The sequence below is a fragment of the Nonomuraea mesophila genome, from assembly GCF_004352805.1.
GTDB lineage: Bacteria > Actinomycetota > Actinomycetes > Streptosporangiales > Streptosporangiaceae > Nonomuraea > Nonomuraea longispora.
Genome location: NZ_SMLD01000076.1, coordinates 1 through 41713, shown reverse-complemented (window position 1 = coordinate 41713; position 41713 = coordinate 1). Strand labels below are relative to the sequence as shown.

The 41713-nt window shown below is 72.8% G+C and carries 35 protein-coding genes and 2 pseudogenes; 8 read left to right on the top strand and 29 right to left on the bottom strand.

Translation table 11 applies throughout. The features are described 5' to 3' along the window. Window positions 1-3392: pseudogene (locus E1295_RS48980) on the top strand (hypothetical protein); the annotation flags it as partial. Between the two features lie 15 nt (window positions 3393-3407). Here E1295_RS48980 and E1295_RS26160 read toward each other — a convergent pair. From E1295_RS26160 to E1295_RS26140, 5 genes are read right to left on the bottom strand one after another with little or no spacing between them, the layout of a single operon-like run. Further along, on the bottom strand, window positions 3408-4994 hold the full coding sequence (locus E1295_RS26160) for an acyl-CoA synthetase (RefSeq protein WP_132633635.1): 1587 nt from the start codon (window positions 4992-4994) through the stop codon (window positions 3408-3410). Between the two features lie 43 nt (window positions 4995-5037). Beyond that, on the bottom strand, window positions 5038-6186 hold the full coding sequence (locus tag E1295_RS26155; RefSeq protein WP_132633633.1) for a thiolase domain-containing protein: 1149 nt from the start codon (window positions 6184-6186) through the stop codon (window positions 5038-5040). Further along, complete coding sequence (locus tag E1295_RS26150) at window positions 6186-7205, bottom strand: thiolase domain-containing protein (RefSeq protein WP_132633631.1); 1020 nt, start codon at window positions 7203-7205, stop codon at window positions 6186-6188. The genes E1295_RS26155 and E1295_RS26150 overlap by 1 nt, the downstream gene beginning before the upstream one ends. Next, window positions 7202-8101: a Zn-ribbon domain-containing OB-fold protein gene (locus tag E1295_RS26145; RefSeq protein WP_246080361.1), complete on the bottom strand. Its 900-nt coding sequence runs from the start codon at window positions 8099-8101 to the stop codon at window positions 7202-7204. The genes E1295_RS26150 and E1295_RS26145 overlap by 4 nt, the downstream gene beginning before the upstream one ends. Continuing rightward, window positions 8091-9638 carry an acyl-CoA synthetase gene (locus tag E1295_RS26140; RefSeq protein WP_132633629.1) on the bottom strand — a complete coding sequence of 516 codons (1548 nt, stop codon included), beginning with the start codon at window positions 9636-9638 and terminating at the stop codon, window positions 8091-8093. Before E1295_RS26140 ends, E1295_RS26145 begins: the two co-directional genes overlap by 11 nt. A 185-nt stretch (window positions 9639-9823) precedes the next feature. Between E1295_RS26140 and E1295_RS26135 the strand changes: the two genes are divergently transcribed. Then, on the top strand, window positions 9824-10633 hold the full coding sequence (locus tag E1295_RS26135) for a crotonase/enoyl-CoA hydratase family protein (protein ID WP_132633627.1): 810 nt from the start codon (window positions 9824-9826) through the stop codon (window positions 10631-10633). Here the strand turns inward: E1295_RS26135 and E1295_RS26130 are convergent. Then, complete coding sequence (locus tag E1295_RS26130) at window positions 10630-11736, bottom strand: NAD(P)H-dependent flavin oxidoreductase (protein ID WP_132633625.1); 1107 nt, start codon at window positions 11734-11736, stop codon at window positions 10630-10632. The two genes, E1295_RS26135 and E1295_RS26130, sit on opposite strands and share 4 nt — an antisense overlap. A 227-nt stretch (window positions 11737-11963) precedes the next feature. Between E1295_RS26130 and E1295_RS26125 the strand changes: the two genes are divergently transcribed. Further along, window positions 11964-13325 carry a carotenoid oxygenase family protein gene (locus tag E1295_RS26125; protein WP_132633623.1) on the top strand — a complete coding sequence of 454 codons (1362 nt, stop codon included), beginning with the start codon at window positions 11964-11966 and terminating at the stop codon, window positions 13323-13325. 58 nt (window positions 13326-13383) lie between these two features. On the opposite strand, the gene pgfA is transcribed toward E1295_RS26125, so the two are convergent. The 18 genes from pgfA to E1295_RS26035 form a co-directional block, all read right to left on the bottom strand. After that, on the bottom strand, window positions 13384-14298 hold the full coding sequence (gene pgfA, locus E1295_RS26120; RefSeq protein ID WP_132633621.1) for a cell envelope lipid trafficking protein PgfA: 915 nt from the start codon (window positions 14296-14298) through the stop codon (window positions 13384-13386). 159 nt (window positions 14299-14457) lie between these two features. Beyond that, complete coding sequence (locus E1295_RS26115; RefSeq protein ID WP_132633649.1) at window positions 14458-15819, bottom strand: acyl-CoA carboxylase subunit beta; 1362 nt, start codon at window positions 15817-15819, stop codon at window positions 14458-14460. 55 nt (window positions 15820-15874) lie between these two features. Next, complete coding sequence (locus E1295_RS26110; protein ID WP_220448894.1) at window positions 15875-17029, bottom strand: ABC transporter permease; 1155 nt, start codon at window positions 17027-17029, stop codon at window positions 15875-15877. After that, window positions 17026-18195, bottom strand: coding sequence for an ABC transporter permease (locus E1295_RS26105; protein ID WP_132633619.1), 1170 nt, complete (start codon window positions 18193-18195; stop codon window positions 17026-17028). Before E1295_RS26105 ends, E1295_RS26110 begins: the two co-directional genes overlap by 4 nt. A 12-nt stretch (window positions 18196-18207) precedes the next feature. Continuing rightward, window positions 18208-19152 (bottom strand): ABC transporter ATP-binding protein, encoded by a 945-nt coding sequence (locus E1295_RS26100; RefSeq protein ID WP_246080360.1) that lies wholly within the window; start codon window positions 19150-19152, stop codon window positions 18208-18210. After that, the gene (locus tag E1295_RS26095) at window positions 19146-19565 is read right to left on the bottom strand and encodes a holo-ACP synthase (protein ID WP_132633617.1); all 420 of its coding nucleotides are present in this window, start codon (window positions 19563-19565) and stop codon (window positions 19146-19148) included. The genes E1295_RS26100 and E1295_RS26095 overlap by 7 nt, the downstream gene beginning before the upstream one ends. After that, window positions 19562-20356 (bottom strand): alpha/beta fold hydrolase, encoded by a 795-nt coding sequence (locus E1295_RS26090; protein WP_132633615.1) that lies wholly within the window; start codon window positions 20354-20356, stop codon window positions 19562-19564. The genes E1295_RS26095 and E1295_RS26090 overlap by 4 nt, the downstream gene beginning before the upstream one ends. 14 nt (window positions 20357-20370) lie before the next feature. Continuing rightward, entirely contained in the window at window positions 20371-21231 is an 861-nt protein-coding gene (locus E1295_RS26085) for an ester cyclase (RefSeq protein ID WP_132633613.1), read from the bottom strand. A gap of 3 nt (window positions 21232-21234) precedes the next feature. Then, the gene (locus E1295_RS26080) at window positions 21235-21705 is read right to left on the bottom strand and encodes a holo-ACP synthase (RefSeq protein WP_220448893.1); all 471 of its coding nucleotides are present in this window, start codon (window positions 21703-21705) and stop codon (window positions 21235-21237) included. Then, window positions 21702-22751: an ACP S-malonyltransferase gene (locus E1295_RS26075; protein WP_132633611.1), complete on the bottom strand. Its 1050-nt coding sequence runs from the start codon at window positions 22749-22751 to the stop codon at window positions 21702-21704. Before E1295_RS26075 ends, E1295_RS26080 begins: the two co-directional genes overlap by 4 nt. Before the next feature lie 11 nt (window positions 22752-22762). Further along, entirely contained in the window at window positions 22763-23635 is an 873-nt protein-coding gene (locus tag E1295_RS26070) for an alpha/beta fold hydrolase (protein WP_132633609.1), read from the bottom strand. Continuing rightward, the gene (locus tag E1295_RS26065) at window positions 23632-24372 is read right to left on the bottom strand and encodes a nitroreductase family protein (RefSeq protein ID WP_132633607.1); all 741 of its coding nucleotides are present in this window, start codon (window positions 24370-24372) and stop codon (window positions 23632-23634) included. Before E1295_RS26065 ends, E1295_RS26070 begins: the two co-directional genes overlap by 4 nt. Next, a complete protein-coding gene (locus E1295_RS26060; RefSeq protein WP_246080359.1) occupies window positions 24369-26720 on the bottom strand; it encodes a beta-ketoacyl-[acyl-carrier-protein] synthase family protein in 2352 nt (783 codons plus the stop codon). The genes E1295_RS26065 and E1295_RS26060 overlap by 4 nt, the downstream gene beginning before the upstream one ends. 34 nt (window positions 26721-26754) lie before the next feature. Further along, window positions 26755-27861, bottom strand: coding sequence for an aminomethyltransferase family protein (locus tag E1295_RS26055; protein ID WP_132633603.1), 1107 nt, complete (start codon window positions 27859-27861; stop codon window positions 26755-26757). Beyond that, on the bottom strand, window positions 27858-28364 hold the full coding sequence (gene fabZ, locus E1295_RS26050; RefSeq protein ID WP_132633601.1) for a 3-hydroxyacyl-ACP dehydratase FabZ: 507 nt from the start codon (window positions 28362-28364) through the stop codon (window positions 27858-27860). The genes E1295_RS26055 and fabZ overlap by 4 nt, the downstream gene beginning before the upstream one ends. Continuing rightward, on the bottom strand, window positions 28361-28678 hold the full coding sequence (locus tag E1295_RS26045; RefSeq protein ID WP_132633599.1) for an acyl carrier protein: 318 nt from the start codon (window positions 28676-28678) through the stop codon (window positions 28361-28363). The genes fabZ and E1295_RS26045 overlap by 4 nt, the downstream gene beginning before the upstream one ends. A 30-nt stretch (window positions 28679-28708) precedes the next feature. Then, complete coding sequence (fabG, locus tag E1295_RS26040; protein WP_132633597.1) at window positions 28709-29473, bottom strand: 3-oxoacyl-ACP reductase FabG; 765 nt, start codon at window positions 29471-29473, stop codon at window positions 28709-28711. An 80-nt stretch (window positions 29474-29553) separates the two neighbouring features. Continuing rightward, window positions 29554-30201, bottom strand: a complete 648-nt coding sequence (locus E1295_RS26035; RefSeq protein WP_132633595.1) for a hypothetical protein — start codon at window positions 30199-30201, stop codon at window positions 29554-29556. Between the two features lie 126 nt (window positions 30202-30327). Here E1295_RS26035 and E1295_RS26030 point away from each other — a divergent pair, with 126 nt between their 5' ends. From E1295_RS26030 to E1295_RS26010, 5 genes are all read left to right on the top strand, one after another. Beyond that, on the top strand, window positions 30328-30969 hold the full coding sequence (locus E1295_RS26030; RefSeq protein WP_132633593.1) for a nitroreductase family protein: 642 nt from the start codon (window positions 30328-30330) through the stop codon (window positions 30967-30969). Window positions 30970-31045: 76 nt separating this feature from the next. Continuing rightward, complete coding sequence (locus E1295_RS26025) at window positions 31046-31834, top strand: SDR family NAD(P)-dependent oxidoreductase (RefSeq protein WP_220448892.1); 789 nt, start codon at window positions 31046-31048, stop codon at window positions 31832-31834. A 325-nt stretch (window positions 31835-32159) separates the two neighbouring features. Further along, window positions 32160-33011 (top strand): AfsR/SARP family transcriptional regulator, encoded by an 852-nt coding sequence (locus E1295_RS26020; RefSeq protein WP_132633591.1) that lies wholly within the window; start codon window positions 32160-32162, stop codon window positions 33009-33011. Window positions 33012-33062: 51 nt separating this feature from the next. Continuing rightward, a complete protein-coding gene (locus E1295_RS26015) occupies window positions 33063-33779 on the top strand; it encodes a class I SAM-dependent methyltransferase (protein WP_132633639.1) in 717 nt (238 codons plus the stop codon). Next, entirely contained in the window at window positions 33743-34921 is a 1179-nt protein-coding gene (locus E1295_RS26010; protein ID WP_132633589.1) for an acyltransferase family protein, read from the top strand. Before E1295_RS26015 ends, E1295_RS26010 begins: the two co-directional genes overlap by 37 nt. Here the strand turns inward: E1295_RS26010 and E1295_RS26005 are convergent. From E1295_RS26005 to E1295_RS25990, 5 genes and pseudogenes are all read right to left on the bottom strand, one after another. Continuing rightward, complete coding sequence (locus tag E1295_RS26005; RefSeq protein WP_166427417.1) at window positions 34848-38996, bottom strand: alpha-(1->3)-arabinofuranosyltransferase domain-containing protein; 4149 nt, start codon at window positions 38994-38996, stop codon at window positions 34848-34850. The genes E1295_RS26010 and E1295_RS26005 overlap by 74 nt on opposite strands. After that, on the bottom strand, window positions 38993-40126 hold the full coding sequence (locus E1295_RS26000) for a glycosyltransferase family 4 protein (RefSeq protein ID WP_246080357.1): 1134 nt from the start codon (window positions 40124-40126) through the stop codon (window positions 38993-38995). The genes E1295_RS26005 and E1295_RS26000 overlap by 4 nt, the downstream gene beginning before the upstream one ends. Beyond that, on the bottom strand, window positions 40123-40920 hold the full coding sequence (locus tag E1295_RS25995; RefSeq protein WP_132633585.1) for a glycosyltransferase: 798 nt from the start codon (window positions 40918-40920) through the stop codon (window positions 40123-40125). Before E1295_RS25995 ends, E1295_RS26000 begins: the two co-directional genes overlap by 4 nt. 11 nt (window positions 40921-40931) lie before the next feature. Further along, window positions 40932-41066: a hypothetical protein gene (locus E1295_RS51940; RefSeq protein WP_269128883.1), complete on the bottom strand. Its 135-nt coding sequence runs from the start codon at window positions 41064-41066 to the stop codon at window positions 40932-40934. 127 nt (window positions 41067-41193) lie between these two features. Then, a pseudogene (locus E1295_RS25990) lies at window positions 41194-41713 on the bottom strand (hypothetical protein); the annotation flags it as partial.

Genomic DNA, 41713 nt, shown 5'->3' with positions numbered 1-41713 from the left:
GCCGCAACCCGCCCCGCAACCCCGGGGCCGGCGGGGCGGTGTCGTCGGCCCCGGGGTTGCGGGGCGGGTTGCGGCCGTTCGGTTTCCCGGTCGGCGGCACGGAGTTCCCGACGACGGACGCCGTCGCGGCGCCCGCGCCCATGATGCGGTTCGACGGGCCGGATCCCGCGGCGGTGCCCGAGCTGGCCGCGTACCTCGCCAGGGCCGCCACCGCCGCAGTCGAGCACGTGACCCCGACGAGCAGGGACGTCGCCCATCGGCTCCACCTTCTCGCCGCCTGGCTGGAAGCGCGGGACAGACCGGCCGACGCCCTGGTTCCGGCTGCTGAGGCCGCCGTACGGTTGCGCGGCCTGGCCGCCGAGGAGCCCGGGTTGCGGTCCATGCTGGCGGAGACCGCGGGCCTGCTGGCCAGGCTTCATGCGCGGCTGGACGACCTGGACGCCGCCACCCGTACCGCGGCGGAGGCCGTACGGAATCTGCGTGCTTTGACCGCGCTGGACCCGGGCGAGCACCGCGCCCGCCTGACCGGGCAGCTGGCGGCGCTGGGCGAGTTGCTGCTGGCCGACGACCGGCCGGAGGCGGCGCTCGGCCCGTTGCAGGAGTCCGTGTGCCTGGCGGCGGACGAGCGCACCTTGGCGCAGGCGAACGCCCGGCGGCTGCTCGGCCTGTGCCTGGACGAGCTCGGCCGGACCGCCGACGGCGCAGCGCAACTGGAACGCGCCGCCGGACTGTACGAGGGCGATCGTCCGGGGCTTGTGGCCGGGGTGCGGGTCAGGTTGGGGCGGATGCGTACGGCGACGGACGGGCACGGTGGTGGGCGGCCCTGGCTGCTGGCGATGGTCGCCCGCGATCCCGGGCAGGCCGTGGCGGGTGCGGAGCGGCGCCTGGCGGAGTGCAGGCAGTCGGTCGAGAGCGCGGGCGTGCCTGGGCTGGAGGAGATCCACGCCTACCTGGCCGCGCAGGCGACGCTCGCCCGCGCCTGGGCGGACGCGGGACGGGCCGGGGACGGTTTGGCGCTGGCGTCGCAGGCGGCCGAGCTGCTGCAGCGCTATCCCGTACCGGATCGGCCGCGCACGATCGCCGTGGGCATGGTCGAGGCGGCGCTCGGCCGCTCGCTCGCCGGGCTCGGCCGCCACGAGGAGGCCGTTGCGCACCTGCAGACCGCGGTCGAGTCCTACGAGCCGCATACCGGTACGAGCTCCGCGTTCCGGACGGAGTTGGCGGAGCTGCTCATTCTGGAGACCGTCGCGCTGTCCCGTGCCGGTCGCCCATCGGACGCGGAGGCCGCCGCCGACCGGCTGGCCGGGTTGTACGAGGGGCTCGTGGCGGACGGGCTCCATGCTCCCCCGGCGCTCGCGGGGGCGCTGCGGCTGCAGGCCGGCATGCGCTTGGCCGGCGGGGACGCCGAGGGCGCGCTGCAGTCGGTCACCCGGGCGCTCGAACTGACCGGCGACACCCCCGGCCTGCCGGCCGCCACCTGCCTGGAGCTGGGCGGACTGTGCCTGGCCGAACTCGGCCGGCGGGACGCCGCCAGGGAGAAGCTCGCCCAAGGGGCGGCGTCGTGGGTGGAGGACGGCCGGGTGCCGCCCGATCTCGTCGACGTGCACGTGGCGGCCATGGTCACGCTGGCCGAGCTGGGTGGCACGGAGGACGAGCCCGCCGCCGGGGCGGCCCTGTGGCTCCGGATCCTCGGCATGCGGCCGTTGCCGGGGACGGACGTACTGGAACGCCTGGTCGAGGCTCTGGCCGGTGTCTCGGACGACATTCCGGACCTGCTGCCGGCGCTGCCGGCGTTCACCGACGCCCTTGAGCGCGAGGCGCCACTGAACGGCGCCGGCCTGGAGCTGCACGCGGCGTACGGGCGCTGCCTGTCGGGGTTCAGCGACACGGCCGCGCGGGCGGGGGACGACGGGACCGCGCGCGTGGCCGCCGAACTGGCCGTGCGCGTGCACCGGAACCTCGCCGCCGCATCGGAGGCGTACCGTACGGAGCTCGGCCTGGCTCTGGCCGCCCTCGCCAGGCTCGGCCCCGCCGACCTCGCCGTCATGGAGCAGGCCATCGACCTTCTCGGCGCCACCGGTGGTCCTGCCGGACAACCGGACGACCCGCTCCGCCGCGCCGGCCCGGTGCTGGTCGACGTGCTGAACCGTTACGCCGTCCGGCTGCTTGAGGACGGCCGGGCCGTCGAGGCCCTGGCGTACTGCGAGCGCGCCGCCGACCTCTGCGACGAACTGGACGACCCGGGACTCGCCGCCGCCACCTACTGCAGGCTCGGTACCGGCCTGGTCGTGCTGGATCGTCCGCAGGCCGCACTGGAGGCGATCACCTGGTCCCTGGCCGAACTGGACCGCGCCGAACCGGACCGCCCCGAGCTTCTGCGGGTGCGGGCCGAGGCCGTCCGGGTGCGGGGGAAGGTGCTGCGAGGGTTCGGGAGGAGTCAGGAGGCGCTGGGGCACCTGGTGGAGGCGCTGGAGCTGTTCACCCGGCTGTCCGACGCCCAGGACGCCGCCGAGACCGCCGCGACGATCGCCGACGACCTGCTGGCGTCGGGGCGGGCAGAGGAGGCCGCGGAGTACGCCAGGACCGCCACCACCGCGTACGCCCCCGGCACCGTCAAGCACGCGCTGGCCACCCAGCGCCTGGCCAGGTGCCACCTGATGCTCGGCCGGCTCCCCGAGGCCAACGAGCTCGTGGAAGGGTTGATCCCGCTGGCCAGGCGGTACCCGGGCGACCTCACGTACCGGGCGATCCTCGCCGACTCGCTGGCGCAGAGCTCGGAGCTGCTGCCCCTGCTGCGGCTGGACGGCGGGACGGAGGCGGAGGCCAGGGCCCGTGAGGCGGTCGCCGTCTACGACGAGTTGCTGGCCGCGGGTATGGACGCGCAGGCCCTGTACACGGGCCGCGCGGGCGCGTGCCTGACGCTGGCCTCCGCGCTCAGGATGCAGGGCATGGCCGCCGAGGCCATCCAGCCGCTGCGGGAGGCGGTAGCGGCGCTCGAACGCCACGGTCCCGGTCACGCCCTGCTGGTGGAGCTGCTGTCCAGGGCGATGCTCATGCTGGGCGACGCCCTCATGGAGGCGGGCCGGGCACTTGAGGCCGGGCTGGTCTTCCACCGGGCCACGCAGGTGACGCGGGACACGATGTCCAGGGCGGTGGCGCACGCCAGGCTCGGCCTCTGCCAGGAGGAGCTGGCCAGGGACGACGCCGCCGACGCCGCGCTGCGGGTCTCGGCGGAGCTGCTCCACGGCCTGCCGGTCACCGGACGCGACGGAGGGCCGGCCGAGCTGCTGCGTGACGTGCTGCACGGCCGGTTGCGCCTCATGGAGCGGGCCGGGGATGACGACGAGGCGAAGGCGATCAAGGAGGAGCTGCGCCGCCTCGCCCGCTCGTGACCTCCGAAACCGGGGTCACGCGCCGCCGCCCTCCACCGTCTCCCGTGCCCAGCGGTAGTCGGCCTTGCCCGCCGGTGAACGCACCATCTCCGCGACGAACGCGTACGAACGCGGCACCTTGTACCCGGACAGCAGTTTCCTGCAGTGCGCGTCCAGTTCCTCCTCCGTGAGCTCGGCGCCCTCCCGCGGCTCGACCACGGCCGCGACCCTGCTCCCCCAGCGTTCGTCGGGCACCCCGGTCACCACCGCGTCGAACACGGACGGATGCCCCTTCAGCACCGCCTCGACCTCCTCGGGGAACACCTTCTCCCCGCCGGTGTTGATGCACTGCGAGCCGCGGCCGAACACGTTCACGGTGCCGTCGGTCCCGACGGTCGCGAGGTCGCCGGTGAGCAGCCAGCGGGTGCCCTCGTCGTCGGTGACGAACGTGCGGGCCGTCTTGGCGGGGTCGTTGTAGTAGCCGAACGCCACCCGCCCCGACCGCGCCACCGTCCCCATCTGCCCGGAGCCGGGTTCGACGGGCCGCAGCCGCTCGTCGAGCACGGCCAGCCTGACCACGGCGTTGGGCTGGTAGCGCAGGCCCTTCTCCGGCGAGGAGCCGGCCACGCCCGACGCCGTGTAGCCGGACTCGGTGGAGCCGAAGTTGTCCAGGATCATCACGTTGGGCAGTAATTCCTGCAGCCGGTCGCGTACGGCACCGGACAGGATGGCCCCGGTCGAGCTGATCACGACGAGCGAGGAGACGTCGTGGCCGCCGCCCTCCAGCTCGTCCGCCAGCGGCCTGGCCATGGCGTCGCCGGTGATGTTCAGGGTGAACACCCGTTCCCGCTCGACCGTCCGGCAGACCTCGGAGGCGTCGAACTTGCGGACGTACACCATGGTGGAGCCCATCCACCAGGCGATGAACGTGGCCATCTGCGCGGCCCCGTGCATGAGCGGGGGCGCGGCCATCATCACCATCGGAGCGGCCTTGACCGCCTCGTCGACGACCTCCTGCGGGGTGGCGCGCGGCTCGCCGTACGGGTTGCCGCCGCCGAAGCCCATGAACAGGTCCTCGACGTGCCACATCGCGCCCTTGGGCAGGCCGGTGGTGCCGCCGGTGTAGATGATGTACACGTCCTGGCCGGAGCGCGTCGGGAAGCCCCGTTCGGGCTTGCCGCGTTCGAGAGCCGTCGCGTACGGCACCGCGGAGCCGATCGCCGACGGCCCGCCGGCCGCGACCAGGTGCTGGAGCAGCGGCGCCTCGCCGGCCACCGCGCTCACCCGCGGATCGAACTCCACATCGTAGATCAGCGCCCTGATGTCGGAGTCGCGGTAGAGGTAGAGCAGTTCGGCCTCGACGTAGCGGTAGTTGACGTTGATCGGCACGGCCCGGATCTTCAGCGCGGCGAGCAGGGCGGCGACGTACGGGATGCCGTTGTAGAGCTGGATCCCGACGTGCTGGCCCGGCTGGACGCCCAGGTCCGCCAGGTAGTGGGCGAGCCGGTTGGCCTCGGCGTCGAGCTCGGCGTAGGTGCGCCGTTCCTCGCCACAGACGACGGCCGTCCTGTCCCCGATCGTGTCCGCGAGCCCTTCGAACAGGTCAGCGTGGTTGAACTCCATGACGACCTTCCTTCGTCCGGGGTATGCGGGGTGTCCCCGCAGGTCAGGGTCTGTCGCGTCCGACGATCCACATCGCGAAGAACTGGGATCCGCCGCCGTAGGCGTGGCCGAGCGCCGTGCGGGCGCCGTCCACCTGGTGTTCGCCCGCCGTCCCGCGCACCTGCATCGCGGCCTCGGCGAATCTGATCAGCCCCGACGCCCCGATCGGGTTGCTGGACAGCACGCCGCCGGAGGCGTTCCACGGGATGTCGCCGTCGAGTGCCGTGGCGCCCGACTCGGTGAGCTTCCATCCTTCGCCCTGCGCCGCGAACCCCAGGTTCTCCAGCCACATCGGCTCGTACCAGGAGAACGGGACGTACACCTCGGCGACGTCGATGTCGCGGCGCGGGTCGGATACGCCGGCCTGGCGGTAGACGTCGGCCGCGCAGTCCTTGCCCGCCTGGGGGCTGACCGTGTCGCGTCCGGCGCGGAAGATGGGCTCGGAGCGCATGGCCGTGCCGTGCACCCAGGCGGGGGTGCCGGTGACCGCCGACTCCGACGACAACACCATCGCGCAGGCGCCGTCGCTCGACGGGCAGGTCTCCAGGTAGCGGATGGGTTCCCAGAGCATCGGCGTGGACTCGACCATGGCCCGGTCGATGCCGGGGATCCGCAGGTGGGCGTACGGGTTCTTGAGCGCGTTCAGCCGGTCCTTGACCGCGACGAGCGTGCCGATGTGGGCGGGGGCGCCGGACGTGCGCATGTACTCGCGGATGTGCGGCGCGAAGTAGCCGCCCGCGCCCACGACCAGCGACGCGCTGAACGGCAGGTGGGTGGAGAGCGCCCAGGTGGCGTTGGACTCCGACTGTTTCTCGAACGCCACGACCAGCACCCGTTCGTGCACCCCGCCCTGGATCAGCGAGGCGCCGACGAGCGCCGTCGAGCCGCCGACGCTGCCCGCGGTGTGCACGCGCATCATCGGCTTGCCCGCCGCGCCGAGCGCGTCCGCCAGGTACGACTCCGGCATCATCACGCCCTCGAACAGGTCGGGCGCCTTGCCGATGACGACGGCGTCGATGTCCTTGAACTCCAGCCCGGCGTCCTCCAGCGCCCGCAGCGCCGCCTCGCGTACGAGCCCGGCGATCGACACGTCTCTGCGCTTGCTGCGGTAGCGCGTCTGCCCGATGCCGATGACGGCACAACGCTCACCCATCACGCCTCCAGTACGGTGACGAGGTTCTGCTGCAGGCAGGGGCCGCCGGCGGCGTGCCCGACGGTGCGGCGGGCGGCGCCGTCGTGGATGCGCCGCGCGGCCTCGCCGATGCGGATGAGCCCCGTGGCCATGACCGGGTCGGCGGACTGCGGGCCGCCGGACGGGTTGATCACGGTGTCGCCGGGCAGCCCGAGCGCTTCCCGCAGGATGACCTCCTCGTGCGGGAAGCGGGCGTGCAGCTCCGCCACCTCGACGGGGCCCTTGCCGACCCCCGCGGCGCGGGCGGCGTCGGCGGCGGAGGCCGACCGGGCCAGGTCGCGCATGCCCAGGTAGTGGGGTTCCGTGCGGTGGGCGATGCCGCGGATGTAGGCGGGCCTGGGGTTCAGCCGGCTCGCCAGGTCGCCCGTGGCGAGCACGATCGCGGCGGCGCCGTCGGTCACGGGCGGGACGTCCGTCGCTTTGAGCGGCCGCACCGCGACCTCCTCACCCTCGGGGTCGGGCAGGTCCAGCGCGTACGGGTTGCGCCGCCCGTCCGCCCGGCCGCGCCTGACGATCTCGTCCAGCTCGGCCCGGTCCGCGCCGACGGCGTTCGCCTGGAGCGCTGCGTAGGAGAGCTGGTCGAGCCCGAGCGGCGCCAAATAGTACGGGTCCAGCTGCAGGGTCATGATCGTCGGCAGGTCGCCCAGCGACGACTTGCCGAAGCCGTAGACGAGGGCCGAGTCGATGTCGCCGTGCTGGAGGCGTACCCAGGCCTCGTACAGCGCCCAGGCGCCGTCCATCTCGACGTGGCTCTCGGAGATGGGCGGCCAGGCGGCGAGCGCGTCGAGGGCCGACACGAACGAGAACGGGGCGCCGGCCAGGTAGTCGCAGCTTCCTGAGCAGGTGAAGCCGAAGCGTCGCAGCCCGGTGCGCTCCTTGATCTCGTCGATCACGGGCCGGATCAGCTCGGGCTCGGTCAGGCCGGTGTCGTGGCCGGTGTGCCGCGTCTGGGCGAAGGCGACGATGGCTACGTCTCTCATGGCTGCTCCACGTCGGGCTCGCCGGTGGGGGCGAACCAGCGGATGTTCGCCATGGACGCCGTGCGTTCGTGCTCGGGGACCCACACGGCCTTGACGCGCATGCCCTGGCGTACCTCGTGTGCGGGTACGTCCCCGATCAGGGCGATCATGGGGATGTCGCTGCCGTCGAGCAGGATGTACGCCGACACGAACGGCACCTCGGGGGCGCGCGGGTCGGGCAGGTTGTTGATGGCGAACGTGGTGATCGTCCCGGTGTCGGGGAGTTCGAGCGTCTCCGGGATGGCGCTGCCGCATTCGGGGCAGGTCAGCCGGTACGGCACGTACACCTTGGCACAGGTGTCGCACCGGCCGCCGAGCAGGACGCCGCGTTCGACGCCGCGCAGGAAGACGCGGAGCGCGCCGCCCGCCTGGAGGCGGTATTCGGTGCGTACGTCGGCCACGATCTCGGTCACCTCGGGCACGAAACACGCGAGGTCGGTGATCTGCCCGGTGGGGCGGTCGTTCCAGACGGGCCAGACCCGCATGCCCTCCCGCACCTTCTTGGGGTCGCCCGCGTCCACGGCGTGCACGAGCGCGGTGTCGGCGCCGTCGAGCCTGATCAGCGCCCACGCGAAGGGCCGGTCGAGCGGGTGGCCGGGGCGCGGCTCGGGCACGAACGCCCACGTCGTGACCGTCCCCGCCGGGCCGACCTCGACGAACTCGCCGGTGACCGGTTCGCCCGTCATGGGGTCGTACTCGAGGGGCGGGACGAGTACTTTGCCCTCCTTCGTGCGCACCCCGACGATGCGGCGGGCGCGCAACTCGCTGAGGAAGCGGCCGATCACCGGGCCCGTGGAGCGGGTGTAGCCGCCGGGGAACTCCAGGACGTGCTGGGCGACCAGCGGATCAGATGGCACGGTCGTGTCCCTCCCAGTACGGGGCGCGTAGCTTGCGTTTGAGCAGCTTGCCGTTGGGTTCGCGGGGCATCTCCGCGATGAAGTCGACGGTCTTCGGCCACTTCATCCTGGCCAGGCGGCCCTCCAGCGACGCGAGCAGTTCGGCGGCCAGCTCCGGCCCCGGCTCCACGCCGGGCGCGGGCTCGACCACGGCCTTGATCTGCTCGCCCCACTCCTCGTCCGGGATGCCGAACACGGCGACGTCCGCCACCTTCGGGTGGACCATGAGCTCGTTCTCGATCTCGGCCGGGTAGATGTTGGCGCCACCCGAGATGATCATGTCGGCCCTGCGGTCGCAGAGGTAGAGGAAGCCGTCCTCGTCCAGGTAGCCGATGTCGCCGACGGTGAAGTAGTCGTCGAGCCGGTTGGCGGCGGTCTTGCCGGGATCGCCCTTGTACTCGAACGGCACGCCCATCATCTTCATGTAGATCGTCCCCGGGGTGCCGGCCGGCACCGGCTCGCCCTGGTCGTCCACGACGAGCAGCTCGCTGATGGGCCAGGCGGAGCCCACTGTGCCGGGGTGCGCCTTCCAGCCCTCGGGCGTGGCCAGGGTGCCGCCGCCCTCGGTGGCCGCGTAGTACTCGTACACGCAGTCGCCCCACCACTCGAACATGGCCCACTTCACCGGGACCGGGCAGGGCGCGGCGGCGTGGATCATCCACCTGAGCGAGGACAGGTCGTACGCGCGCCGGGTCTCCTCGGGCAGCGCGAGGAGCCGCTTGAAGTGGGTCGGGACCATGTGGGAGCTGGTGACGCGGTGCCGTTCGCACAGCCGCAACATCTCCTCGGCGTCCCACCGGTCCATGTAGACGAGCGTGTGGCCCATGTGCAGGGCGGTCCCGCCGAACTGGGTCACCGCCGTGTGGTAGCTCGGCGAGGTCACCAGGTGGACGTTGGGGCGGCCGGGCGTGACGCCGAACAACCCGAGCAGGCCCGTCATCAGCTCGGCCGACTCGTCGGGGTCGAGCCCGCTCAGGTGACGGCGGACGCCCTTCGGCTTGCCGGTGGTGCCCGAGGTGTAGTGCATGGTGGCGCCGGCGGTGCGGTCCTCGGGCGCGGTGCCGGGCCGCCCGTCGGTCAGCTCGCGGGCCGGGCGGAAGCCGGCGGCCCGGTCGCCCAGGACGAACCTGCGCTCGGGCTCGATGGCCTCGGCGCCCCTCGCCCCCTCCTGGAGGAACCGCGGGTGCACGAAGAAGGCCTTCGCCTCGCTGTCGGACACGATGTACGCGATCTCGGGGCCGGTCAGGTGCCAGTTGACCGGGGTGTAGTACCACCCGGCCTGCAGCGCGGCCAGGTAGAGGACGAGACCGTCGGCTCCGTTGGGTGCCAGGCCGCAGATGCCGTCGCCGGGCTTCAGCCCGAGGCCGCGCAGGCCGTGCACGAGCCGGTTGGAGCGGGCGAGCAGGTCACCGGCGCGGTGCTCCGTACCGTCGGGGTCCACGGCCGCGATCCATCCGGGGTCGGCCTGCGCGAGCCTCCAGAAACCGAGCGTGCCCATGCACTTCCCCCTGTCCAGGGCCTCCACGCCGTGGAGGCGGGTCGGTTCGCCTTCGATGCCGCCGCCTTCCCCGCTCCGTCATGTCACGGGGGGCCAAATAGGAACCTGTTCTCGTTTGATAGGGGGAGCGTATCCTGGGGCGAAAGTTCGTAGCAAGCGCTTGATACAGCGATTCGGAGGCATCCGTGGAGCTCCTGCCGATCAGCACTCCCCACTGCCGGGTCGAACGCGACGGCCACGTCCTGACCGTCACCATGAACCGGCCGGAGGCCCGCAACGCCCTCTCCTCCGACATGCTGGTCGGCCTCGCCTCGGCCTGGGCGTACTTGTCGGCCGAGCCGGAGATCCGGGTCGCGATCCTCACCGGCGCCGAGGGCACCTTCTGCTCGGGGGCCGACCTCAAAGCCATGGGACAACAGTCCACCGATCCGGAGGTCCAGTCCAGGGCCGCGCGGATCCCCAACTTCCACTGGAAAGGGCTGCTGCGCGAGGACCTGCCCACCAAACCGGTCATCAGCGCGGTCGAGGGACACGCGGTCGCGGGCGGCACGGAACTGCTGGTGGGCACCGACCTGCGGATCGTGGCGGAGTCGGCCACGCTGGGCCTGTTCGAGGCCAGACGCGGCCTGTTCCCCATGGGCGGCAGCGCCGTACGGCTGCCCCGGCAGATCCCGTACTGCCACGCCATGGACCTGCTCCTCACGGGCCGCCCGGTCACGGCGGCGGAGGCGCTGTCGATGGGCCTGGTCAACCGGGTGGTGCCCGACGGGCAGGCGCTCACGGCCGCCCGCGAACTGGCCGCGGACGTCGCCGCATCGGGCCCGCTGGCCGTGCAGGCGATCCTGCGCACCTACCGCGACACGCTCGGCCTGGCCGAGCCCGACGCGCTGAAGGTGTCGGACGAGCTCGGCTGGCCGGTGATCGGCTCGGAGGACGCCAAGGAGGGCACCCTCGCCTTCCGCGAGAAGCGTGCGCCGCTCTACCGCGCCCGCTAGTCCCCGGTGATGCGACCGAGGCGTTCCAGCGCCTCGGCGTACTCCTCCACCAGCCCGAACACCACGTCCTTCGTCGACCTGACCTGGTTGGTCACGCCGATGACCTGGCCGGCGGGGAACGTGGCCAGCTCCGAGACGTCCGAACGGCCGATGCGGCGCAGCGCGTCCGACACCAGCATGAACTGCAGCGGCATCGGCAGCGTGCCCGGCGACTCCTCCGACTCCCAAGCCTCGGTCCACTCGTTCCTGAGCAGCCGCGCCGGCTTGCCGGTCCAGCTGCGCGAGCGCACCGTGTCCCTGGACGTGGCCGCCAGGATGCGCTGCTTGGCCATCTCCGGCGTGTCCGCCTCCTCGACCGTGAGCCACAGGGATCCGGTCCACACGCCCTCCGCCCCCAGCGCCATCCCCGCCGCCATCTGGCGGCCGTTCCCGATGCCGCCCGCCGCCAGCACGGGCACGTCCACGGCGTCCACCACCTGCGGGATCAGCACCATCGTGGAGATCTCACCGGTGTGCCCGCCGGCCTCCGTGCCCTGCGCGACCACGACGTCCACGCCGACCTCGACCTGCTTGAGCGCGTGGCGGGGCGTCGAGGCGAGCGCGGCGACCTTGACGCCCCGCGCGTGGGCGAGGTCCACCACGTCGGCGGGCGGCGGGCCGAGCGCGTTGGCCAGCAGCGCGATCGGGTGCCGCAGAGCCACCTCGACCTGCGGCCTGGCCGTGGCGTCCGTCCAGCCGAGCAGCACCCGCCCCGGGTCGGCGTCCGAGGACAACGGCGGCACGCCGTGCCTGGACAGCAGGTCCTCCACGAACGCGCGGTGCCCGTCGGGGATCATCGACTGGAGGCGGCCGACCAGTTCCTCGGCGGCGAAGTCCGCGCCCTCGTACGACGCCGGCATGACGACGTCCACACCGTACGGCCTGCCGTCCACGTGGTCGTCGATCCACTTGAGCTCCATCTCGAGCTCTTCCGGCGTGAAGTAGAGCGCCCCCAGCACCCCCATGCCGCCCGCGCGGCTGACGGCGGCCACCACGTCCCTGCAGTGGCTGAAGGCGAAGATCGGGAGCTCGATTCCGAACATGTCCGTGACCCGTGTCCGCATGAGCCGACGATAAGCCGGAGGTTCCGCGAACTGCAACGCGTTCTACTCTAGAATCTTCGCTCTGTCCCGCCCCGGGACAGCGGGCCATTGACGTGCGGCGAAGATCGTCGTACAAGTGTGGCAACGGCGTCCACGGATTCCTCCCACCCGTCCGAGGCGCGCGGCGCGACCCGGCGCCGTCCGTTCCTCGTGCGCACCCGCATCCGCTGGACGAGAGGAACCCGACCGTGGCCACGACCCCCTTCGCAGGCGCGCTGGCTCCGGTGACCGAAGAGGTCACCGCCTACGACCTCGAGGTCACCGGCCGCATCCCGGCCGAGCTGAACGGCCGCTATCTCCGCAACGGCCCCAACCCGCTCAGCCTCGGCGACCTGAGCGCCACCCGCCTGTTCGTGGGCGAGGGCATGATCCATGGCGTGCGGCTGCGCGACGGCCGCGCCGAGTGGTACCGCAACCGCTGGGTGCGCAACGCCGAGGTCGCCCGCCGGCTCGGCGAGCGGCCGAGGCCAGGACCCGTCCACGCCGGCATGGACTTCGCGGCCAACACCCACGTCATCGGGCTGGCCGGACGCACGTTCGCCACCGTCGAGGCGGGGGCGCTGCCGTACGAGCTGAGCTACGAGCTCGACACCATCGGACCGTGCGACTTCGACGGCGGACTGCCCGGCGGCTTCGCCGCCCACACGCACGCCGACCCGGCCACCGGGGAGTTGCACGCCGTGGCCTACTTCTACGGCTGGGAGCACCACCAGCACCTCGTGATCGACCCCCAGGGCACGGTGACGCAGGTGCGCCACGTCCCGATCGCCGACGCGCCGATGGTGCACGACTTCGCCCTCACCGAACGGTACGTCGTGATCTACGACCTGCCCGTGACGTTCAGCATGGCCCGCGCCGCGAGGGGCGCCCCGCTGCCGTACGCGTGGAACGACGCCCACGCCGCCCGGCTGGGCCTGCTCTCCCGCGCGACGGGCGAGGTGCGGTGGTTCGAGGTGGAGCCGTGCTGGGTGTTCCACACGCTCAACGCCTACGACGACGGCGACGAGGTGGTGGTCGACGTGGTCCGCTACCCGAAGCGGTTCGTGCGCGCGCAACTGGACCGGGGCGGCGCGCCCACGCTCGACCGGTGGCGGATCGACCCCGGGCCGGGCAAGGTCTCCGAGACGCGGCTGGACGACCGGCCGCAGGAGTTCCCGCGCATGGACGAGCGCCGCACCGGCCGCCCCTACCGCTACGGCTACACCTCGGCCACCGCCGACCTGTACGACGCGATCTACCCCACCGACGCCGAGCCCGAGGACCTGCCCGACGAGGCGTTCGACAACCTGCTCATCAAGCACGACCTGGAGCGCGGCACGCAGGAGGCGCGGCAGGTCGGGCGGGGCGCGTACGTGGGCGAGCCGCTGTTCGTCGCCTCAGGCGAGACCGAGGACGACGGCTACGTGCTGTCTTTCGTCAACAACCCGGCCAGGGGAGCGGCCGACCTCGTGATCCTGTCCGCGCAGGACTTCACCGGCGCGCCCGTCGCCACGATCCACCTGCCGGCCCGGATCCCGCTCGGCTTCCACGGGAACTGGATCGCCGACTGAGCAGCGGGCGGTCCCCCGCCGTCCAGCGACACCCGCCGCCTCCAGCGATCCCCCGCCGTCAGGCCTCCCGCGGCCGGAGGCGGGACACGACGAGCGCGGCGGCGATCGCCAGCAGCCCGAGCACCAGCAGCACGACCGGGATGGTCACCTTGAGCAGCGTGATCTGGTTCTTGGCGGCGGTGGCCTTGCCCACCAGTTCCTCCACCGTCTCCGGGGTGAACGTGACGTCGGCGACCAGGGCCTTGCTGCGCTCGACGCCGTCCTGGGTCTTGAACGTCTCGTTGCGGCTGATGTCCTGCTTGACCACGCCGCCGGTCATGGGCTCCACGTAGTGCGTGTCGACGCTCTCGTACCATCGGTCGAGCTTGACCTCGCCCTTCTCGTCGAGGCCGACGAACGACCCGGGAAGGTTCACGGTGTCGATCTTGGTCGGCGGCACCTTCAGCTGGAACTTGTAGACGGGCAGCCCGTCCACGGTGTCCTCGCCGACGAAGGTGGCCTCGTAGGCGCCCTTGGCCGTCTGGTTGTAGAACTTGTAGGTCTTCTTCTCCACGCCGATCGGATAGAGGTAGATCTGCCCCTCCAGCTCCACCGGCTCCTCGTTGACCCTGGTGCCGCAGCAGGAGACGCCGACGCCGGTGCGCCGGTCGAACGCGCTGCGCCGCTCGGAGATGTCGATCTGCCTCTTGTGGGTGACGTCGTCCACCACGGTGAACTCGTCCCACACCACGCGGGAGTCGGTGGCCTGCGCCACGTCACCACGGGTGGTGATGATCATCCTCAGGTCGGCGGTCACCACCTTGCCCTCGGCGACGGAGAAGTACTGGGCGTCCTTGGCCTCCAGTTCGCTCTCCTGGTACTGGTCGGCCGGCGACACGAGGACCTTGTCGGCCACCCAGAACCGGGTCAGACCCGCCGACATGAGCAGGAACGAGGCTACGGCGACAAGGACGAGGACCGGTGTGCGTCCCATTCAGAGACCTCCTGACGTCGGGTCGGAACAACAGTCGTCCCCGAACGGCGAACCACGGTTGAGACTCAGTCGCATGATCGCTACCGGAAAGTAGCATCTGTCGCCATGACATCGCAGCCACTTCCCCGTAACGATCGGAACAGGTTCTACCGACTGTTGTCATAACGGAATGTTGCGGTGCGCGCCACGACCCGGCCGGGCCTCCGCGAGAGCACGCCGGACCGCGCCCCGGGTCTTCGCCGGTTCGACGATCTCGTCCACCACACCCAGCTCGATCGCCCGGCCCAGCCCACCGGTCCGCTCGGCGTGCTCCGCCGCCAGTCCGGCCTCCAGCGAGGCCCGCTCGTGCTCGGGCGCCTGCGCCAGCCGTCGCCGCCCGAGCACCCGCACCGCCGCCGCCGCGCTCATCACCCCGATCTCCGCGCCGGGCCAGGCCAGCACCCGGGTCGCGCCGAGCGCGCGGGAGTTCATCGCGATGTACGCGCCACCGTACGCCTTACGGGTGATCACGGTGACGCGCGGCACCGTGCACTCGGCGAAGGCGTGCACCAGCTTGGCCCCGCGCCGCACCACGCCCTCGTGCTCCTGCCTGGCCCCGGGCAGGTAGCCGGGCACGTCCACCAGCACGACCAGCGGCACGCCGAACGCGTCGCACATGCGCACGAACCGCGCGGCCTTGTCCGCCGACAGGGCGTCCAGGCAGCCGCCCAGGCGCACGGGATTGTTGGCCACCACGCCCACCGTCCGCCCGGCGATCCTGCCCAGCGTGGTGACGATGTTCGGCGCCCACCGGGGGTGCAGCTCCAGGCCCGGCTCGTCCAGCAGGCGTACGACCAGCGGCCGCACGTCGTACGCGCGCCGCGGCGAGTCGGGCAGCAGCCCCGACAGGTCGACGTCCGCGACGTCCGGCCGGATCAGGCCCTGGCGCGCGAGCAGCGTGGCCAGGCGGCGCGTCTCCCGGTAGGCGGCCTCCTCGGTGCCGGCCACCACGTGGGCCACGCCGCTGCGGGTGGCGTGCTGCTCGGGCCCGCCGAGCGTCTCCATGTCCAGCCGCTCCCCGGTCACGCTCTCGACCACGTCGGGGCCGGTGACGAAGAGCCTTCCGGACGCGGCCATCACCACCACGTCGGTCAGCGCGGGACCGTACGCCGCCCCGCCGGCGGCGGGCCCGACCACCACGGACAACTGCGGCACGACCCCCGACGCGCGGGTCATCGCCGCGAAGACCTGGCCCACCCCGTGCAGGGACCCGACGCCCTCCGCGAGCCGGGCGCCGCCCGAGTGCCACACGCCGATGATCGGCAGCCGCTCGCGCAGCGCCAGGTCGTAGGCGCGGACGACCTGCTCGCAGCCTTCACCGCCCAGCGCCCCGCCCTGCACCCTGGCGTCGCAGCAGAACGCCACGACCGGGACGTCGCCGGCCTGCCCCCACGCCACCACGACGTCGCCCGCGCCCGAACCGAGCAGGCGCATCGAGCCGGGATTCAGCAGCCCGGCCAGGCGACCCACCGGGTCTCGCATGTCGGCCGGCGAACCGGGGCTCAGGCCCGCCGGGCCGTCGGAGGTCGACACGTTCTCACCTCGTTCGCAGGACCGAGCGCCGGAACAGGTAAAGCGAGACGGCCGTGACCGCGACCCCCATGGCCAGCAGCACGACGACGGGCGTCATGGCGCCGTCGAGACCCCGCTGCGGCAGCGCCAGCAGCGCGTCCATGGCCCAGGCGTGCGGGAAGACGTGCCCGATGTCCCGTAACAGCGGCGGCACGATGAGCAGCGGCCACATGCACCCGCCCAGCATGCCGAGCACGATGCCGATCGGCGGCCCCAGGGCCGCGGCCTGCAACCCGGTCCCGGCCAGGCCGCCCACCAGCATGGCGACCCCCGTCGAGACCAGGCAGAAGGCCGCCACCACCAGCAGCACGCCGGCGGGCGCCCCCCACTCCACCCCGAACAGCAACGCCGTCACCACCACCACGAGCAGCGCCTGGAGCAGGGCGATCACATAGCGGCTGAGCACCTCGCCGGCCAGCAGCACCCAGGGCCGCACGGGCGCGGCCAGGCTCCGGCGGCTGATGCCCAGCCGCCGCGTCTCCACCAGCGCGCCCGCGACCGCCGCCGAGTTGATGAAGGTGAACAGCACGAGGTTGGCCGGAGCGGTGTAGGCGAACCCGAGCCGCAACGTCTCGGCTCCCGGGACCACGCGCACGTCGGAGAAGATCGGATCGGTCCGGGCCACCACGAGGTCCACCTGCGCGGCCGAGGCGTCGAGCCGCCCGGCCATCCGCTCCGCACCGGCCAGCGCGCCGTACCGGCCGAGCACGGCGTGCACGTTGTTACGGACGACCGCCGCCTCGCCGCTGCCGTCCACCAGGTAGAACGGCAGCCGCATGGCGCGGTCGCCGGCTCCTTCCGGCAGCACCAGGCCGGCCACCAGCGAGCCCTGCCCGATCTGGCGGCGCAGCTCGGCCACCCCGGCGACGCGGACCACGGTCAGCTCGGGATGCTCGGCGAAACGGGCGACCAGCTCGGCCGAGCCCGAGCCCTCGACGACCAGGCCCAGGCGCAGCCGCTGCCCGTCTCCGGCGTGCCCGCCCAGTGCCAGCCCGACCACGACGATGATGACGAACGGCAGGATCACCATGAAGAAGAGCCCGATGCGGTCACGGCCCTGCCGCCGCAGGTTGGCCGCGACCAGCGCGGACAGAACGTGCACGGTTGCCAGACGGCTCACGTGAGCCCCTTCCTGAAGCGCACGGCGACGACCGCCGCGAAGACGACCGCGATGACCGCCAGGGCCAGGAGCGGGCCACCGAGGTCGGCGAGCCCTCCGCCCGTGGTGAGGATGGAGAACCCGCGCGTGGCCCACCCGTTCGGGGTCAGCAGCGAGACCCACTGCATGTACTCCGGCATCCGGTACAGGTTGATCAGATTTCCGCCGAGGACGGCGAAGGTGAAGGCGAGCACGAGCAGCGAGCCCTCCGCCTCGCCACCGGTACGCGGCCCGGAGACCAGCGCCATCGTGATGCCGGTCGCCGCCAGCGCGAACACCGTGAACAGGAGCACGACGCCCAGCGGGTCGCCCCAGTCGGCGCCGAAAAGCAGCACCGACGAACCCCAGGTGACGAGCATGCCGAGCAGCGCGAACAGGAAGCCCACCAGCCCCTTGGCGGCCACCACCGCCAGCGCGGCGACGGGAGCGGCCCGCGTCCGCGCCAGCGTGCCGAGCCGCCGCTCGGCCAGGAGGCTGCGCGCGGCCACGGCCACCGCGAAGAAGCCGAAGAGCAGCGCCATGCCCGGCCCGTAGTAGGCCGCCGCGACGGCCGAACCGCCGGGCATCACGTGCTCGTCCAGCGTCAGCCCCGGCTGCCGCGCATGGTCGCGTTCGGCCTCTGACCTCGCCTCGTCCGCCGGGATGCCGGTGGCCACGGCCACCCTGGCGGCCAGCGTGACGGCGTACACCTCGGCGGAGACCCGCTCCACCACGCCCCTGGCCGCGATGCCGCCGCGCGCGCCCTCGGCCGGGGTGAGGATCGTCAGCGACTGCCCGCCCGACCGCTGCACGGTGGCCGCGAAGCCGCGCGGGAAGATCACCGCCGCTTCGACGTCGCCGTCCCTGAGCGCCTGCTCGGCCGCCTCCTCCGTGGCCAGCATGCGCAGGTCGACCGAGGCCGCGACTTCGGGCGAGCCGGCGATCTCGTCGACGATGAAGGCGGACAACTCGCTGCGGTCCAGGTCCACCACGCCGAGCACGCCGCCGAGCACCGGATCGGCGCGTCCCAGCGCGAAGCTGAACAGCGAGGCCAGCACCACCGGCGCCACCAGGACGACCAGCAGCGCCGTCCAGTCGCGCAGCCGCGCGACCAGCTCCCGGCCGCTCATGACGAGGATGATCCGCATCGCACAGTCCGATCAGTCGCGCAACGAGGTGCCGGTCAGGTGCAGGAAGACCTCTTCCAGGCTCGGTCGCACCGCGGCGGTCCTGACGACGGCGGCCACGCCGTTCAGCGCCTGGAGCACGTCGGGCAGCCGGTCGGCGCCCTCCGTCCAGGTGACCAGGAGCAGCCGCGGGCGGTGCTCGGCCACGGTCACGGCCACCCCGGGAAGCGCGGCGACCGCCACGCCCGCGGCCTGCACGTCCCCGTCGACCTCCACCTCGGCCCGGCCGCCCGGCGAGAGGGTGGCCATCAGCTCCTCCGGCCGCCCCTCCGCGATGATCCGGCCCCGGTCGATGATGCCGACCCGGTCGCAGACCCGCTCGACCTCCTCCATGTAGTGGGAGGTGTAGAGCACGGTCGTGCCCTCGGCGACCAGCCGCTCGACGCTCTCCAGGATGGCGTTGCGGCTCTGCGGGTCCACGCCGACCGTCGGCTCGTCCAGCACCAGCACCTTCGGCTCGTGCACCAGGCCGGCCGCGATGTTGACGCGGCGCTGCATGCCGCCCGAGTACGTGCCCAGCCGCTCGTCCGCCCGGTCCGCCAGGCCCACGACGTCGAGCACCTCGGCCACCCGCCGGCGCAACCGCTGCCCCCGCAGGCCGAACAGCCTGCCGAAGTAGCGCAGGTTCTCCCGCCCGGTCAGGTCGGGGTAGAGCGCCACCTCCTGCGGCACGTAACCGACGAGCCGCTTGGCTCGCAGCGGGTGACGCGCCATCTCGTGGCCGTGCACCCGCACCGTGCCGCTGTCCGGGATCAGCACGCCGACCACCATCCCGATCGTGGTCGACTTGCCCGAGCCGTTCGGGCCCAGCAGCCCGTACGCCTCCCCTTCGGTCACCGAGAACTTCAGCCCGTCCACCGCGAGCAGGCTGCCGTACCTCTTCACCAGCCCCTCGCACTCCAGCGCCGCGCTCAGCACGTACCCTCCTCGACGAGCACCGCCATGGCCACGATGTGATCGCCGCTGTGGCCCCACAGGGCCGCGCCGCGCAGCCCGCGCGCCGGCACGGCACAGCCCGTCAGCCGCGTGGTCCCCGCGCCGGTGGCCGCGCCGAACGCGCGGCCGGCGTCCTCCAGCAGGTCCCGCGCGGCCGGGCAGGCCGGGCCGCCGGCGCTCAGACCATGCCAGTCGAACGGGTACGTCCTGCCGCCGACGGCCTTGATGAGGCACTCCTTCACCGCCAGGCAGGCGGCCACGCCACCGGGCAGGCTGCCCCACTCCGACAGCTCGGCCTCCGAGCAGACCTTCGCGGAGTAGGCCGCGCCCCAGCGGGCCATGGCCCGCTCGACCCGATCCGGCTGGAGGGCGTCCACGCCCATGAGCACGTTCATGACGCGGCGGGACCGTGGGCCAGGTCGAACTCGGCGGCGAAGTCGCGCATGATCTCGGTGTAGCGTTGCGGGCTCTCGACCATGGGCACGTGGCCGGAGTCCTCGATCACCACGAGGCGGTGGTTGGAGTGGGTCTCGGCGACCTCGGCCCACGACTCGACCGGGGTGGTGAGGTCGTGAGCCCCCCAGAGGTTGAGCACCGGGCAGCGCACCTGCCGCAGGGCGGCCCGCATGTCGTAACGCCGCATCGCCTTGATGCCCCGGCTGACCCCCAGGATGCCCTCCCGGCACTCGAAGATCTGCTTGGTCTTCTCGTACTGCTCGTCGGTCAGCGCCGCGCGGCCGCCGTGGAAGAGGGACGAGACCAGGCGCTCGCCGTAGTCCGCCGTGAACATCGTCCGGCCCTGGGGGTGGTCGTTCTTGATGCCCAGGTTCGGGTCGGGCGACAGGCCGGGAGTGCCGGTCAGCACCAGCGCCCGGACCCGCTCCGGTACGCCGACCGCCAGGTCCATCGCGACGGCCGCCCCCATGGAGGCACCACAGACGATCATGTCGTCGATCCCGGCGGCGGCGCACGCCTTCTCCAGGGCCGCCCGCACCTTGGGGATGGTGCCCGAGACCTCCGGCCGCATGGCGATCGCCTCGACGACGCGCGCGACCGGACGACCGTCCTCGGCGAAGGCGCGGAACTGGTCGTCCCACATCCAGTCCCCGGCGAACATGCCCGACATCAGCACGATCGTCGGGCCGGTGCGGGTGCCGGGCAGGTGCTCCAGGGTGAAGCCGTTCATGGTCGCTCCTCGGTTCAGAGAAATGGGCGTCCGCGCGGGGTCCACTCGCACGCGCAGCCCCGCTCGAAGCCAGTGCCGGTCCTGTCCTCGCTCAGCACGCCGCAGGCCGGGCAGCGTACGGCCTCCATGAGCCGCACCGGGCTCCACACGCTGACCGTCCCGGCCGTGCAGAGCCCGGAACGGTAGAAGCGCCGCACGGCCCGCTGGTGCGGCTTCATGTTCACGGCGCGGACGGATTCGGGACGGTCGAAGGCGCTCATCGTGTAGATGTGGCCGCCGACGATCGTGGTGGTGGCGCCGAGGAAACCGCGGGCGTTGCGCAGGCTCGCGCCCACCGCCAGGCTGAGCATGCTGACCTGCTCCTCCTGCTGCTCGTCGGCGACGTCCAGGCGGGTCATGACCAGCACGCCCGGCCGCTCGGCCCCGGCGCCCGCCAGGCGCGAGCCGAGCCCGTAGCGCCAGCCGTGCATCTCCGGGGGCGACACCACGACCCGGATGCCGAGCCTGTCGAGCAGCGAGACCCGGTCGAAGGCGCGCAGCACCCGCACCTGGTCGCCGTCGCAGCGCACCACGTCGGTGCCGCTGATCGTGGCGGTCGCGCCGCTCGGCCTGGCGCCGAGATAACGGCCGAGATGCTGGACGTGCAGCGTCCAGGAGAGCACCACGTGGTCCGGCCCCGCCGCCTGCGCGTCGATGCCGAACTTCAGGCCCGGGAACGCCTCGAACAGCGCGGCGGCGTGCGCCCGCAGCTCCTGCCCCGACACGGGTCCCTCGGTGCCCGGAGCGTCGAACCGGTCGGCCGTGGCCGCGACCCGCGCTGGGTCGTTGCCGTTCCACGCATCCATGTGCAGGATGGCGGCTGCCTGCGCGTCCACCACTCACCCTCCGTCCGTAGTCCAGGTCACCAGGGCCACCGCCACGGCGACCCGCGAGGTGTGGCTCACCGACACCTGGATCCCCGTCACGCCAGCGCCGGCCGCCCGCTCGGCGTAGCCCGCGCCGAGCGTGACCCGCGGCGGGTGGCCGTGCGGACAGGCGTGCCCGCGCGGGCAGCCGGGCGGGACCGAGGGCAGGATCTCCACGCCGGTCAGCGGGGCGGGCGGCGTGTCGTGGCCGAGCGCCGTGGTCACCGCGTGCTTGGCCGCGAGCCTGCCGCCCCACGAGGCGAGCGTGGACCGGGCGGCCGAACGCATCCGCTCCTGCCGGGTGAAGACCTCCTCCAGGGCGAGCGGCCGTACGAGCGCGGCGGGCTCGCTCATCCCACCGAGGTCGACCCGCGCGCACGCCCATCGCCCCGCCCCGGCCGCGACCACAGGCCCGGCCGTGACCGCCAGACCCGCCCCGCTCACCGCACGCCCGCTTCCCGCGCGCCCGATCCCCGTACGCCCGCTTCCCGTACGCCCGCTTCCCGCACGCCCGCTTCCCGCACGCCCGCTTCCCGCAGGCCGGGGGCGGCCGGGCGTGCCGCGAGCACGGCTGGTCCGGCCGGGCGCAGGCGGGCGACGTTCCTCGGCCAGGCCGGGTCGGACATGCTCACGCAGCGCAGCCCGGCGGCCCTGGCCAGGCCGGTCAGCGCCCTGCTGTCACCCACCTCGACGCAGTCCCGCACGCCCAGCCCGGCGGCGGCGCGCAGCGCCCCGGCCCACAGGACCCGGCCGGTGAGCTGGGCCGTCAGCCCCCGCCTGATCTCCTCCGTGCCGGTCGCCGGCCGGCCGGTGGCGTTGAGCAGCACCGGACACTGCGGCGGGCGCAGCCGCTCGGCCGCCACCCGCTCCGCCCACTCCCCTGCCACCTCCGACATGAGCGGGCTGTGGAAGGCGTGGCTCACGCTGAGCGGCGTCACCTTCCGCGCTCCCCTGTCCATGGCCAGCACGCCGAAGCGGTCCATCGCGTCCGGAGAGCCGGACACCACGACGTGGTCGGGCCCGTTCTCGATCGCCACGGCCAGGGAGCCGCCGGGGCCGGCGAGCGCCACGAGCTCCGCCGCCTCGGCCGGGGTCAGGCCGAGCACCGCCGACATCACGCCGGCCCGCCGGACCCGCGCCATGATCCGCCCGCGGGCCTCCACCAGCCGCAGCGTGGCCGCGAAGTCCAGGACGCCCGCCGCGTGCAGCGCGCTCAGCTCGCCCACGCTGTGCCCGGCGACCACGTCCGGCTCCAGCCCGGTGGCCCTGAGCGCGGCCAGCGCCGCCAGGTTGCACGCCGTCACCGCGGGCTGCGCGTTCTCGGTGCTGATCAGCGCCTGCTGCGGCCCCTGCGCGCACAGAGCGGCCAGGTCCCTGCCGAGCACGTCTCCGGCCTCCGCCAGAGCCGCCATGGCGGCCGGATGACGGCGGAACGTCCGGCCCATGCCCACGCGCAGCGTGCCCTGCCCGGGAAAGAAGCATGCGAGCATCGGTCCTCCTTCTAGAAGCGGCGGCGACGGCCGGCTGCGGGCAGCACGCTCTCGTGGCTGCCGAGGAAGTCCAGCAGCAGGTCGCCGAGCAGGCCCGGCGCGTCGAGCGGTATCCAGTGGCCCGCGCCGTCGATCCGCTCGTACCGCCACGGACCGCGGACGAAGCGGGCGGAGCCGGTCATGGCCTCTTCGGTGATCAGCCGGTCGCCCGACGACCAGACACCGAGCGTGGGCGCGTGGACGGGCAGCGTGGCCCTGGCGGGGGTCAGTTCGAGAGCGGGCGCCAGGTTGGCCCGGTACCAGTTGAGGCCCGCCGTCAGCGCCCCCGGGCGGGCCAGGTCGGCCACGTAACGCTCGACGTCGCCCTCCCCGGCCACGATCTGCCGCATCAGCCGCCAGTCGTCGGCCCGCAGCAGTTCCTCGGCCACGTCGGGGAACTGGAACAGCAGCACGTACCATGACCTGGCCCGTTGTTCCACGGACGGCGACAGGCCGGTCGCCGGGTGCCCGACCGACAGGGCGACCAGGTGGTCCACCTTGGCCGGCATCATGGAGGCGTACATCCAGGCCACCGCGGCACCCCAGTCGTGTCCCACCACGTGGGCCCGCCCGCCGGCGAAGAGCGCCGCGACCTTGGCCACGTCGCTGACCGCCATCGGCAGCCGGTACGCGGCCACGTCCGCCGGCCTCGACGAGGCGCCGAACCCGCGCAGGTCCGGCGCGATGACCCGGTAGCCCTCCGCGACCAGCCGGGGGATCTGGTGCCGCCACAGCGCCGCCGAGTCGGGAAACCCGTGCAGCAGGATGACCGGCCGCCCCTCGCCCGCGACGGTGACCGCGAGGTCGAGGCCGTTGACCTTGACCACTTCCACGCTGTGGCTCATGGCGCCTCCTCGATCCCCCAGCGGTTCCAGAAGGTACGTTCGCCGGCCGGGACCCTGGGGGCGGGCCGGAAGTCGGTGCCGAGGGTGTAGGCCACCGGCAGCACGCAGATCGGCGTGACGACCTCGGGGAGGCCGAGCAGCTCGGCGAACGGGCCGGGGAACATCAGGTTCATGCAGGTGATGGTGCTGCCGAGGCCCCGGCTTCTGAGCGCGAGCTGGAAGGACCAGATGGCCGGGTAGATGGAGCCGTAGAAGTTGCTGGCCATCATCGCGCCCATGCGCGAGCGCGAGCGGATGTCGTCGGGGTCGAACCGGTAGCCGCGCCCGGTCCAGTCGGCGTCGATCCTGCCGATGTCCGGCGGCCTGCCCACCATGCAGGGCACGACCAGCACCGGGACCTTGGCGATGAGCTCCACCACGGAGTCGGCCGAGTCCTGCAGGCGCCGGCTCTCCGCCTCCCGCCGGCCCCTGCGGGATCGGGTCCCCCGGTAACGGTCCAGCCACCGCGCCTGGCGGAACTGCTCGGCGACGCCCAGCCGCACCTTCTCCTCGGTGATGACGATCCACCGCCAGTGCTGGAGGTTCTGCGCGGTGGGCGCCTGCACGGCCAGTTCCAGCGCCTCGCGCACCACCTCCGCCGGCACCGGCCGCTCGACGTCCAGGCGCCTGCGCACCGAGCGCGTGGTCGTCAGCAGCCGGTCGACCTCGCCCAGGTCGAAGAGGGACGCGACCGTCATGCCGGCCCTCCGAGGAGTACGGCCCCGCGGACGGACCCGATCGCGCCGGTCAGCGCCACGGCCGCGGCCACGTCCGCCGTCACACCGGGGCTGGTGACGTACCGGGACCGCGCGCCGATCTCGGGCTCGGCGAGCCCGTTCACCGGCGGGACGATTCCCTCGCGCACGGCGAGGGCCGCCACCGCGAGGTTCATCACGCCGGAGGCGGCCTGGCAGTCGCCGGTCAGTGCCGCCGGGGCGGTCACCAGCGCGTCCGGCAGGCAGGCGGCGAGCGCTTCCGCCTCCGCCGCGTCCTGCGGCCTGCCGTCGGCGATCCCGACGGCCAGGTCCGGCTCGCGGCCGCCGCGCCGGACCGCGGCGGCCAGGCCGCGCTCCACCGCCGCCGCCTCCCCGGCGGGCCCGCGCCTGGCGTGCGCCGTGCTCAGCACCCGCGCGTACGGCACGCCGCCGCGCGCGTCGCAGTGCTCGGCCGACTCCACCACCACCGCGACGGCGGCGGCGCCCGGCACCATCCCGTCCCGTGCGCGGTCGTAGGGCCGGGCCGAACCCGTCTCGGACAGGACGCCGCCCGCGGCCATCGCCCGGTACATCGGCTCGTTGAACCCGTCGGCGGCCAGCACCACGACCACCTCGGCCTTGCCCGCCGCGATCAGCTCCAGCGCGCAGTCCAGGGCCAGCGAGGCCGACACACCGCCGTGGCAGATGGTGGTGGTCTCGCCGCGCAGCCCCAGCGCCTGGCAGACCGCCCCGCCGGTGGCGTTCAGCACGACGCTGGAGAAGTCGAGGACCGAGGTGTGCCTGGGGTCCTTCGCCACACTGCGGTCGAAGCCCTGCACGGCCTCGGTGGAACCGCCGGCCGTGGCGAAGACCAGGCCGACCTCGTCCAGGTCCGACCTGCGCAGCGCCAGCCCGGCGTCCTCCCACGCCAGCCGGGTGGCCGCGGTGGAGAGCCTGGACAGGTTGTTCATGTGCCGCCACACGTTCCTGGGCGCGTAGGACCGCCCGTCGAGCGACGGCGCCTGCGCGCCCGCGCCGGCGGGGTGCCAGGAGGTGTCGAAGGCGGTGACGGGCGCGATGCCGGATCTGCCCTCGGCCAGGGCGGCACGCCACTGCGGCACGCCCACGCCCAGCGCGGACACCGGGCCGAGCCCCGTGATCACGGCCGGCCGCGGCCCTCGGACCGCGCGCCCGCCGCCACGCGGCTTGCGCAGGACGACCGAGACGTTGTTGCCGCCGAAGGCGTAGTTGTTGGAGACCACGACGTCGACCCGGGCGGCGCGCGGCAGGTTCGGTACGAAGTCCAGGTCGGCGGCGTCGATGTCGGCCTGGTCGAACCCGGCGGTGGGCGGCACCGTGTCCTCGCTCAGCGCGAGCACGCCGGCCAGCGCCTCGATTGCGCCCGACGCGCCGAGCGTGTGCCCGACGAACGACTTGACGCTGCTGATCGGCACCTGGGGAGCCCGCTCGCCGAAGACGGTGCGCATCACCTTGCGCTCCATCGCGTCATTGGCGGGGGTGCCGGTGCCGTGGCCGCAGACGTAGTCGACGTCACCGGGCCCCAGCCCGGCCTCGCCCAGCGCACGCCGCACGGCGCTCGCACCGCCACGGCCCGTCGGGTCGGGGGCGGTCGGGTGGTGGGCGTCGGCCGACAATCCGTAGCCGGCCACCTCGGCGAGGATCACGGCTCCCCTGCGCAGCGCGTGCTCCTCCGACTCCAGCAGCAGGAACGCCGCCCCTTCGCCCAGGCTGAGCCCGTCGGACCTGCTGTAGGGGCGCGTCGGGCCGGGGCTGAGCGCCTGCAGCCCGTTGAAACCCGCCGTCACGTCGAAGAGCAGCGGGTCCAGCCCGCCCGCCAGCATGACGTCCGCCTCTCCCGTCACGATCTTGTCCCTGGCCAGACCCACCGCGTTGCCGCCGGCCGCGCAGGCGGTGCTGACCAGGATCCGCGGGCCGAGCGCCCCGATCCGCTGGGCGATGAGGTCGAGCGAGGCGTGCATGGGCCGGTAGTTCCATTCACCTCGCGCGTTGCGGGTCTTGCGTGCCGCCACGCACCTGCCGAGGACGACGCCGAACCGTTCGCCGTCCGTCCCGCCCGGGTCCAGCGCCCCGTGCGCGATGGCCTGCCGCGCGGCCACCAGGCCCATCCGCGAGTCCCTGTCGAGCTCCAGGTCCGCGCCCGCGAGCTGGTCGAGCAGCCATTCGTCGGGAATCTGGCCGGCGTACGCGGAGTCGAAGACCGCGTACGCCGGATCCTGTATGGGGGTGATCGCGCTCTGTCCCGACAACAGCCGCACCCAGAACTCCTTGGGATCCCTGCCGCCCGAACAGACGATCCCGAGACCGGTCACGGCAACGGAATGAAACTCCACCGGTGGCCCTTTCCTAGGAGATCGGGGTGATCCAGCTCTTGGGGCGGACGTACGGCGTGTTGAGCGTCTCGACCTCCAGCCCGCCCTCGTGGTCGACCGTGAAGGGCAGCCCGGCGGCAGCGAGCGAGACCTCGATCCGCATCAGGCCGAGGACGGCGCCCAGCCGGCCGCTGACGACGGCGTGCACCACGGAGCCGACGGGCCGGCCGTCCGCGAGCACCCGGGCGCCGCGCGGCGGCGGTGTCGCGTCCGGGGAGCCGGCGAAACCGATCGTCTGGACGGCCGCGCCGCCCTCGAACTCGGCCATCATCGCCGCGCGGCCGGTGAACGACTCCTTGCCGGAGTCGACCAGCCAGTTCAGCCCTTGCGCGATCACGCCGAACTCGTCGCTCACCTCACGCTGCATGATCGGCTGCCGGACCTCCAGCATGGCCGTCTCCACCGCCTCCAGACCCACGGGGGTGGCGTCCACGGAGGCGCTCTTCCAGAAGGCACGCGCCGTGTCGTGGTCGGCGATGACCTTGTAACCGTATTCGCCGGTGACACCGGTACGGGCGAGCAGCACCGGCCTGCCGTCGAACTCCGTGTCGGCCGTCGACTCGTACGGCATGATGGACAGGCCCTCGCCGAAGACGTGCGAGATGATCCGCCAGGCGCTCGGGCCCTCCAGGCCGACGACCGTCAGCTCCCCGCTGCGGTCGACGAGCTCCACCCCGTCGTCCGCGCAGGCGGTCATGTGCGCCCACAGCCGCTCGCCGCCGCCGACCGAGCTCTCCAGCAGCACGCCGCCGTCCCGGCCGTAGACGGTGACGATGTCCACCACCCTGCCCGCCTCGTCCAGGACCAGGCTGCAGACCGTACGCTCCCCGGCCAGATATTCCACATCCCTGGTGAGCAGGCGCTGCAACCACTCCACATGGTCCCCGCGCACCTCGACGAGGCGGCAGGTGCCCCAGTCGATGAGACCGACGCCGTCACGCAGGCTCTCGTACTCTTTGTCCGGCTCCTCACGTGGATCGGCCATCCGCCAGACGGCCTCCACCCCGGCCATGGTCTGATATTCGGCGGTGTCGGGGTGAACCGCTCGTAACGGTGACGTGCCGTGCGTCACGGTGGTCATCTGCTGCCTCCTACCGAGGTCGTACGTGCGTTGCTGGAGGGGCGCTCGGAGTAGGCGGCGGTGAGCACGCCGGTGACGACGACGTCGCCCGCGACCTTGCCCTCGCCGCGGAACTCGCTGACCCCGTTCGCGCCGGCGATGTGCTCGACCCTGAGGATGAGCTGGTCGCCCGGCACGATCATCTTGCGGAACCTGACGTTGCGCAGGCTCGTGAGATAGCCGTCGACGCCTGCGCCCTCTCCGCGGCCGGCCCGCTCGACCGCGCAGGTCAGCAGCGCGAGCTGGCACATCGCCTCGACCGCGAGGACGCCGGGCAGGACGACCTTGCCCGGGAAGTGGCCGGCGCACCACGGCTCGTCGGCGGTGACGTTCTTCACCCCGACCGCGCTGACGCCCGGAACAACCTCGCGCGCCGCGTCGAGCATGAGCATCGGCCAGCGGTGCGGAAGGAGCCGGGCGATCTGGTCGCAGTCGAGGGCGAGCGGGGCCGCGGGGTCTGTCATGCCTGCAGTTCGAGCTCGGCCTGCCGGCTGCTGCGCCGCAGCTCCGGCTCGACCGAGTTGGCCAGGGTGCTCACCGAGCCGAACACCGAGATCTGGCTCTCGTACAGGGCCACCCCGAACTCCACCTCGATGCCGACGGCGAGTTCGAGGAAGTCGAGGCTGTCGAGCTCCAGCCCGCGCCCGAACAGCGACTGGTCGTCGGTGATCCACTCCGGGTCCATCGTCAGGTCCAGGCGCGTGACGATCATTTCCTTGATGCGGGAGCAGGTCGCGCGTCGGCGCTCGACCTCCGCGCGCATCTCCTGAATGTCCATGCTCTGTACTCCTCTTGGGTGCTGCACCGGCTACGGAAGGTCACCGACCACGAAGCCGCCGCCATGTACGTCGAAAACCGAGCCGGTGATGTACGAGCCGCGGCTGGAGGCCAGGAAGCTCACCAGGTAGGCGATCTCCTCGGGCTGCCCCAGCCGGCCCAGGCCGATCTTGGAGCGGTAGTGTTCGCGCCGGGCCGGGGAGATTCCGTGCGTCATGTCCGTCTCCACGAACCCGGGAGCCACCACGTTGACCCTGATGCCGCGCCGGCCGACCTCCGTCGCCAGGGTCTTGGAGAAGGCGATGATGCCTCCCTTGGAGGCGGCGTAGTTCGTCTGCCCCGGCTGGCCTCCGTAGACGCCGGCGGCCGAGGAGATGGTGACGATGGAGCCGCTGCGGTTGTGCTCCATCAACCGGACGGCCTCCCGGCAGGACAGGAAGGTGCCTGTCAGGTTGACGTCCAGGACCTCGCGCAGGGTCTCCGTCCTCATGGTGATGAGGTGGCGGTCCTTGACGATGCCGGCGTTGGACACCAGCACGTCCAGGCGGCCGTACGTCTGCCTGATCCCCCGGAACAACTCGCGGACCGACTCCTCGTCGGAGGCGTCGGCCTTGACCACGGTGATCCGCCCGCCCGCCGACTCGATGAGCCGGACGGTCTCCTTGGCGGCCTCCTCGTCCTGCCGGTAGGTCGCGATCACCTCCGCGCCCTCGTGGGCCAGGTCCACGGAGACGGCCCGGCCGATCCCCTTGACCCCACCGGTGACCAGGGCCACCGTGCCCGCTGGGAAGAGCATCGGGACTCCTCTCGTGCTCGAAGTGCGGGCCTGCCGGTGCCGCCCGGCGCAGCGGGCGGCACGGCGTCTCCGCGGCGTGGCTAGGTGACGGCGATGGAGGCCAGGACGGGGCTGGGCGAGGGATAACAGCCCGACGGGGCGACGATCGGATCGGGGTCGAACGGCACCACGGCGGTGACGCGCAGCCCGGGATCGGTGTAGCTGGTGCCCTTGACCTTCATCTGCACGGTTCCGGTCGTGTTGGCCGCGGTGGCGTTGATCCTGATCTGCGGCATGGTCACGGTCGTCCCGGCGGTCAGCGGCCCGGGCACCTTGAGCGTCACGCTGTTGGTGGTGGTGGTCACCGTCGGAACACCTGAGCCGATGTTGGAGCCGCCCGACAGGCTCGCGCCTGTCACGCTGGCGGGGCCGCTGAACTGCAGCGAGAGGGTGAAGTCGCGCAGCTCGGTGATCGGGGCGCCGCTCACCTCCGTGGGAACGGTGTACGGGGCCGACGTTCCGGTGCCCGTGAACGTGGCGCGACGCTGGACGGACGTGGGTGTGTTCGACGTGATCGTCTGCGAGGTGGTGAAGACGATCCCGTCGAAGGGCCAGTCGGCTTGGCAGGCCAGCGTCACCGGCGTGGTGACGACGGCGGCGTGGGCCGGGGCCGAGTAGAGCGTGGAACCTGCGACAAGCGCGGCACCGAAGGCCACACTTGCGATGCGGTGCGATTTCCTTATGCCCATGAATTCCTCCCGCGCTACAGAATGGAGCTGGATGATCCATGGAGGGTCCACGCCACATACACATCAGGTCCACACACCGGTACACGCCCAGGAAAGGCCGCTGTTTCGCCGTTAGCATCCGTCGGTGTGGATATCTTCGAGGCGCTGTACACGACACGCGCCATGCGGAGGGTGAAGCCGGACCCTGTTCCCGACGAGGTCCAGCGGAGCATTCTCGACGCGGCCGTACGCGCGCCCAGCGCGGGCAACGAGCAGAAGTACCGATTCGTGCTGGTGGACGACCAGGCGGTGAAGGAGCAGTTCGCCCCGCTCTACCGTGACGCGCTCGCCAGGCTCTTCGCGGGCCCTTACAAGGAGCTCGTCCGCACGGCCGGGGAAACGGACGGCCGGCGTTTTCTGACCTCCGCCCGATATCTGGCGGACAATTTCGAGACGTATCCCTTGTTGCTGTTCGCCTTCTCGACGGACACCTCGGGTTCCTCGGTCTTTCCGGCCGTGTGGAGCGCCCAGCTCGCCGCCCGCGCGCACGGCGTGGGCAGCACGCTGACCACCGTGCTCGGCATCTACCATCCGACGGCGACGATGCGGATCCTGGGCGTGCCGAAGCCGGAGGGCTGGCGGCCGTCGTGCATGGTCACCTTCGGCTATCCCACCGGCCGCTGGGACGTCGCCGTCCGGCGTCCCGCCTCGCAGGTCAGCTACCGCAACCGGTGGGGAGCCGGCGTCGGCCTCGATCTCGACGAGCCGGTCTGGCGGCCGGGCACCTGATGGGCCCCTTACGTGTCTGTTCGGCGGCCGGCCGTCTGACGGGCCGCTCCCGGCCGTGCCTGCGCCGGGGGTGCTCGTGAGCCGTCTGACGGACCGCCACGCGGTGGTCACCGGAGCCGCCTCGGGCATCGGCTGGGAGATCGCCAGGCTGTTCCACGCCGAGGGGGCCGCGGTGTCGCTGATCGACAGCGACGACGAAGGGGTCCGCGCCCGCGCCGCCGAGCTCGGTGAGCGGGCCTTCGCCGCGTCCGCCGACGTCACCGAGGAGGTCCCGCTCGAACGGAGCCTGGACGCCGCCGTGCGCGCCTTCGGCCCGCCGCGCGTCTGCGTGAACTCCGCGGGCGTGAGCGCCTTCGGGCCGATCGCCCGGCTCACGCTGCGTGAGTGGCGCCGGGTCGTGGACGTCTGCCTTACCGGCGTCTTCCTCAGCGTCAAGCACGAGGCCCGGCGCATGACGGGCGGCGGGTCGATCGTGAACATCGCCTCGCTCACCGCGCGCCGGCCCGCCGAGGGTTTCGCCGCCTACTGCGCCGCCAAGGCGGGCGTGGAGATGTTCACCCAGGTCGCCGCGATGGAGCTGGGAGCCGCGGGCATCCGGGTGAACGCGCTGGCCCCGGGGGTGGTGCCCACCCCGTTGTCCGCGACGCTCACCGAGCCGCCGCTGCGCGACGGGTTCGTCGCCGCCACGCCGCTGGGCCGCATGGGCGAGCCCGCCGACATCGCGCCCGCCGCCCTTTTCCTGGCCTCGGACGATTCGTCGTGGATCACCGGCGACCTGCTCATGGTGGACGGAGGCGCTCACACGAGGGGGTATCCCGATGCGCGGGAGTTTCTCCTCAACGCCCGGCGCGGACAGCGCCGCTGACTTTCACCCGTGTGTTTTCCCCCGCCGCTCATCCGTGTCGAGAACGGGCTGTTACGGTAGGGCCTTTTCCCTGGCAAGCGCTTGCTACCATACGCACCGGAACACAACAAGATCTTGACCGGCGACAGGGTGGCGGATATCTTCACGAGCGGTTGGGTTTACAGCAAATTCCTCCATCGGGGCCGAAGGTCTGCACTGGATGCTGCGCCAACCACGCAGAGCACAATTCCCACTACTCGCAGGCATTCCGGCCTCTCTCACGTCGCCGTCCACAGACGGGCCCGACGTAATCCGGACTTTCGGCTTGCGATAAAGGAGAGGTGTTGTGCTCACCCCGCCGTCGCCGCGTCCCCAGGACCAGGAACCCACGGCCCACGTGCGCCGCCCCACTTTTCAGCTGCTCGGCAACGTCAGCGTCCGCCCGAGCACCGGGGGCCAACTCGCGTTACGCCCCAAACACCGTCAGTTGCTCGCGCTGCTGCTTCTCCAGGCGAACTCCCCGGTGCCGACCGAGGCGCTGATCGAGCGGCTCTGGGACGGCACGCCACCCGCCTCGGCGTTCGGCAACCTGAAGACCTACATATGGGAGTTGCGCAGGTCGATCTCGCCGCACGACCCCGCCGCGGCGCCGATCGACACCGTCTCCAACGGCTACCGCGTCACGGCCGACGCCGGCAACCTGGACGTCATCCGCTTCAGGCAACTGGCCCGCGAAGGCCACCAGGCCCTCGGTCACAACGACCACATCACCGCCTGGGACCGCTTCGACCAGGCCCTGCGCACCTGGAACGGCCGGGCGCTGCAGGACTCCCGCACGCTCAGGGCGCTGCGCGACGAGTCCGACCGTCTCGAGGAGCAGCGCGTCAGCGTGGTGACCGAACTGGTGGACCTGCTGATCGCACGCGGCGCGTACGCCGACTCCATCGATCGCCTGCACTCGGTGATGAACCCCGGCAAGCCCAGGGAACGGCTCTGGGCCCAGCTCATGCTCGCCCTCTACCTCGACGGCCGGCAGATCGAGGCGCTCGGCACCTACCAGCAGTTACGCCGGCTGCTGATCGACAGTGCCGGGATCGACCCCACCCACTTCGTCCAGCGGCTGCACGAGCGTATGCTCTCGGCCGACGTCACGCTGGGCGTGAGCTGGGGGGGTTCGGCGGGCGCCACGATCTTCTAGACAGCCGAACACGTTCTCGTACAGACTTCTGCAGTGCCCGGACACAAGCGCATGCACGGTGATCTGGCCCGGTCATTGGCCTTGTTCCGGGCATTCAGGTCGGAGCAGAGCGCGCCCGAGGCCTTCTACACCACGCTCGCCGAGGACACCGCGGCACTGCTGGGTCACTACACCCGCCTCGACGGTAAGACCGTGCTGGACGTGGGCGGCGGCCCCGGCTACTTCGCCGCGGCGTTCCGTCGCGCGGGCGCCCGCTGCGCGTGCGTGGACGTCGACGCGGGAGAGCTCACCGGCACGGGCGCGTCCGGCGGCGTGCTGGGCAGCGCGCTCGACCTTCCCTTCGCCGACGGGTCCGTCGACGTCTGCTTCTCCTCCAACGTGCTGGAACACGTTCCACGTCCGTGGCGGATGGCGGCGGAGATGGCCCGGGTCACCCGGCCGGGCGGCCTGCTCTTCCTGGCGTACACCAACTGGCTGTCCCCCTGGGGCGGGCACGAGACCTCGCCCTGGCACTATCTGGGGGGCGAGCGGGCTGCCCGCCGGTGGGAGGCCGGACACGGCCGGCCGCCCAAGAACCACTACGGGCGGACCCTCCATCCGGTCTCCGTGGCCGGCGGCCTGCGCTGGGCCCGCTCACGCGAGGACCTCCAGGTCGTGGACGCGCTGCCCCGCTACCTGCCCTGGTGGTGCCGCCCGGTGTTACAGGTGCCGATCGTTAGGGAGTTCGCCACGTGGAATCTGGCCCTGGTCCTGCGCAAACGGCCCTGAACGGCAGGAACCCCGCCCTCGACGGCATCCGCGCGCTGGCCGCGCTCGGCGTGTGGGTGCTGCACGTGGGCGGCCACACCAACGTCGTCCACCAGGACGGCATGGTCGCCTGGATGGCCAGCCGCCTGGGCATCGCGGTGCCGGTCTTCTTCCTGCTCTCCGGCCTGCTGCTGTACCGGCCGTGGGCCAGGGCCGTGCTGGAGGGCGCGGCGCCGCCGCGGACGGGCCGCTACCTGTGGCGCAGGGCCCTGCGGGTGCTGCCCGCCTACTGGCTGGTCACCGTGCCCGTCCTGCTGCTGTGGAGCGCGCCCGACCTGGCCGACCGGCTCGCGTGGATCTTCCTGCTGCAGAACTACGCCGAGGACCGGCAGGCCGCCGACGGCCTCTACCAGATGTGGACGATGCCCGTCGAGGCCGCGTTCTACGTGCTGCTGCCGGTGCTCGCCTGGCTGCTGCACCGGTGGGCGCGCGGAGGCGACAGGCCGGTCAGGCTGCTGGCGGGCATCGCCGTGCTGCCTCTGGTCTCCGTGGCCAGCGTGGTCGCCGCGGACGCCTTCGACCAGCGGCAGTTCGCGCTCTGGCTGCCCCACCACCTGATCTTCTTCGCCGCCGGGATGGCCCTGGCGGTGTTGTCGGTGTGGATCGGCCGCAGCGCCGCCGTCGCCGCGCTCGCTCCGCAGTCGTTGGTGCTGGCCCTGCTGCTGTACGCGGTGCTGAGCACGGAACTGGCCGGGCCCCGTACGCTGACGCTGCCCACCTTGTCGCAGGCTCTGTGGCGCATGGCGCTGGAGGCGTCGGTGGCGGTGCTGGTCGTCACCCCCTTCGTGCTCGGCCTCGGGCCCGGCTCGCTCGCGTACCGGGTGCTGGGCAACCCCGTCATGGCCTACATGGGCCGCATCTCCTACAGCTTCTTCCTCTGGCACGCGCCCGTGATCACGCTCTACTACAAGCTCACCGGCACCCCCATGTTCGCGGGCGGCTTCGTCCGGGTGGCGCTCGTCACCTTCGTCGTCACGGCGCCGTTGAGCGCCGCCACCTACCACCTCGTGGAGGCGAACGCGCTGCGGCTCAGTCGGCTCGGGCGAGCGCCCGCCCCTCCACCGGGGCCACCGCCTCCTCAGCAGGCGGCTCCCGCCCTGTGACGAGTCCGCCGGCCAGCGCGCCGACGGCGGCGACGGCGGCCAGCTGCGGGACCTGGTCGGCGAGCCACGCCACCTCCAGCCCCTGCTCACGCAGCGCCATGGCCGCGGCCAGGCTCAGCGTCGCCACCCCGAACAACCCCGCGGGCGCGTGGCGGGCCCAGGCGGGCCTGGCCCCCGGCCGGAGCGCCGGGGCGGCGGCCGCGATCGCCACGAGCACGCCCGGCCAGCCCGCCACCCAGCCGCCGAAGGCCGGCGCGAGCACGATCGTGTACGGCGCCCGCCACCGCGCCAGGCGCGTGGCCGCCGCAGGAGCCGTGTGCCACATGTGCTCAGGGCCCCGGCCGCGCAGCACCAGCGCGGCCAGCCCGAGCAGGCCGATGCCGGCCAGCCCGAGGACCAGGGCCGTGCGGTAGAGCCCGTCGGGCACGTACTCGAGCCGGACCACGCCCGAGGTGCCCGCGGGCACCACCCACGCCTGCTTCCAGCCGTCGAGCCGCGCCGGGGTGAGGGTCCTGCCGTCGATCGTGGCCCGCCAGCCCGTGTTGTAGTTCTCGTTGACGACCAGGAACGTGTCCTTGGGCGCGGTCACCTGGACCTGCCGCTCCGCCGGCGTCCACGAGCGGGCCACGGCCTGGCCCTCAACACGACGGGGAAGCGCGGGCGGCTCGCCGATCACCAGCTCGGTGACGGCGAACGGCTCCCAGCCGGCCACGCGCACCCGGTTGTCACCGGCCGCCAGCTCGGCCCCGGAGCAGCCGGTGACCGTCACCGGCCGCTGCTCCAGCAGGTCGGCGTGGGTGCCGGTGACCTTGGTCGGCACGGCGGCGCCGTTCACCTCGAGCTTCGGCCCCATCCCGCACGGCAGCCGGAAGGGGATGCCGACCGGCCGGCTCGCCGGGCTGACGCCGGGGATCACCAGCTCGGTGATCTGCAGCCGTTCGGAGACGGGGAAGAAGCGTAGCTTGAGCCGTTTCGTGGTGACCGGCTTGAAGCGCAGGAAACCGTCCTCGTCCACGGTGCCGGTGCGTACCCGGCCCTTGTCCCCCATGACAATGACGTCGAGCCGCCCCTGGTCGCCGCCCGGTCGGGCGACCTGGATCTGCGAGACGCGCCGCGGCTTCGCCCAGCCGATCGTGAGGGCCGGGCGGGTGTCGTGACCGGCCGGGACCCAGGTGGTGCTCGCGTCGGCGTCGAACGCCGCCCTCGGGGCGACCACGGCGTCCTCCCCCATCTGGGACGAGCCGGTCACGGAGGTCAGATCGCCGCCGAGCCGGGTGTAGCGCTCGACCAGCGCCGGGTCGCGCAGCACCGCCGAGCCCCGCACGTCCGCCGTACGCTCGGCCTCGGCCGTGAACGACCGGTCGAACCCGGCGCCCTCCTCACCCGGCCTGGCCAGCGTCGGGTTGCAGATCCACCGGTCCCTGCCGCGCATGCAGGCCGGGCGCGCGTCGAGCCCCGAGTCCATCACGTACGCCTCCCCCGCGCCGGGCAGGCGGATGCTCCGGCCGGGCGTCACACCCGGGATCGCGACCTCGGAGATGCCGACCCGTTCGCCGAACCTCCACGGCTTGGCGGACGTCGCCAGCACCTCGATCCGCACCCAGTTCGTCCGTCCCGGCGGCGTACGCAGCCACTGCGGCGTGCCGGGCGGGCCCACGTCCTGCTCCAGGCGTCCGCCTTCTGTGACCACGGCCACGCGCTCGACCGTCTGGCCGAGCAGCACGTTGTCGGTGAAGGTGACCATGAACCGGGGGACCGCGAGCCTGCGCGGCAGGTCCACGCGCAGCCACTCGCCCTCAGGCGGCTCCCAGCCACCGCTCTCCCAGCCGGTGCCGGCATCGCCGTCCAGCGCCGCCCACGGGCCGCGGGCCGCGCTGCTGAGGCCGGGGACCGCGCCCGCGTCGGCGACGGAGGAGGAGGCGCTGACGCCGGAGACGCCGTCGTACGCGGCGGTGGCGGTGTCGTCCAGCCAGGCGTCCTCCAGCACGTCCAGCTTCCTGACACCGGTGAAGTCGGCGCGTCTGTCGGCGGGCAGGGTGGGCGTCCAGTTCGACCGGATCTCGCCGAACTGCCGCTCGCGCAACCGCAGCGCGTCGCTCACCACCACCGGCGCCTCGTACGGGTGCCCGTCGTCGTTGACCAGCACAGGACCGTCGCCCAGCAGGCCCTGGTCGGCCATGGTGAGCAGCGAGTCCGGGCCGCCGCGCACCCGCACGGCCTGGTCGGCGGGCTGCACGCTCACCGGCTCCGACGCGCCCGCCACGTGGTACAGCTCCAGCGCCGGATGCGGCCAGTCGACCGTCTCCACCACGTCGTCCCCGGCCGTGTCGCCCACCTCGCCGCCGAACGAGCGCACCTTCGTGATGCCCGGCGACTCGCGCAACGCCTCGTGGATCCGGCTCGGCCAGGCGCCCTGGAGGTGCTGACGCATCAGGTCGTTGCGCACCAGTACGTGGTGCACGCCCATCCTGCGCAGCACCTCGGTCAGCCCGGCGGAGCCGTGCCCGGCGGCGAGCCGCTGGTCGACGACGTCGAGCAGCCGGGTCAGGCCGACCGACCCGGCCGCCGCCACCTGCCTGGTGGTCCAGCGGGCCTGGAACAGCGGCTGCATGGGGTCGTCCATCGGCCGGCCCCAGAGGTATTCGCCGAACTTGGCGCCGGGCACGACCAGCACCCCCTCGTCGCCCGCGTGCTCGTTGACCCAGGCCGCCGCCTCCTTCCAGTAGAGCGGCACCTCCTTGAACGAGCCGGGCGCGGCCAGGCCCTGGTCGAAGACCGGCAGGACGAGCGCGGCGAAAGCCGCCACGGCCACCGCCCGCAACCGCAGCCGCGCCCCCGCCAGCAGGTGGGCCAGCCCGAAGGCCAGCGCCAGCCGCACCAGCGGGTCGAACTTGCGCAGGTTCCGCAGCGGCGCGAGCGGCCCGTCGAGCAGCCACCGCACCGGCTCGGCCACGACCGGCTCCAGCGCGCTCGCGTGCCCCGCGACCATCGCCGCCGCGCCCACCAGGAACACCGCGACGACGAAGCCCCTGGCGGGCAGGTCGCGCCGGGCCAGCCCGGCCAGGCCGAGCGCCGCGATCAGGCCGGTGACCAGCACCATCGCGGCCGACGTGGCGATGGCGTAGCCGGGCGGCTGTTCGGCCACCCCGCCGACCGGCAGGTAGCGCACCCAGTCCGCGGCGCCGCGCAGCACGTTGGTGAGCGAGGTGACCTGCGTGGTGGCCGCGGTCGTCTCGGTGTAGGGCAGGAACGAGAACGCGTACCGCCCGACGAGCAGCAGCGGCAGCCACCAGAACAGCGTGGCCACCGACACCGCCGCCGCCCACCAGCCGAGCAGCCGCGCGCGCGGCACCGGCGCCGGGCGCGTCAGCACGTACAGGACCGGGACGACGAGCACGGCCAGCACCGCCGCCGCGTTCACGCCTCCGCAGCACGCCACCGCCAGCGCCGACCTGATCGCCCCCCTCGCGCGCCGGCCGGTCTCGGCGGCGGTGAGCAGCGGGAGCAGGATCCACGGCAATGTCGCGGCGGGCAGCCACTCGATCGAGATCTCGCCGAGGATGGACAACGCCCGCGGGGCCAGCGCGTAGGCCAGGGCGGCGGCGATCCGGGCGCCCGGAGTGCCGATCCCGAGCCGGCGGGTCAGCCGGGCCACGCCGAGGAAGGCCACGCACATCAGCAGCGTCAGCCAGAGCCGCTGCGTCACCCACGCGTCCAGCCCGGCCACCTCGCCGAGCGCGAAGAACGGGCCCATCGGGAACAGGTAGCCCGCGATCTGGTTCTGCAACTGCCCGAAGTGCTGGACGTCCCACAGGTGGGTGGCCCGCTCCAGCCAGCCGATCGGGTCGAGCGCGAGGTCGATCTTGGTGTCGGAGATGATCCGGCCCGGCTCGGTGGTGAACGCCAGCACGGCCAGGCCGAGGCAGCAGATCGCCAGCCACAGCCGGTGCCGCGCCCGCACGCTCACCACCAGGTCGGCGGCGCCGCCCGCAGGGGCCTTCCCGCCCGCCGCGGTGCCCTTCGCGGCCTTCCCGCCCGTCGCCTCCCGGGCCTTGCTCTGCCGGCTCCGTGTCACGGCCACGGCTCCTCGTGGCCGGGGGCGGCGGCGCGGCCCTGGAGCAGGGCGAGCATGCGGTTGGCGCTCCGGTCCCAGCGGAACCGGGCCGCCCAGGCGCGGCACCGCTCGCCGTAGGCGTCGCCCTGCGCGCCGTCCAGCTCGTCGAGGGCCGCGGCCACGCCCTTGGCGAGGTCCGTCCCCTCGGGCAGGAGCCAGCCGGTCTCGCCGTGCCGTACCGCGTCACACAGCCCGTCCACGTCGAAGGCGACCGTCGGGACGCCGAGGGCCGCGGCCTCCAGCACGGACAACCCCCAGCCCTCGCCCTGCGAGGCGGTCACGTGCAGCCACGCGCCGGCGACCAGCCGCTGCTTGGCCTCCTCCGGCAGGTGGCCGTGCAGGGTGACGCCCTCGGGCAGCCGGTCGCGCAGCCGCGCCTCGTCGGGCCCGCGGCCGATGATGTCCACGTGCAGGTCCTGGCGGCGTTCCCTGAGCTGCGCCACCGCGTCGATGAGCAGATCGACGCGCTTGTGCGCGACCAGCCGGCCCACGCAGACCAGGCGCGCCGCGGGACTGCGGCCGGCGGCCACCACCGGCTCGTGCACGCCGTTGGGGACGAGGTGGATCGGCCCGGTCCACCGCAGCCGATCGCGCATCGCGGCCGCGGTCGAGGGCGACACCGCCACGCTCGCGTACCGGCGGTAGGTCCACCGCGAGAGCGGCCCTTCCATGAACCTCCCGACCGCCGCCGCCCACCGCGGCAGGTGCACGCCGAACTGCCGGTCGTGCACGTGGTGGATCACGCACAGGACGCGCGTACGGCGGGGCAGCACCCACGGGGTGAAGAACGGGATCCCGTTCTGGCAGTCGAGCACCGCGTCGAACCGGCTGCGCCGGAGCAGCACCCAGGCGAGCACCAGGGGATAGACGGTCAACGGACCACCCATGCGGACGAACCGCACCCCCTCGACGTGCTCCTGCCGGCGCTGCCCAGGGGCGCGGGCGGTGACGAAACACACCTGGTTGCCCAGGGCGGCCAGACGACGCGCCATCTCCCAGGCGTAGGTCTCGGCGCCGCCGGCGGCGGGGTGCCACGGGTCGCGCCAGTTGACCACGGCGACACGCAGCCGGGCGACCTCCCGTACGTTCACGGAGAGCCGACGGGGTCGAGCGGGTGCTCCCGCAGCGGCCGGGCGGCGGTCCGCGCCTCGTGGCGCAGCGCCAGCCAGATGCGGCCGAGCTCGAGCAGGATGCCGGCGCTGTGCCGGGCCGGGGAGAAGCGCGATCCGGGCATGTCACGCCATCGTACGGGGATCTCCCGCAGGACCGCGTCGCGCTCGGCGCACCGGGCGAGCAGTTCGACGTCGAAGGTGAACCCCGGCGTGCGCAGCCCGGCCGCCACCTCCCGGGCCAGCGGCCCGTCGAAGAACTTGAACCCGCACTGGGTGTCGCTCACGCCGGGCACGATCATCCGGGCCAGTCTGCGGAAGACGGCCGCGCCCAGCTCGCGGACCCGGCTGTGCCGGTTGTCCACTTCGGAGAAGGGGTGCGCGCGCGACCCCACGACCACCCGCTCGCCGCACAGGAGCAGGCCCACGGCCACGTCGATGGTGTCGAGATCGGTGGCCATGTCAGCGTCGCAGAACCCGACGAAGGGCGCTCGGGTCCGCAGCAGGCCGGTGCGCACGGCGGCTCCCTTGCCGGGAACCGGGCACTGTGTCAGGGAGACCGGGACCGCGCCGGACGGCCAGGCTCTGACGATCTCGGCCGTGGCGTCGGTGCTGTTGTTGTCGACCACGACCACGGCGCTGGGGAACGGCATGCCGGCGAGCTTCGCGCACAGGCTCAGGAGCCCTTCGAAGATCCGCCCCTCCTCGTTGTACGCGGGGACGACGATCTCGAGCAGTGGTGACGGGTTCGTCCTGCCTGGGCGGAAGGGCGCCATGGGTGCCTGGACTACCGTGTGCCGTAGTTGTAGAGGGGCTTGTTGACCGGCGTCGCGGGGGCTCCGGTGAGGGTGACGGTGGTGACCGTCGCCACGAGCGCCGCCACGGCGGTTCCTATGATCGCGGCCATGAGGATTTTGATCATCGAGCCCATCTCCTCGTAGGAACGAAAGGGAGAGCGATCTTAACCTAGAACCAATTCTTGCTACTCGGAAGTAGTTTGCGGGAACGTAATCAGAGCGATGATCGCCCTCAGCCGGGCCCCGCCGGGGTCAGGTGAGCCGGTACAACCGCAGCTCAGGCGTGTTCACCAGGAGCTCGGCCTCGTGGAGCCATGACGCGAAGCGCCGCAGCTCGGCCGGCGTTCCCGCGTCCACCACGACGTACAGGAAACCCGCTCCGGCGAGATCAGGCGACGGACCGGCTATTACACGTTCTACCGAGCGGGCCCGCTCGTCCTCGCTGCCGACCACCATCCCGTCGACGCGCACCGTGTCGGCGGCGACCACGTCCCGCCCGGGGGCGGCGAAGAAACGTTGTGCGGGGTCGAGCACGGCCCGGTTCCCGTTCCACCGGAAACGGCGGTAGGACTCGAACGGGAGGATCAGGACGTCGCCGGGCGCGACATCACTCCTGATCACCTCCCGGGCGGCCGTCCAGCCGCCGGGATAGCCGACCGCCTCCAGCGCTCCCGCCGCGCCCCACGCCATCGTGGGCAGCACGGCGAGCGGCGCCAGCAGCATCGCCCCCACCCACCTCGCCCCGCCCCGCGCCTCCGGCCCCCCGGGTACC

Excerpts from the sequence above, each read along its gene's own strand:
- fabZ (WP_132633601.1), bottom strand. The coding sequence starts at position 28,364 with ATGACAGACCCCGCGGCCCCGCTCGCCCTCGACTGCGACCAGATCGCC.
- pgfA (WP_132633621.1), bottom strand. The coding sequence starts at position 14,298 with ATGGGACGCACACCGGTCCTCGTCCTTGTCGCCGTAGCCTCGTTCCTG.
- E1295_RS26075 (WP_132633611.1), bottom strand. The coding sequence starts at position 22,751 with ATGCTCGCATGCTTCTTTCCCGGGCAGGGCACGCTGCGCGTGGGCATG.
- E1295_RS26160 (WP_132633635.1), bottom strand. The coding sequence starts at position 4,994 with ATGGAGTTCAACCACGCTGACCTGTTCGAAGGGCTCGCGGACACGATC.
- fabG (WP_132633597.1), bottom strand. The coding sequence starts at position 29,473 with ATGCTCTTCCCAGCGGGCACGGTGGCCCTGGTCACCGGTGGGGTCAAG.
- E1295_RS26155 (WP_132633633.1), bottom strand. The coding sequence starts at position 6,186 with ATGGGTGAGCGTTGTGCCGTCATCGGCATCGGGCAGACGCGCTACCGC.
- E1295_RS51940 (WP_269128883.1), bottom strand. The coding sequence starts at position 41,066 with ATGATCAAAATCCTCATGGCCGCGATCATAGGAACCGCCGTGGCGGCG.
- E1295_RS26035 (WP_132633595.1), bottom strand. The coding sequence starts at position 30,201 with ATGGGCATAAGGAAATCGCACCGCATCGCAAGTGTGGCCTTCGGTGCC.
- E1295_RS26115 (WP_132633649.1), bottom strand. The coding sequence starts at position 15,819 with ATGCGAGACCCGGTGGGTCGCCTGGCCGGGCTGCTGAATCCCGGCTCG.
- E1295_RS26015 (WP_132633639.1), top strand. The coding sequence starts at position 33,063 with ATGCACGGTGATCTGGCCCGGTCATTGGCCTTGTTCCGGGCATTCAGG.
- E1295_RS26065 (WP_132633607.1), bottom strand. The coding sequence starts at position 24,372 with ATGACGGTCGCGTCCCTCTTCGACCTGGGCGAGGTCGACCGGCTGCTG.
- E1295_RS26105 (WP_132633619.1), bottom strand. The coding sequence starts at position 18,195 with ATGCGGATCATCCTCGTCATGAGCGGCCGGGAGCTGGTCGCGCGGCTG.
- E1295_RS26150 (WP_132633631.1), bottom strand. The coding sequence starts at position 7,205 with ATGAGAGACGTAGCCATCGTCGCCTTCGCCCAGACGCGGCACACCGGC.
- E1295_RS25995 (WP_132633585.1), bottom strand. The coding sequence starts at position 40,920 with ATGGCGCCCTTCCGCCCAGGCAGGACGAACCCGTCACCACTGCTCGAG.
- E1295_RS26045 (WP_132633599.1), bottom strand. The coding sequence starts at position 28,678 with ATGGACATTCAGGAGATGCGCGCGGAGGTCGAGCGCCGACGCGCGACC.
- E1295_RS26090 (WP_132633615.1), bottom strand. The coding sequence starts at position 20,356 with ATGAACGGCTTCACCCTGGAGCACCTGCCCGGCACCCGCACCGGCCCG.
- E1295_RS26095 (WP_132633617.1), bottom strand. The coding sequence starts at position 19,565 with ATGAACGTGCTCATGGGCGTGGACGCCCTCCAGCCGGATCGGGTCGAG.
- E1295_RS26140 (WP_132633629.1), bottom strand. The coding sequence starts at position 9,638 with ATGGGCACGCTCGGTTTCTGGAGGCTCGCGCAGGCCGACCCCGGATGG.
- E1295_RS26055 (WP_132633603.1), bottom strand. The coding sequence starts at position 27,861 with ATGACCACCGTGACGCACGGCACGTCACCGTTACGAGCGGTTCACCCC.
- E1295_RS26130 (WP_132633625.1), bottom strand. The coding sequence starts at position 11,736 with ATGCGGACACGGGTCACGGACATGTTCGGAATCGAGCTCCCGATCTTC.
- E1295_RS26070 (WP_132633609.1), bottom strand. The coding sequence starts at position 23,635 with ATGAGCCACAGCGTGGAAGTGGTCAAGGTCAACGGCCTCGACCTCGCG.